42 protein-coding genes, 2 tRNA genes and 1 pseudogene (1 of these 45 running past the window's edge) are annotated in these 57,671 nt (G+C 70.5%); 8 read left to right on the top strand and 37 right to left on the bottom strand.

The genetic code is table 11. The features are described from left to right. A protein-coding gene (gene hrcA / locus RCR19_RS24765; RefSeq protein WP_059131536.1) for a heat-inducible transcriptional repressor HrcA crosses the window boundary here: on the bottom strand, positions 1-960 show its 5' portion. 60 nt of this gene lie to the left of the window's left edge; 960 of the gene's 1,020 nt are visible here — the first part of the coding sequence; the start codon lies at positions 958-960; its stop codon lies beyond the left edge, outside the window. Positions 961-1,554: 594 nt separating this feature from the next. On the opposite strand from hrcA, the gene RCR19_RS24760 reads away from it, so the two are divergent. After that, complete coding sequence (locus RCR19_RS24760; RefSeq protein WP_331267115.1) at positions 1,555-2,358, top strand: DUF3097 domain-containing protein; 804 nt, start codon at positions 1,555-1,557, stop codon at positions 2,356-2,358. A 107-nt stretch (positions 2,359-2,465) separates the two neighbouring features. Here the strand turns inward: RCR19_RS24760 and hemW are convergent, their stop codons facing one another. Together hemW and RCR19_RS24750 are read right to left on the bottom strand one after the other, a co-directional pair. Next, the gene (gene hemW, locus RCR19_RS24755) at positions 2,466-3,698 is read right to left on the bottom strand and encodes a radical SAM family heme chaperone HemW (RefSeq protein ID WP_331267114.1); all 1,233 of its coding nucleotides are present in this window, start codon (positions 3,696-3,698) and stop codon (positions 2,466-2,468) included. A gap of 40 nt (positions 3,699-3,738) precedes the next feature. Next, positions 3,739-5,664, bottom strand: coding sequence for a SpoIIE family protein phosphatase (locus RCR19_RS24750; RefSeq protein ID WP_331267113.1), 1,926 nt, complete (start codon positions 5,662-5,664; stop codon positions 3,739-3,741). 102 nt (positions 5,665-5,766) lie between these two features. Between RCR19_RS24750 and RCR19_RS24745 the strand changes: the two genes are divergently transcribed. Further along, positions 5,767-9,939, top strand: coding sequence for a HAMP domain-containing protein (locus tag RCR19_RS24745; RefSeq protein WP_331267112.1), 4,173 nt, complete (start codon positions 5,767-5,769; stop codon positions 9,937-9,939). 94 nt (positions 9,940-10,033) lie between these two features. Here the strand turns inward: RCR19_RS24745 and RCR19_RS24740 are convergent. Further along, positions 10,034-11,907: pseudogene (locus tag RCR19_RS24740) on the bottom strand (AMP-dependent synthetase/ligase). Positions 11,908-12,187: 280 nt separating this feature from the next. Next, the gene (lepA, locus tag RCR19_RS24735) at positions 12,188-14,056 is read right to left on the bottom strand and encodes a translation elongation factor 4 (RefSeq protein WP_331267111.1); all 1,869 of its coding nucleotides are present in this window, start codon (positions 14,054-14,056) and stop codon (positions 12,188-12,190) included. Between the two features lie 299 nt (positions 14,057-14,355). On the opposite strand from lepA, the gene rpsT reads away from it, so the two are divergent. Then, entirely contained in the window at positions 14,356-14,622 is a 267-nt protein-coding gene (gene rpsT / locus RCR19_RS24730; protein ID WP_054214641.1) for a 30S ribosomal protein S20, read from the top strand. 169 nt (positions 14,623-14,791) lie between these two features. On the opposite strand, the gene holA is transcribed toward rpsT, so the two are convergent. The 8 genes from holA to leuS all read right to left on the bottom strand — a co-directional run bounded on the left by holA (position 14,792) and on the right by leuS (position 25,708). Beyond that, entirely contained in the window at positions 14,792-15,778 is a 987-nt protein-coding gene (holA, locus tag RCR19_RS24725) for a DNA polymerase III subunit delta (protein WP_331267110.1), read from the bottom strand. Between the two features lie 84 nt (positions 15,779-15,862). Beyond that, positions 15,863-16,108 (bottom strand): hypothetical protein, encoded by a 246-nt coding sequence (locus RCR19_RS24720; RefSeq protein ID WP_059131649.1) that lies wholly within the window; start codon positions 16,106-16,108, stop codon positions 15,863-15,865. A 59-nt stretch (positions 16,109-16,167) separates the two neighbouring features. Further along, on the bottom strand, positions 16,168-17,007 hold the full coding sequence (locus RCR19_RS24715) for an arylamine N-acetyltransferase (protein ID WP_331267109.1): 840 nt from the start codon (positions 17,005-17,007) through the stop codon (positions 16,168-16,170). Between the two features lie 4 nt (positions 17,008-17,011). Then, entirely contained in the window at positions 17,012-19,606 is a 2,595-nt protein-coding gene (locus tag RCR19_RS24710; protein WP_331267108.1) for a ComEC/Rec2 family competence protein, read from the bottom strand. Next, positions 19,603-20,739: a ComEA family DNA-binding protein gene (locus tag RCR19_RS24705; protein ID WP_331267107.1), complete on the bottom strand. Its 1,137-nt coding sequence runs from the start codon at positions 20,737-20,739 to the stop codon at positions 19,603-19,605. Before RCR19_RS24705 ends, RCR19_RS24710 begins: the two co-directional genes overlap by 4 nt. Before the next feature lie 193 nt (positions 20,740-20,932). After that, the gene (locus tag RCR19_RS24700) at positions 20,933-21,784 is read right to left on the bottom strand and encodes a DegV family protein (protein WP_220294130.1); all 852 of its coding nucleotides are present in this window, start codon (positions 21,782-21,784) and stop codon (positions 20,933-20,935) included. A gap of 72 nt (positions 21,785-21,856) precedes the next feature. Beyond that, positions 21,857-22,585: a hypothetical protein gene (locus RCR19_RS24695; RefSeq protein WP_331267106.1), complete on the bottom strand. Its 729-nt coding sequence runs from the start codon at positions 22,583-22,585 to the stop codon at positions 21,857-21,859. Between the two features lie 243 nt (positions 22,586-22,828). After that, a complete protein-coding gene (leuS, locus tag RCR19_RS24690; RefSeq protein ID WP_331267105.1) occupies positions 22,829-25,708 on the bottom strand; it encodes a leucine--tRNA ligase in 2,880 nt (959 codons plus the stop codon). Positions 25,709-26,168: 460 nt separating this feature from the next. Between leuS and RCR19_RS24685 the strand changes: the two genes are divergently transcribed. Both RCR19_RS24685 and RCR19_RS24680 read left to right on the top strand, forming a co-directional pair. Next, positions 26,169-27,470, top strand: a complete 1,302-nt coding sequence (locus RCR19_RS24685; RefSeq protein WP_331267104.1) for a ferric reductase-like transmembrane domain-containing protein — start codon at positions 26,169-26,171, stop codon at positions 27,468-27,470. After that, positions 27,470-29,086: an NADH-ubiquinone oxidoreductase-F iron-sulfur binding region domain-containing protein gene (locus RCR19_RS24680; protein ID WP_331267103.1), complete on the top strand. Its 1,617-nt coding sequence runs from the start codon at positions 27,470-27,472 to the stop codon at positions 29,084-29,086. The genes RCR19_RS24685 and RCR19_RS24680 overlap by 1 nt, the downstream gene beginning before the upstream one ends. Before the next feature lie 118 nt (positions 29,087-29,204). Here RCR19_RS24680 and RCR19_RS24675 read toward each other — a convergent pair. From RCR19_RS24675 to RCR19_RS24630, 10 genes are all read right to left on the bottom strand, one after another. Beyond that, positions 29,205-29,277 (bottom strand) — tRNA-Ala (locus tag RCR19_RS24675). Between the two features lie 185 nt (positions 29,278-29,462). Further along, entirely contained in the window at positions 29,463-29,696 is a 234-nt protein-coding gene (locus RCR19_RS24670; RefSeq protein WP_059131550.1) for a hypothetical protein, read from the bottom strand. A gap of 3 nt (positions 29,697-29,699) precedes the next feature. Continuing rightward, positions 29,700-29,873, bottom strand: coding sequence for a hypothetical protein (locus RCR19_RS24665; protein ID WP_331267102.1), 174 nt, complete (start codon positions 29,871-29,873; stop codon positions 29,700-29,702). A gap of 590 nt (positions 29,874-30,463) precedes the next feature. After that, positions 30,464-30,536, bottom strand: a tRNA-Ala gene (locus tag RCR19_RS24660). 95 nt (positions 30,537-30,631) lie between these two features. Then, on the bottom strand, positions 30,632-31,300 hold the full coding sequence (locus RCR19_RS24655; protein WP_331267101.1) for a histidine phosphatase family protein: 669 nt from the start codon (positions 31,298-31,300) through the stop codon (positions 30,632-30,634). Continuing rightward, a complete protein-coding gene (gene rsfS / locus RCR19_RS24650; protein WP_059131552.1) occupies positions 31,297-31,755 on the bottom strand; it encodes a ribosome silencing factor in 459 nt (152 codons plus the stop codon). Before rsfS ends, RCR19_RS24655 begins: the two co-directional genes overlap by 4 nt. 110 nt (positions 31,756-31,865) lie before the next feature. After that, on the bottom strand, positions 31,866-33,593 hold the full coding sequence (locus RCR19_RS24645) for an LCP family protein (protein WP_331267100.1): 1,728 nt from the start codon (positions 33,591-33,593) through the stop codon (positions 31,866-31,868). A gap of 16 nt (positions 33,594-33,609) precedes the next feature. After that, complete coding sequence (gene nadD / locus RCR19_RS24640; RefSeq protein WP_331267099.1) at positions 33,610-34,272, bottom strand: nicotinate-nucleotide adenylyltransferase; 663 nt, start codon at positions 34,270-34,272, stop codon at positions 33,610-33,612. An 82-nt stretch (positions 34,273-34,354) separates the two neighbouring features. Beyond that, positions 34,355-34,510, bottom strand: coding sequence for a hypothetical protein (locus RCR19_RS24635; protein WP_181923042.1), 156 nt, complete (start codon positions 34,508-34,510; stop codon positions 34,355-34,357). A gap of 131 nt (positions 34,511-34,641) precedes the next feature. Beyond that, complete coding sequence (locus tag RCR19_RS24630) at positions 34,642-34,794, bottom strand: hypothetical protein (RefSeq protein ID WP_181923043.1); 153 nt, start codon at positions 34,792-34,794, stop codon at positions 34,642-34,644. A 150-nt stretch (positions 34,795-34,944) separates the two neighbouring features. On the opposite strand from RCR19_RS24630, the gene RCR19_RS24625 reads away from it, so the two are divergent. Then, on the top strand, positions 34,945-36,057 hold the full coding sequence (locus RCR19_RS24625; protein WP_331267098.1) for a M48 family metallopeptidase: 1,113 nt from the start codon (positions 34,945-34,947) through the stop codon (positions 36,055-36,057). 611 nt (positions 36,058-36,668) lie between these two features. On the opposite strand, the gene RCR19_RS24620 is transcribed toward RCR19_RS24625, so the two are convergent. The 5 genes from RCR19_RS24620 to proB form a co-directional block, all read right to left on the bottom strand. After that, a complete protein-coding gene (locus tag RCR19_RS24620; RefSeq protein ID WP_331267097.1) occupies positions 36,669-37,736 on the bottom strand; it encodes a hypothetical protein in 1,068 nt (355 codons plus the stop codon). A gap of 110 nt (positions 37,737-37,846) precedes the next feature. After that, positions 37,847-38,476: a hypothetical protein gene (locus RCR19_RS24615; protein ID WP_331267096.1), complete on the bottom strand. Its 630-nt coding sequence runs from the start codon at positions 38,474-38,476 to the stop codon at positions 37,847-37,849. Positions 38,477-38,569: 93 nt separating this feature from the next. After that, positions 38,570-39,856, bottom strand: a complete 1,287-nt coding sequence (locus tag RCR19_RS24610; protein WP_331267095.1) for a glutamate-5-semialdehyde dehydrogenase — start codon at positions 39,854-39,856, stop codon at positions 38,570-38,572. Positions 39,857-39,917: 61 nt separating this feature from the next. Then, entirely contained in the window at positions 39,918-40,415 is a 498-nt protein-coding gene (locus tag RCR19_RS24605; protein WP_331267094.1) for a hypothetical protein, read from the bottom strand. Between the two features lie 132 nt (positions 40,416-40,547). Continuing rightward, positions 40,548-41,654 (bottom strand): glutamate 5-kinase, encoded by a 1,107-nt coding sequence (proB, locus tag RCR19_RS24600; protein WP_059131559.1) that lies wholly within the window; start codon positions 41,652-41,654, stop codon positions 40,548-40,550. A 212-nt stretch (positions 41,655-41,866) separates the two neighbouring features. On the opposite strand from proB, the gene RCR19_RS24595 reads away from it, so the two are divergent. Further along, positions 41,867-43,279 carry a polysaccharide pyruvyl transferase family protein gene (locus RCR19_RS24595; RefSeq protein ID WP_331267093.1) on the top strand — a complete coding sequence of 471 codons (1,413 nt, stop codon included), beginning with the start codon at positions 41,867-41,869 and terminating at the stop codon, positions 43,277-43,279. A gap of 72 nt (positions 43,280-43,351) precedes the next feature. Here RCR19_RS24595 and RCR19_RS24590 read toward each other — a convergent pair whose 3' ends face one another. The 8 genes from RCR19_RS24590 to rplU form a co-directional block, all read right to left on the bottom strand. Beyond that, a complete protein-coding gene (locus RCR19_RS24590) occupies positions 43,352-44,551 on the bottom strand; it encodes a glycosyltransferase (RefSeq protein WP_331267092.1) in 1,200 nt (399 codons plus the stop codon). Positions 44,552-44,772: 221 nt separating this feature from the next. After that, on the bottom strand, positions 44,773-46,845 hold the full coding sequence (locus RCR19_RS24585) for a hypothetical protein (RefSeq protein WP_331269545.1): 2,073 nt from the start codon (positions 46,843-46,845) through the stop codon (positions 44,773-44,775). A gap of 213 nt (positions 46,846-47,058) precedes the next feature. Continuing rightward, entirely contained in the window at positions 47,059-48,558 is a 1,500-nt protein-coding gene (locus RCR19_RS24580) for a bifunctional cytidylyltransferase/SDR family oxidoreductase (RefSeq protein ID WP_331267091.1), read from the bottom strand. 249 nt (positions 48,559-48,807) lie between these two features. After that, on the bottom strand, positions 48,808-50,013 hold the full coding sequence (locus RCR19_RS24575) for a hypothetical protein (RefSeq protein WP_331267090.1): 1,206 nt from the start codon (positions 50,011-50,013) through the stop codon (positions 48,808-48,810). Between the two features lie 181 nt (positions 50,014-50,194). Beyond that, entirely contained in the window at positions 50,195-51,745 is a 1,551-nt protein-coding gene (locus RCR19_RS24570) for an alkaline phosphatase D family protein (protein ID WP_331267089.1), read from the bottom strand. A 265-nt stretch (positions 51,746-52,010) separates the two neighbouring features. Next, positions 52,011-53,447, bottom strand: a complete 1,437-nt coding sequence (obgE, locus tag RCR19_RS24565) for a GTPase ObgE (RefSeq protein ID WP_331267088.1) — start codon at positions 53,445-53,447, stop codon at positions 52,011-52,013. Positions 53,448-53,574: 127 nt separating this feature from the next. After that, positions 53,575-53,829: a 50S ribosomal protein L27 gene (rpmA, locus tag RCR19_RS24560; RefSeq protein WP_059131565.1), complete on the bottom strand. Its 255-nt coding sequence runs from the start codon at positions 53,827-53,829 to the stop codon at positions 53,575-53,577. A gap of 14 nt (positions 53,830-53,843) precedes the next feature. Further along, the gene (gene rplU, locus RCR19_RS24555; RefSeq protein WP_059131566.1) at positions 53,844-54,164 is read right to left on the bottom strand and encodes a 50S ribosomal protein L21; all 321 of its coding nucleotides are present in this window, start codon (positions 54,162-54,164) and stop codon (positions 53,844-53,846) included. Positions 54,165-54,865: 701 nt separating this feature from the next. Here rplU and RCR19_RS24550 point away from each other — a divergent pair. Next, a complete protein-coding gene (locus RCR19_RS24550; protein ID WP_331267087.1) occupies positions 54,866-55,468 on the top strand; it encodes an acyltransferase in 603 nt (200 codons plus the stop codon). Between the two features lie 177 nt (positions 55,469-55,645). Here RCR19_RS24550 and RCR19_RS24545 read toward each other — a convergent pair whose 3' ends face one another. Then, positions 55,646-57,205 carry a glycosyltransferase gene (locus RCR19_RS24545; RefSeq protein ID WP_331267086.1) on the bottom strand — a complete coding sequence of 520 codons (1,560 nt, stop codon included), beginning with the start codon at positions 57,203-57,205 and terminating at the stop codon, positions 55,646-55,648. Between the last annotated feature and the right edge of the window lie 466 nt (positions 57,206-57,671).

The following is a 57,671-nucleotide window of genomic DNA, read 5'->3' as shown; positions in this document are numbered from 1 at the left end:
TCCCGGGTAATCCATGCGGGTCGGTCCGACCACGCCAAGTTTCGCTACTGCTTCGCCGCCCGAACCGTAGCCCACGGAGACGACGGACGTGGAGTTGAGTCCCTCGTGCGCGTTCTCGTGACCGATACGCACCCGCATGGCCGGATCCTTCGCCTCGCCCAGCAACTTGAGGAGCACGACCTGCTCCTCGAGCGCCTCGAGAACGGGGCGGATGGTGAGAGGGAAGTCATGCCCGAAGCGGGTGAGATTGGCGGTTCCGCCGATCATCAGCCGCTCCTCGGTCTCCTCCACCAGTGTCTCCAGCAAAGTGGAGAGCACCGTGGCGACCGTACTGCGGTCCTCCGGCTCCTCGAAGGCCTCGGCCAGGTCCTGCACCAGCTGCGGGACGTCCGCGAAGCGGCGGCCGGCGACCCGGCTGTTGAGCCGGGCGCGCAGATCGGCCAGCGACGCCTCGCCGAACGGCGCGGGGCAGTCGATCATGCGCTGCTCGACCCGGCCGGTGTCCGTGATCAGCACGAGCATCACACGTGCGGGCGCCATCGACAGCAGTTCCACATGGCGCACCGTGGAGCGCGTCAGCGAGGGATACTGCACGACCGCGACCTGCCGGGTGAGCTGCGCGAGCAGCCGCACCGTACGCGTGACGACGTCGTCGAGGTCGACGGCGCTCTCCAGGAAGCTCTGGATCGCGCGGCGCTCCGGCGGGCTCATCGGTTTGACGGCCGCGAGCTTGTCGACGAAGAGTCGGTAGCCCTTGTCCGTGGGGATGCGTCCGGCGCTGGTGTGCGGCTGGGCGATGTAGCCCTCCTCCTCCAGCACGGCCATGTCGTTGCGGACGGTGGCCGGGGAGACGCCGAGCTTGTGCCGTTCGGTGAGGGCCTTGGAACCCACCGGTTCCTCGGTTCCCACGTAGTCCTGGACGATGGCGCGCAGCACTTCGAGCCGGCGTTCACTGAGCATCGCGCACACCTCCAGTGTCCCCTTGGCGCTTCCCTGGCACTCTGTGCATGCGAGTGCCAACATCCCGGAGCAAGTGTACGGCGGTCGGGTACGCCCCCGGCAAGGGCGGCAGCGCCGTCGTACCCATGTGTGCCGCCCCCTCGTACCGACGTGTACCGACCTGTCCCGGGGTGTCCACGCCGGGCGGCCGCCCGCTGACGGCGTCACCGCACGGCCGTGTTGCGGAAAGGGTTCCGGACCGGGCGCCCACCACCCCCGGTCCGGAACCGCACGGCCGGACCGGGCGCGGAGGTGCGGGCGGGCCGTCGCGGGCCGGGCGGGGTCGGGCGCCCGGACGAGGGCGCAGCCCGCACGCCGGGGCGGCGCGGCCTGCGGCGCCCGCCGGCACGGACCGGCGTGTGACGCATCTCGCGCTCATGGGCGCGAGGTCGTCCGGAGCGCTCGTCCCCGCCCGACGCCTCGACCCGGGAAGCGGAAGATGTCGGTGGCCCTCCACGGGGCCCGGTCCCGCGAGCCGCGGGCAGGCGGCTCGTTCCGGCGTGTCGTGGCGCCTCGTACGCCTTCCGGGTTCGCGCTTCTCCTATCGTCATCCGAATGCGCCAGTATTCGCCGGACCTGACTCCGCCGTGGAAGAAGCCCAAGCCCGTGCCGGAGGTCCCGGCGGACCCCGGTCTGGTGGTCGAGGAGCCGAGCACCGGCTTCTGCGGTGCGGTGATCCGCTGCGAGGCGGGCACGGTGACCCTGGAGGACCGCTTCGGCAAGCACCGGGTGTTCCCCCTGGAACCGCGTGGCTTCCTGCTGGAGGGCCGGGTGGTGACGCTGGTGCGCCCGTCGAATGCCCCGGTTCGCCCCACGCGTACGGCGTCGGGCTCGGTCGCGGTCCCCGGGGCCCGCGCGCGTGTCGCCCGTGCCGGCCGCATCTATGTGGAGGGCCGCCACGACGCGGAACTGGTCGAGCGGGTGTGGGGCGACGACCTGCGCATCGAGGGCGTGGTCGTGGAGTACCTGGAGGGGGTCGACGACCTGCCGTCGATCGTCTCGTCGTTCTCCCCCGGCCCCGATGCCCGCCTGGGCGTCCTGGTGGACCATCTGGTCCCCGGCACGAAGGAATGGCGCATCGCGGAGTCGGTGACGAGCGAGCACGCGCTGGTGGTCGGGCATCCCTACATCGACGTCTGGGAGGCCGTGAAGCCTTCGTCCGTCGGCATCCGGGAGTGGCCGCGCATCCCGCACGGCGAGGACTGGAAGAAGGGCGTGTGCCGGGCCCTGGGCTGGCCGGAGAACACGGGTGAGGCCTGGCAGCGGATCCTGTCCCGGGTGCGGTCCTACAAGGATCTGGAGCCGGAGCTGCTGGGCAGGGTGGAGGAGCTGATCGACTTCGTCACGGATCAACCGTGAGCGACGGCAGGGCGCCCGGCCCCTCCGCCACCGTGAGGACGCCGCCGACCCGTCGACCGGGGCGTGGCCCGAACCGCCGCCGCGCGGTGCCCGACCCCACCCGGTGATCAGTCCACCAGGTCCTGCACCACGGCGTCCGCGAGCAGCCGCCCCCGCAACGTCAGTACGGCGTGACCCTCCTCGTACGGACCCTCTTCCAGCAGCCCGTCCGCCAGCGCCCGGCGCGAGGCAGTGAGCCCCGCCTCCCGCAGCAGCGACAAGGGCATGCCCTCCCGCAGCCGCAGCTCCAGCAGAATGCGTTCGACCCGGCGGTCCTCCTCCGTCAGGACCTCACGCCCTGCCCCGGGGGACCGCCCCTGCGCGAGGGCCGCCGCATAGGCCCCCGGATGCTTCACGTTCCACCAGCGGATCCCGCCCACGTGGCTGTGGGCGCCGGGGCCCGCACCCCACCAGTCGGCGCCGCGCCAGTACAGCTCGTTGTGCAGGCAGCGGGCGGGCCGCGACGTGGCCCAGTTGGAGACCTCGTACCAGTCGTAGCCCGCAGACCCGAGCACCTCGTCCGCGATCAGGTAGCGGTCGGCGTGCACGTCGTCGTCCGTCATCGGGATCTCGCCACGGCGTATGCGGCGAGCGAGCTGTGTGCCCTCCTCGACGATCAGGGCGTAGGCCGAGATGTGGTCGGGCCCCGCGCCCAGCGCCGCCTCCAGCGACGCCCGCCAGTCGTCGTCCGACTCCCCCGGTGTGCCGTAGATCAGGTCCAGGTTCACGTGCTCGAAGCCCGCCGCCCGTGCCTCGGCCACACACGCCTCGGGGCGGCCGGGCGTATGCGTGCGGTCCAGGATCTTCAAGACGTGCGGACGCGCGCTCTGCATACCGAAGGAGATCCGGTTGAAGCCGCCCTCCCGGAGCGTGGCGAGGTACCGCTCGTCCACCGACTCCGGGTTGGCCTCCGTCGTCACCTCGGCGTCGTCCGCGAGCCCGAACTCGTCCCGGATCGACCCCAGCATCCGCACCAGGTCCTCCGCGGCGAGCAGCGTCGGCGTGCCGCCCCCGACGAAGACCGTGCGCACTTCGCGCGGGTCGTCGCCCAGCACCTTGCGGGCCAGACGGACCTCGTCGATCAGCGTCTGCGCGTAGTTGTCGCGCGACGCCAGCACCCCGCCCGTGCCGCGCAGCTCCGTCGCGGTGTAGGTGTTGAAGTCGCAGTAGCCGCAGCGCGTGGCGCAGTACGGCACGTGGAGATAGAAGCCGAGGGGACGCCCGGCGGCCCCAGCCAGGGCGTGCGCGGGCAGCGCCCCGTCGTCGGGTACGGGCTCACCGTCGGGGAGTGCGGAAGGCATGTCCTCCATTGTCCCGTACCGGCGGAACTCCTCACCGCGCTCACTCCGCCTGCAGGACCAGCAGCGCGAGATCGTCCTCCGGGGGCTTCGCCCCGAAGTCGTGCACCAGCCCCCTGATCCGTTCCGCGATCCGCTGCGCGCTCAGTCCGGCGCAGCCGGTGAGCGCCGCCGCCAGTCCGTCCCCGTCGTCGAACTGGCGGGGGCCGCTGCGCCGCTCCGTCACCCCGTCCGTGACGCACAGCAGGGTGTCGCCGGGGTGCAGCTCGAAGGTCTCGCAGGCGTACGCCACGTCCTCCACGACCCCGAGGAGCGTCTGCGGCCGCGCCACGGCGCGTACGTCGCCGGCCGGGCCAAGGGCCAGCGGCAGCGGGTGCCCGGCCGAGGCCAGTGTGCAGCGCACCCCGCCCTCGAAAGGGACCAGCTCGCCGTAGAGGAGGGAGAGGAAGCGGGCGTGCGGGCCGTCGTCGACGACCGGCACGGGGGCGCCGGCGGCCACCAGCGCCCGCGCCGCCGCGTCCGCGGCCTCCGTGGCGTCGTCCAGGAGAAGCTGGTTGAGACGGTCCAGGACGTCGGGGACCGCGTAGCCCTCACGGGCCAGCAGCCGCAGCCAGGGCCGGGCAAGGCCGATCACGACGGCCGCCTCGGGGCCCTTGCCCTGGACGTCGCCGAGCGCGAAGCACCAGCGTCCGTCGCCGGCCGGGAAGATGTCGTAGAAGTCGCCGCTCGGCCCGCCCTTGTCGCAGGGCTCGTACACGAGGGCGCTGCGCAACCCGGGGATCTCGGCGACCGCGCCGGGCAGCAGGCCCCGCTGCAGCACACGGCTGATCGTGGCCTGGCGGGCGTACTGCCGGGCGGCCCCGATGGCCAGTGCGACGCGGCGGCTCAGATCCTCCACGAGCCCCGTGACCTCGTCGGGGAAGCGCAGCAGTCCGGCGCGCCCGATGACGAGCGTGCCCAGCGGCCGGCCGCCGGCGATCAGCCGGTACGCCAGGGCGGCCCCCGTCGCCCCGCGCGGCCCCAGCGCCTCGCCGGGCCACGGCACGGGAACGGCCCTGGAACGCACCGCGTCGGGCACCCGGGGCGGGTCCTTCTCCAGCGACCGGCGCAGTTCCTCGATCCGGTTCTCACTGCCGTGCCACACGCGGGCCAGCCGGGTCCCCGGGGCGACCGCGCTCTCGGGCCCCTGCCGGCCCGCCGCCTCGTCCTCCAGCCACACCGCGCACCAGTCGGCCAGCCGCGGCACGATCAGCTGCCCGGTGAGGGCGGCCACCAGGTCCTCGTCGAGCTGTCCGGCGAGCAGGTCGGAGGCCTCCGCGAGGAACGAGAGGGCACCGCGGCCCCGCCAGTCCCGGTCGTGCGTACCGCGCGCGGTCTCGGCGAAGGCGGAGAGGTCGGGCCCGAGCAGTTCGGACGGGCCCGGCACGCTCTCGCAGCCGTACGCCTCGAGGGTGTCCTCCGCGTCCCGGGCGCCGTCGAGGGGCAGCAGGGCCCAGACGGTCTTGGTGCCGGTGCGGTAGGTGATCCCCCAGGCCGTGGAGAGCGTGGACACGAGCCGCAGACCGCGCCCGTACTCGGGTATGCCGTACGGGCGTTCCGAGCCGTCGTCCCGTACCGCCCTGGAGGGGTGATGGTCGGAGACCTCGACGACCAGGCCGGCCGGTTCGTCCTCCGCCTCCTTCAGCCGGCAGGCCACATCGACGTCCGTGCCGGCGTGCACGACGGCGTTGGTGACCAGTTCGCTGACGACGACCAGCGTGTCGTCCGTCAACCGCTCGGTGAACGTGTCCGGTTCGGCGGTCCGGGCCCAATCCTCCAGGGCCGCACGGACGAAACGACGCGCGGCACCGGCCGCGAGCGGGCCCCCGGGCAGTGTCGTGCGCACCACCGCGCGCAGGTCCGCGCCTTCGGGCACAGGCACATCAGGGGCTCGGGAGATGGTCTCCCTTTGCGTGGGAATGGCCCCCATGGACGGCTCCCCGAGCAGCTGGGACGAATACGCCTCTGACGATGCGGACAGAGTGACAGACTGGCCGCGCCCATAAGCACCGAGTTACCGAAGTGGGCCGGCATGAGTGAGAACAGTGCTACAGATGTGTTCGAAGACGGACAGATTCGAGCATCGGATCTCCGTCCCCTGCTCGCGGCGATGACCGCCGCCCGGGACGGCGACTTCACCAAGGTGCCGGAGGCGGGCCACGGCCCGGTGGCCGAACTGGGCGCCGTCTTCAATCAGATCGTCGACCGGAGCAGGCACTTCAACTCGGAGATCAAGCGGGTCAAGCGGGAGCTGGTGCGGCACGGCCGGCTCGACGAGCGGGTCTCGGCGAGCCCGGGCCAGGGATCCTGGACCTCACGCGTCGACGACGTCAACCAGGTGCTCGACGCCCTGGTGGCACCGGCGGCCAACGCGACGCGGGTGCTGGACGCGGTGGCCGGCGGCGATCTGACGCAGCGGGTCGACCTGCACGACGGCAGCCGCCAGCTGCGCGGTGATCTGCGACGCCTCGGCCGTGCGGTCAACAAGATGGTCGACCAGCTGTCGCTGTTCACCGGCGAGGTGACGCGGGTCGCCCGTGAGGTCGGCACCGAGGGACGGCTCGGCGGCCGGGCCAAGGTACGTGGCCTTTCAGGCAGTTGGCGGGACGTGACCGAGGCGGTCAACACGATGGCCTCCCGTCTGACGGCCCAGGTCCGGGACATCGCCCTGGTGACGACGGCGGTGGCGCGCGGCGACCTGACCCGCACGGTGACGGTCGAGGCGACGGGTGAGCTGCTGGAGCTGAAGCTCACCGTGAACACGATGGTGGACCAGCTCTCGGCGTTCGCCGACGAGGTGACCCGGGTGGCCCGGGAGGTCGGCACCGAGGGCCAGTTGGGCGGGCGCGCCCAGGTGCGGGGCGTCAGCGGGGTATGGAAGGACCTCACCGACAACGTCAACTTCATGGCCTCGAACCTGACCTCGCAGGTCCGCAACATCGCCCAGGTGACCACGGCGGTCGCCAACGGCGATCTCAGCCAGAAGATCACGGTGGCCGCCCAGGGCGAGATCCTGGAGCTGAAGTCCACGATCAACACGATGGTCGACCAGCTCTCCGCGTTCGCCGACGAGGTGACCCGGGTCGCCCGCGAGGTCGGCACCGAGGGCAACCTCGGCGGGCGTGCGCAGGTCCGGGGCGTCTCCGGGGTCTGGAAGGACCTCACCGACAACGTCAACTTCATGGCGGACAACCTGACCTCCCAGGTCCGCAACATCGCGCTCGTGTCCACGGCCGTCGCGCAGGGCGACCTCGGCAAGAAGATCACGGTCGAGGCGAAGGGCGAGATCCTGGAGCTGAAGTCGACCATCAACACCATGGTCGACCAGCTCTCCGCATTCGCCGACGAGGTGACCCGGGTCGCCCGCGAGGTCGGCACCGAGGGCAATCTCGGTGGTCAGGCGCAGGTGCGAGGGGTGAGCGGGGTCTGGAAGGACCTCACGGACAACGTCAACTTCATGGCGCTCAACCTCACTTCCCAGGTCCGCAACATCGCCCAGGTGACGACCGCCGTCGCGAACGGCGACCTCTCCAAGAAGATCACCGTCGACGCCCGCGGCGAGATCCTCGAGCTCAAGGACACCGTGAACACCATGGTGGAGCAGCTGCGGGCCTTCGCGGACGAGGTGACACGGGTGGCCCGGGAGGTCGGCACGGACGGCAGGCTGGGCGGCCGGGCCCAGGTGCGGGGCGTCAGCGGGGTCTGGAAGGACCTCACCGACAACGTCAACTACATGGCGGACAACCTGACCTCGCAGGTCCGCAACATCGCCCAGGTCGCCACCGCCGTCGCCCAGGGCGACCTGTCGAAGAAGATCGACGTGGACGCCCGCGGCGAGATCCTGGAACTCAAGACCACCATCAACACGATGGTCGACACCCTCTCGTCCTTCTCCTCCGAGGTCACCCGCGTCGCCCGCGAGGTCGGCAGCGAGGGCCGGCTCGGCGGCCAGGCACGCGTCGAGGGCGTCTACGGCACCTGGAAGCGCCTGACGACCAACGTCAACGAACTGGCCCTCAACCTGACGACCCAGGTCCGCGCGATCGCCGAGGTGGCCTCCGCCGTGGCCCAGGGCGACATGTCCCGCTCGATCACGGTGGAGGCACAGGGTGAGGTCGCCGAGCTGAAGAACAACATCAACCTCATGGTCTCCAACCTCCGCGAGACCACCCGGGCCAAGGACTGGCTGGAGTCGAACCTCGCCCGGCTCGCCGCGCTGATGCAGGGTCACCGCGATCTGATGGAGGTCGCCGACCTGATCCTGCGGGAGCTGACCCCGCTGGTGAACGCGCAGTACGGCGCCTTCTACCTGGCCGACCCCGACGGGGACGGCGCGTCGGTGCGCACCACGGTCCCCGCGAAGGGGCTCGCGTTCATCGCAGGTTACGGTGCCGCGCAGGAGACGACGGTCGAGACCGGCGGCCTGCCGGTGCACGGTCTGGTCCGTCAGGCGGCGCGGGAGAAGAAGCGGATCCTCGTCGAGGAGGCCCCGCCGGACTACATCAAGATCAACAGCGGGCTCGGTGAAGCGGCCCCGACCAGCGTGGTGATCATCCCGATCCCCTTCGAGGACAAGCTGCTCGGAGTGATCGAGCTGGCCTCGTTCTCCCGCTTCTCCGACGTCCATCTCGCGTTCTTCGACCAGTTCGTGAACACGATCGGCGTCGCGATCAACACCATCATCGCCAACTCCCGCACGGAGTCCCTGCTCGGCGAGTCCCAGCGCCTGGCCATGCAGCTCCAGGAGCGCTCCGACGAACTGCAGAAACAGCAGGCGGAGCTTCAGCACTCGAACGCCGAACTGGAGGAGAAGGCCGCACTGCTGGCGACGTCGTCGCAGTACAAGTCGGAATTCCTGGCGAACATGTCGCACGAGCTGCGCACCCCGCTGAACTCCCTGCTGATCCTGGCCCGTCTGCTCTCCGACAACCCGGAGGGTCATCTCTCCGATCAGGACGTGCAGTTCGCGACGACGATCCACCGCTCGGGCTCGGACCTGCTGCAACTGATCAACGACATCCTCGACCTGTCGAAGATCGAGGCCGGCCGGATGGACGTACGCCCCAAGCGGCTCCCACTCATCAAACTGCTGGACTATGTCCACGCCACCTTCCGCCCGCTGACCCTCGACCGGGGACTCGCCTTCGAGGTCACCGTGGGGCCCGACGTGCCGCGGGAGATGTACTCGGACGAGCAGCGGCTGCAGCAGATCCTGCGCAATCTGCTCTCCAACGCGATCAAGTTCACCGCCACCGGCAAGGTCGAGCTGACGGTCGACCTCGTCAAGGACCTCGACCACCGCCACACCCGCGAGAACACCGAAGCGGCGATCGCGTTCGCCGTCTCCGACACGGGCATCGGCATCGCACCCGAGAAACTCCCGGTGATCTTCGAGGCGTTCCAGCAGGCCGACGGGACGACCAACCGCAAGTACGGCGGCACGGGACTGGGCCTGTCCATCAGCCGGGAGATCGCGGGCCTGCTGGGCGGGAAGATCATCGCGGAGAGCGCTCCCGGCCAGGGGTCGACGTTCACGCTGTACGTGCCCGTGGTCGGCCCCGGACACACGGCGACCGGCCCGACGTCGCTGGAGCAGCCGGCCTCCGTGCCCGAGCAGCTGTCCACCGAGCACTGCACCGGGCCCGACACCGACGACGCCTGGCCCGCGCCGACCAAACTGGAGGCGTGGAAGTCCGGCCGGGCGGGACAGGTGCTGCCGGGCCGGCGGGTGCTGATCGTGGACGACGACATCCGCAACGTCTTCGCGCTCACCCATGTCCTCGGCCGGGTCGGCATGCCGGTGCTGTACGCGGAGAACGGCCGTGAGGGCATCGAGACGCTGGAGCGCCATCCGGACGTCGCGCTCGTCCTGATGGACATCATGATGCCGGAGATGGACGGCTACGAGACGATCTCCCACGTCCGCCGCACACCCCGCTGGGCGGACCTGCCCATCGTCGCGCTGACCGCGAAGGCGATGCCCGGCGACCGCGAGAAGTCCATCGCACGCGGCGCCAACGACTACGTGCCCAAACCCGTCGACGTCGACCGGCTGCTGACCGTCGTCTGCGCCCTCCTGGACCCGGACGGGGCGGAGTCCTGGGGCCCGGGCGCGAACGACCACGCCCCGGGGCCGGAGCGGAGTGCCGGGGCCGATGGAGCGAGCGCCCCCGAGCGTTCCGCCGTCCCTCCGTGCACCGAGTGAGGGCCGTCACATGCTTGTCGAGGAAGGGCCCGAGGACGGTGCGAGTCCCCTGACCGGGGGCCGGACGTTCCAGCCCGTACCCCCGGTCCGCGTCCTAGGCCTCGCGTGTGCCGGCGTACATCTCGTCGATCAGGTGCTTGTACTCCCGCTCGACGACGGGCCGCTTCAGCTTCAGGCTCGGCGTGATCTCACCGTGCTCCACGTCGAGGTCCCGCGGCAGCAGACGGAACTTCTTGACGGTCTGCCACTTCTGGAGCCCCTCGTTGAGCTGCTTGACGTAGCCGTCGACCATCTCGACCGTGACCGGTGCGGCCACGATCTCGGCGTACGACCTGCCCCCAGCCCGTTCTCCTTCGCCCACTCCAGGATGGACACCTCGTCGAGGGCGATGAGCGCCGTGCAGTAGTTCCGGTCGGCGCCGTGCACGAGGATGTTGGAGACGTACGGGCACACCGCCTTGAACTGGCCCTCGACCTCGGCGGGCGCGATGTACTTGCCGCCTGACGTCTTGATGAGGTCCTTCTTGCGGTCGGTGATCCGCAGATAGCCGTCGGGCGACAGCTCGCCGATGTCACCGGTGTGGAACCAGCCGTCCGCCTCCAGCACCTCGGCGGTCTTCTCCGGCAGCCCGTGGTAGCCCTCCATGATGCCGGGGCCGCGCATCAGGATCTCGCCGTCGTCCGCGATGCGCACCTCGGTGCCGGGCAGCGGCTTGCCGACGGTGCCCGTGCGGTACGCCTCGCCCGGGTTCACGAAGGAGGCGGCGGAGGACTCGGTGAGGCCGTAGCCCTCCAGGATGTGGATGCCGGCGCCGGCGAAGAAGTAGCCGATCTCGGGGGCGAGGGCGGCGGAGCCGGAGACGCAGGCGCGCAGGTTGCCGCCGAAGGCCTCCCGGATCTTGGCGAAGACCAGCGCGTCCGCGACCTTGTGCTTGGCGGCGAGACCGAACGGCACGGCGTGCGTGCCGGTACGGCGGAAGGTGTCCTGGGAGACCTTGGCGTACTCCCGGGCGACCTCGGCCGCCCACAGGAAGATCTTGTACTTCGCCGCGCCGCCCGCCCGCGCCTTGGCCGCGACCCCGTTGTAGACCTTCTCGAAGATGCGCGGAACGGCCGCCATATAGGTCGGCTGCACGACCGGCAGATTCTCGATGATCTTGTCCACGCGGCCGTCGACGGCCGTGACGTGGCCGACCTCGATCTGGCCGGAGGTGAGCACCTTGCCGAAGACGTGTGCGAGCGGCAGCCACAGGTACTGCACGTCGTCGGCGCCCACCAGCCCGGTCGCCGCGATCGCCTTGGCCATGTACGCCCAGTTGTCGTGCGGCAGTCGCACGCCCTTGGGGCGGCCGGTGGTGCCGGAGGTGTAGATCAGGGTGGCGAGCTGGTCCTTGGTGATCGCGCCCACCCGCTCCTTGATGAGCTCGGGATGCTGCTCGAGGTAGGCGGCGCCGCGCGACTCCAGTTCGGCCAGGGAGAGCACCCAGCCGCCCGTCTCGACACCCTTGGGGTCGATCACCACGACGTGGGTGAGCGCGGGCAGCTCCGCACGCTTCTCCCGCACCTTCGCCAACTGCTCCGCGTTCTCCGCGATCAGCACCCTGCTCTCGGAGTTGGAGAGGATGAACGACGATTCATCGGCGTTGGTCTGCGGGTAGACCGTGGTGGTGGCCGCTCCGGCGCAGAGGATGCCCAGGTCGGCGAGGATCCACTCGACCCGCGTCGAGGAGGCGAGCGCCACCCGCTGCTCCGGCTGCACGCCCAGCTCGATCAGTCCGGCCGCGATCGAGAAGACCTGCTCGGCCGCCTCGGCCCAGCTCAGCGACTTCCATTCGTCTGGGCCCTCGCCGGAGGCGAGCGGTACGGGGTACCGGTAGGCCTCGGCGTCGGGCGTGGCCGCCACGCGCTCCAGAAAGAGGGCCGCCACGGACGGCGGACGGTTCTCGATCAAGGTCTGTGTGTCGCTCACGACATCCTCCGGGGCCCGCGACGATGCGGCTGACTCATGCTGGCTGGCTCATTGCGACTGGCTCGATGCGACTGGCTGGTCTGCGCCTGCTGTCACTCCGGCGCAGTTGTTTAACTCACGAGTAACTACCGAGCAGAGATCAGAGTAGAGCCCGACCGCCCGGTACGTAAGAGGCGGTGGCCTGTCACTTCCTACAGAGAGCGACGGGGAGCACGCGAAGGGGCCCGCCGCACTTTCGTACGACGGGCCCCTGTTCGGCCGATTTTCCGGGGCTCCCCGGTTACTTCTTGCCCTTGACCGACCCCGCGCTGTCATCGCTGGACAGCACGGCGATGAAGGCTTCCTGGGGAACCTCCACGGAACCCACCATCTTCATCCGCTTCTTGCCCTCCTTCTGCTTCTCCAGCAGCTTCCGCTTGCGGGAGATGTCACCGCCGTAGCACTTGGCGAGGACGTCCTTGCGGATGGCGCGGATGGTCTCGCGGGCGATCACCCGGGAGCCGACGGCGGCCTGCACCGGCACCTCGAAGTTCTGCCGCGGGATGAGTTCCTTCAGCTTGGCGACCAGCCGGACACCGTATGCGTACGCCTGGTCCTTGTGGGTGATCGCCGAGAAGGCGTCCACCTTGTCGCCGTGCAGCAGGATGTCGACCTTCACCAGGGAGCTGTCCTGCTCGCCGGTGGGCTCGTAGTCGAGGGAGGCGTAGCCGCGGGTCTTGGACTTCAGCTGATCGAAGAAGTCGAAGACGATCTCCGCCAGGGGCAGTGTGTAGCGGATCTCGACCCGGTCCTCGGACAGGTAGTCCATGCCGAGCAGGGTGCCGCGGCGGGTCTGGCAGAGCTCCATGATCGCGCCGATGAACTCGGTGGGCGCGAGGATCGTGGCCCGTACGACCGGCTCGTACACCTCGGCCAGCTTGCCCTCGGGGAACTCGCTCGGGTTGGTGACCGTGTGCTCCTCGCCGTCCTCCATGATCACGCGGTAGACCACGTTGGGCGCGGTGGCGATCAGATCGAGCCCGAATTCGCGCTCCAGGCGCTCGCGGACCACGTCGAGGTGGAGCAGTCCGAGGAAGCCGACACGGAATCCGAAGCCCAGGGCGGCGGAGGTCTCGGGTTCGTAGACGAGCGCGGCGTCGTTGAGCTGGAGCTTGTCGAGTGCCTCGCGCAGGTCCGGGTAGTCGGAGCCGTCCAGCGGATACAGGCCCGAGAAGACCATCGGCTTCGGGTCCTTGTAGCCGCCGAGGGGCTCCGTGGCGCCCTTGGCCTGGCTGGTGATCGTGTCACCGACCTTGGACTGGCGGACGTCCTTCACACCGGTGATGAGGTAGCCCACCTCGCCGACGCCGAGGCCGTCGGACGGAAGCATCTCGGGCGAGCTGACGCCGATCTCCAGCAGCTCGTGGGTCGCGCCGGTGGACATCATCTTGATGCGCTCGCGCCTGTTGAGCTGTCCGTCGACGACACGCACATACGTCACGACGCCGCGGTAGGAGTCGTAGACCGAGTCGAAGATCATCGCGCGGGCGGGCGCGTCCACGACACCCACCGGCGCCGGGATCTGCTCGACGACCTTGTCCAGCAGCGCCTCGACGCCCAGGCCCGTCTTGGCGGACACCTTCAGGACGTCGTCGGGCTCGCAGCCGACGAGGTTGGCGAGCTCCTCGGAGAACTTCTCCGGCTGAGCGGCCGGCAGGTCGATCTTGTTGAGCACGGGGATGATCGTGAGGTCGTTCTCCATCGCCAGATAGAGGTTGGCGAGGGTCTGGGCCTCGATGCCCTGGGCGGCGTCGACGAGGAGGATCGTGCCCTCGCAGGCGGCGAGCGACCGCGAGACCTCGTAGGTGAAGTCGACGTGCCCAGGGGTGTCGATCATGTTGAGGATGTGCGTACTGCCCGGGTCGTGCGTCGGGGCCCACGGCAGACGCACCGCCTGGGACTTGATCGTGATGCCACGCTCGCGCTCGATGTCCATGCGGTCGAGGTACTGAGCGCGCATCTGCCGCTGCTCGACGACGCCGGTGAGCTGGAGCATCCGGTCGGCGAGCGTGGACTTGCCGTGGTCGATGTGCGCGATGATGCAGAAATTGCGGATCCGAGCCGGGTCGGTACGGCTCGGCTCGGGCGCATGGGTAGGAGTCGCGGGCACGCAGGGTCCTGATTCTTGAGGCGTCCGCAGCGTCTGCGGTCTCGGGTCGGAACGATACGTAGCCTCCATCGTCCCATGCGCGGGACACTGCGACCGGTTTGGGCCATGTCGGACCGGAACGGGAGGCCGGATCCGGGGGCCGTCCGGCGGTGCGGGCGACCGGTTTGGGCGGCCCTGAGCCCGACTGGTAGCCTGGGTGGCTGTGCCTCATGCCCTCTCAGCGCGAGGTACCTCTTCAAAGAAATCACCGGCGCGTGAGGCGGTCAGCCCCACGGGCCTGAACCTGTAAAGGCTCATTCGTGGCGAACATCAAGTCCCAGATCAAGCGGAACAAGACGAACGAGAAGGCGCGCCTGCGCAACAAGGCCGTCAAGTCCTCGCTCAAGACCGCGATCCGCAAGGCTCGCGAGGCCGCTGCCGCGGGCGACGCCGAGAAGGCCACCGAGTACCAGCGCGCCGCCGCGCGTCAGCTCGACAAGGCCGTCTCGAAGGGCGTCATCCACAAGAACCAGGCCGCCAACAAGAAGTCGGCGCTTGCTTCGAAGGTCTCGTCCCTCAAGGGCTGACACTTGATTTGACGCCGGAGGGAACCGAGCGGGCCCTCTCTCATCCGCTCCCCCCTGGCACTCCGGGTTCGTACGCGGCCTGCGTTCGCCACGCGGGTACGAACCCACCAGCTTGAGATCCGAGAGCCCCGCCCTCGCCCTTCCCCAGGGCGGCGGCGGGGCTCTCGGCTCACGCCCGCCCCCTCGACCGCGCCGCCCGCGCGATGGTGACGACCGCCTTCTCCAGGGCGTACTCGGGATCGTCCCCGCCGCCCTTGACTCCTGCGTCGGCCTCGGCGACCGCCCGCAGGGCGATCGCCACTGCGTCCGGCGTCCATCCCCGCATCTGCTGCCGCACCCGGTCGATCTTCCACGGCGGCATGCCCAGCTCCCGGGCGAGGTCCGCCGGGCGTCCGCCGCGCGCGGACGACAGCTTGCCGATGGCCCGCACCCCCTGTGCGAGGGCGCTCGTGATCAGGACCGGCGCGACCCCCGTGGCCAACGACCATCTGAGGGCCTCCAGCGCCTCCGCCGCCCGCCCCTCGACCGCCCGGTCCGCGACGGTGAAGCTGGACGCCTCGGCCCGCCCCGTGTAGTACCGCCCGACCACCGCCTCGTCGATGGTCCCCTCGACGTCCGCGGTGAGCTGCGAGACCGCCGAGGCCAGCTCCCGCAGATCGCTGCCGATCGCGTCGACGAGGGACTGGCAGGCTTCCGGGGTCGCCGCGCGACCCTGCGCCCGGAACTCCCCGCGCACGAACGCCAGCCGGTCGGCCGGCTTCGTCATCTTGGGGCACGCCACCTCCCGCGCCCCCGCCTTGCGTGCGGCGTCGAGCAGTCCCTTGCCCTTGGCGCCGCCCGCGTGCAGCAGCACAAGCGTGATCTCCTCGGCCGGAGAGCCGAAATATCCCTTCAGCTCCTTGATCGTGTCGGCCGACAGGTCCTGAGCGTTGCGCACGACCACGACCTTGCGCTCGGCGAACAGCGACGGACTGGTCAGCTCCGCGAGCGTGCCGGGCTGCAACTGGTCGGAGGACAGATCCCGTACGTCCGTGTCGGCGTCGGCGGCCCGGGCGGCGGCCACCACCTCCTGCACGGCCCGGTCCAGCAGGAGGTCCTCCTGGCCCACGGCGAGGGTGACCGGAGCGAGCACGTCGTCATTCGTCTTCTTGGCCATCACGGACAGCATCGCACGCGGCACCGACAACACGTCCCGGGCGCCCGTCGGCCGCAGCCGTGCGCGGGGCGCGGCACGGCAGGCCTAGGGCTCCTCCCGCCAGCCGTCCCACTCCCCCGCGAACGTGTGCAGCTCGTCCGGATCCAGCCGTCCTTCCTCGTCCCGCAGCACCACCAGCCACTGCGCGTCCTCCGCGTCGTCCTCGCCGGCCAGCGCGTCACGGACGATCCGCGGTTCCTCGGCAAGACCGAACCGTTCCCCGAGCGCCTCCACCACCTCTTCCGCGGCATCGCGGTCGGGCAGCACCAGCACATGTCTCACATCGCTCACGAAGCCATCCTCCGCCACGTCCGTTCCGCTCGGAGCCGGGCCCACCTCGGGAAGCCAGGTCACCGCGGTTCGGATGACGCGCTGCGGACCGTGGGCACCCGGTCCAACTCGATCCCGAACCGCTCCCGGTAGGCCCCGAGCACCTCCGCGTCGCTCGCCAGGTCCGTCATCTCCCTCTCCCCCTGCGGTGACGTCACCGTCAGACGGCTGCCGCTGAGCGTGATCCGTCCCGCGTCCTCCGTGACCCTCGAGCACACCAGCGACCGCAAGAAGTGCGACCCGGGCGACGTGCTGTTCCACCAGGCTGCGACGGCGAAGTCCCCGAGCGACCGCGGCCGCAGCTCCAGCCGGTACTGCGGCTTGTCGTCCCACAGAACGTCGAGATCGTCGGCCCGCTCCCCGCCGCCGCCCCGCACGCCCGCCTCGTCCGCCCCCGACTCGATCACCCGGAAGTCACCGGCCGGATCAGGCTGCTCACCCCGCTCCCCGATCGCCAGCGGATAGTGGCTGTGCGCCCCGAAGCCGACGTCCGCCAGCCAGTCGCCCCCGTCCACCGTCCGCACACGCAGCACCAGATGGCCGTAGGGCACCCCGAGCAGCCTCTCTTCCCCGTACACCCGGGCGGAGAGCAGCGTGACGTCGAAGCCCAGCGCCTTGAGCAACGCCCCGAACGCACCGTTGAGTTCGTAGCAGATGCCGCCCCTGCGCCTGCCCACGACCTTGTCGACCAGCTGCTTCTGGTCCAGCACGATTCCCTCGCCGAGGTGGATCGACAGGTTCTCGAACGGCACGGTCTGAAGATGGCGCAGATGCAGCTCGCGCAACACGTCGACGGTGGGCCAGGCAGGATGCTCCACCCCGATCCTGCGGAGGTAGGCATCGATCTGTGCGGAATTCATGACCTCAGTCTCTCGCCACGCTCAACCCCTCGCCCGCACCGACCACGGCGATCGCCCCGTCCTCGTCCGTGCGCAGCACGAGCGCGCCCTCGCCCCGCAGCGCCGCGACCGTTCGGGGAGCCGGATGGCCGTACGGATTGTCCTTCCCGCACGAGATCAGCGCGATCCGCGGCGCCACCCTGCGCATGAGATCGGGATCCTGGTAGGCCGAGCCGTGGTGGGCGACCTTGAGAACGTCCACGGGCCCCAGTCCGGCACCCGCCGGGGACCTCGCCAATGCCTGCTGGGCCGCGGGTTCGAGGTCGCCCAGCAACAGCAGGCTCAGTCCCGCGGACCGCACGGACAGCGCGACGCTGGCGTCGTTCGGACCGTCCGGGGAGGGCGCCGGGTCCGCGGGCGGCCACAGCACCCGCCAGTCGAGCGTTCCGGTGCGGCGGTGTTCACCGGCCACGGCGCGCGTCAGCGGAATGTGCCGGGCCGCCGCCTGAGCGCGGACGAACACGGCCTGCGCCACCGGCTCTTCGAACCCGGTCGTCTCGATCGCCCCCACCGAGCGCCCCCGCAGCACCCCCGGCAGCCCCGCCACATGGTCCGCGTGGAAGTGGGTGAGCACAAGGAGCGGAATGCGCGCGACGCCGAGCGCCGTCAAACACCGATCGACCAGCACCGGATCGGGGCCCGCGTCCACGACCACCGCCGTGCCGCCACCCGCCGCGAGCACCGTCGCGTCCCCTTGCCCGACGTCGCACATGGCGAACCGCCAGCCCGGCGGCGGCCATCCAGTGATCACCCGGGTCAGGGGAGGAGGCTGCACCACCACGAGCAGCAGGCCCACGGCGCAGGCGCAGATCAGCAACGGGTGTCTCGTCAGCCGCCGGCCGACGAGCACGACCACGAGCGTCACGGCCGCCAGCAGCAGCGCCCCCACCCAGGTGTCCGGCCAGTCCACCCCGCTGCCCGGCAGCGACGCCCCGGTCCGTGCGATGCCGGCGATCCACCCGGCCGGCCAACCGGCGCACCGGGCCAGCCCCTCGGCGAGCGGCATCGCCACCGGCGCGGCGGCCAGCGCGGCGAACCCCAGCACGGTGGCCGGAGCGACGGCGAGCTCGGCGAGCAGATTGCACGGGACCGCGACCAGGCTCACCCGCGCCGAGAGCATCGCGACGACCGGAGCGCACAGCGCCTGGGCCGCCGCCGCGGCGGCCAGTGCCTCGGCGGCCCGCGGCGGAACGCGGCGCCTTCGCAACGCCGCGCTCCAGCGCGGGGCCACGGTGAGCAGGGCGCCGGTGGCCAGCACGGAGAGCAGAAAGCCGTAGCCGCGGGCGAGCCAGGGATCGTAGAGCACCAGCAGCAGCACCGCCGTGGCGAGCGCGGGGAGCAGGGATCTGCGGCGTCCGGACGCGAGGGCCAGCAGGGCGATCGCTCCGCATGCCGCGGCGCGCAGCACGCTCGGATCCGGCCGGCACACGACCACGAATCCGAGCGTGAGCGCACCGCAGAGCAGTGCCGTCCCGCGCAGGGGGATGCCGAGCCGGGCCGCGAACCCCCGGCGCTCGACGCGCTGTGCCAGTCCGACCGGGCCGATGAACAGGGCCAGCAGGATGGTGAAGTTGCCTCCGCTGACGGCCAGCAGATGCGCGAGGTCCGTCTTCTTGAAGGCGTCGTCCAACTCGGGTGTCACCCGGGAGGTGTCCCCGACGACCAGGCCCGGCAGCAGCGCCCGCGCGTCGGGGCCAAGCCCTTCGGTGGCCTCGCGCAGTCCGGCACGCAACCGGCCCGCCCAGCGTTGTGTCCGGGACGGCCCGCCCACCATGTCGGGCGGCGCACCACCCCGCACCCGCAGTACCGCGGCGACGGGGTCGCCGCCGGACACCGGGGGCACAAGCCGTGCGGTCACCCGCAACCGCGTGGAGGGCAGCAGGGAGAGCCACGGTGACCGCCCGGGTCCCTTCGCGGCGTCGCCGGGGCTCTTCGCGGATGCGACGCGGGTGCGCGTGTCGACGATCACCCGCACCGGCGCCCGCGTCGCGGTCGTGGTCCCGTCCGCCTGTGTCACACGGCTGACCCGGGCATCGATCAGCACGGCCGGCGGCATCGCGTGATCGCCGCTGATCCTGGAGCGGGTCAGCCGCGGATCGGAGGAGACCTCGAGTTCCGCGGTCACCTCGGCGTACTGACGCGCGAGGGCGGGGACGGGTCCTCTTCGCAGGTCCGCACCCTGAAGCCCGGCGCAGGCCGCGGACGACGCGACACAGAGCAGCACGGCCGCCACGGACACCGCCGACCACGGGCCCCGCATCAGGCGGGCGCTCCGCATCAGGTCGGCGCCCCGCGCCACCGGTCGCCGCGTCACCCACAGCCCACCCGCCGTCACCAGGCAGGCGACCACAACACCGATGACCCACGCGGTCGGCGCGTCCAAGGCCCAGGCGGCCGCGGCCCAGGCAGCGAGCGCGGGCGCCACCATGCGCAGGTCCGAAGGGCCCTCCTGCCGGGGGTGCGGGTCCCCCAGCCGGCTGCGGGCGGGGACCCGCGCGGCCGGGCGATCGGAACGGGGCCGTGCGGCCGTGCGCTCGGGGCCGGTCTGCGGCGCGCTCATGGTCGTACGAGGTTCCGCAGGTCGGCGAAGCGCCGCTCGCCGATGCCGTTGACCTCGCGGAGTTCGTCCACCGAGCGGAATCCCCCGTGCCGGGCGCGGTAGTCGACGATGTGCTGTGCGAGGACGGGGCCGACTCCGGGCAGCGCGTCGAGCTGGTCGACGGTCGCCGTGCTGAGGGACACGGGGGTGCCGGGTGCCGCGCCGGCCACGGATGCGCCGGTGCCCGGACCCGCCGCTCCCGCTTCCGCACCCACACCGGGCACGGGAGCGGGGGCGCCGACCACGATCTGCTCGCCGTCCACCAGGAGGCGGGCACGGTTGAGTCCGCCGGTGTCCGTGCCCGGGCGCACTCCGCCCGCCGCACGCAGGGCGTCCGCGACGCGTGATCCGGCCGGCAGCCGCTGCAGTCCCGGCCTGCGCACCTTCCCGCCGACGTCCACGACGACCGCCACGCCCGTCGGCACCCCGGCCGCGTCCGAGGACGGGGACCCGTCCGAAGCGCCGGGCACCGCGAATCGGTTAGCGCCCGGGGCGCCGGGCTCCCCGTAGGACGCCGCCGCCCGCACCACCTCCGGTGCCCGCACCTGCTGCGTACGGCCGCTCCAGAAGTGCTGTGCCGCGAAGACCACCGCCGCGACGAGCAGTACGCCGAGGGCGGCCACGCTCCTCTTCTCCAGCCCGCACCTCGACTGCAGCCACAGCGGCATCCGCTCGCGCACGGCGAGGCCGACCCGCTCCCGCCAACCACCGTCCGCCACCCCGCTCCCGGGGACACCGGCACCGCGGATCGTGGGGGCGGGGACGGCTCCCGCGGAGCGGTCAGCCGCCGGCCGCTCCATGGCCCGTACATTCGGAGGGCCGGTCCCACTGCCCGCCGTCGTACGCGCACAGGGCTCCCCCGCGCCCCCGTCCGCTCGCGGCGGGCCGTGCCCCAACTCCTGCCGCGCTTCGTTCCCTTCCGTGAAGAGCGCCCCCGCACGCAGCCGCAGCGCGTCGGCGGCCCGGGTCCGGTGCTGCCGTCGGACGGGCCCCTGTGCGTGGCGCAGGCGGTGGCGTGTACGGCCGTCGGAACCCCGGCCACGGCCGGGCCCGCTCGTGGGCGTCGCTGTGCGTGAACGTGATCGAAGAGCCATGCGCCGAGCATCGGGCACCTGGCCGACCTCGCGATGATCTTGGTCAATTCCCGGGGACTACTGCCCGGTTGTGGACAACCCGGTCACCCGCGCGAGTAACGGACACCGCTTCCGCGACGCGGACACATGTCCAGCCACCCGCCCACCGAACACACGGCCCGGTGCATCCGGCACCCGCGGGGCGACGGCGATGTCATCCCGACACCGGTGACACCACGGCTCCCAGCAGCCCGGGGCCCGTGTGCGCCCCGATCACCGCGCCGACCTCGCTCACATGCAGGGCGGCCAGCCCGGGCACCCGTACCCGCAGACGGTCCGCGAGCGCCGAGGCCCGTTCGGGAGCGGCGAGATGATGGACCGCGATGTCGACCTGCGCGTTGCCCGCGCGTTCGGACACGATCTCCTCGAGCCGGGCGATCGCCCTGGACGCCGTGCGCACCTTCTCCAGCAACTCGATACGGCCGTCGTTCAGCCGGAGCAGCGGCTTCACGGCGAGCGCCGAACCCAGCAGCGCCTGCGCGGCCCCGATCCGGCCGCCCCGCCGCAGATAGTCGAGCGTGTCGACGTAGAAGTAGGCCGAGGTGCCGGCGGCCCGCTTCTCCGCCGCCGTGACCGCCTCGTCCACCGTGCCGCCCGCCTCCGCGGCCTCCGCCGCGGCCACCGCGCAGAAGCCGAGGGCCATCGCCACCATCCCCGTGTCGACCACACGCACCGGCACGGGGGCCTCGCGGCTCGCGAGCACCGCGGCGTCGTAGGTGCCCGAGAACTCGGAGGACAGATGAAGCGACACGATGTCGGTCGCACCCGACTCGGCGACCTTGCGGTAGGTCTCGGCGAAGAGTTGTGGGCTCGGCCGCGATGTGGTGACGGACCGTCGCTTCTGCAGCGCCTGGGCCAGGGACCGGGCCGAGATCTCGGTGCCCTCTTCGAACGCCTGGTTACCGAGGACCACGGTCAACGGCACCGCGGTGATGCCGTGGCGCTCCATCGTCCGCGGCGGCAGGTAGGCCGTTGAATCGGTGACGATCGCGACATGGCGGGACATGAGCTGGAGGTTACCTGCCGGAACGTGGGTGTGGCAGCCCGGCCCCTCCGACCCGGGTTCGCCGTGGCGGGATCAGGGGGTGCTCTCGGGGCGGGGCTTCTTCTGCCACGAGTATGCCGGGCGCTGTCCCCGGGGCCCGATGGCGGGCCGGGTCGGCTGCTCCCGCGACGCACGGGAGCGGGGGGTCTCCGGCCCGGACCGGCCGTCGGTGGCCTCGGGCGCCGGTGCCTCCGGCCAGGAGGGGGCGGTCGGCTCCTCCGTGGTCCAGTGGCGCAACGCGCCCGCCTCCACGTCGATCTGCGCGCTGAGGGTGTCCAGATCGTCGTCCGCGAACCGGCGTGCCCGGTCGTGCGCCGCCCAGCGCAGCGAGTCCGCGGAGTGTGTGATCCGCTCGGTGCGCTCGCGCAGTTCGGGCAGCCGGGAGGCGACCGTCCCACGGTCGGGCTCGATCTCCAGGCGCTTGAGCTCGGCGTCCAACTCGTAGCCGTGAGCGCTGAGGCGGTTGAAGAGGCCCAGCGACTCCTTCAGCGACTCGTCCTCGACGGCACCCGCGTGCAGCGCTTCCTGCGTGGCCCGCATCGAGGTGCGCAGCGTCAGACGGAGCGCGGCGATCTCGCCCGCCGGGCCCGGCTGGGCGAGGGTCCTGGCCCGCAGTGTGGTCTCCTCGACCGTGCGGCGGGCCTGGGCGATGGTGCGGTCCACGCCGCGCTTGGCCGCTCCGATCGCCTTCACCGTCGCATACGCCCCGAGTACGACGCACAGCACGAAAAGGAGGACGATGACGGTCAACACGGCTTCCACGACGCTCCTCCTCCGACCGGCGGTGGCGGCTGTTGCACCACTTCCACGGTAAACGTAACGGGCGGGTTCGGGGTTCCGGCGGAACCCCGAACCCGCCCGTAGGGGACCACCCCGACCCTGCAGCGCCGCCCGGGCCGGCCGACGGCTGCGGGCCGCCGGGGCCCGTCGTTCGGATCATGTCGGCGTCGCGGGGCGACCGAGAGACGCGGTCTCTGCCGGCCGGCCCGATCCGGACGACGGACCTCAGACCGTGACGATGTTGACCAGCTTCGGCGCGCGCACGATCACCTTGCGGATCCCGGCGCCGTCCAGTGCGGCGACGACCTTCTCGTCCGCCAGCGCCACCTTCTCCAGTTCCTCCTCGGAGATCGAGGGGGGAACCTCCAGCCGCGCCCTGACCTTGCCCTTGATCTGGACCACGCAGGTCACGGTCTCGTCCACGACATAGGCCGGGTCGGCGACCGGGAAGTCCCGGTGGACGACCGAGTCGGTGCGGCCCAGCCTGCGCCACAGCTCCTCGGCGATGTGCGGGGCCAGCGGGGCGATCAGCAGCACCAGCGACTCGGCGACGGAGCGCGGTACGGCTGCGCCGGTCTTGGTCAGATGGTTGTTCAGTTCGGTGATCTTGGCGATGGCCGTGTTGAACCGCAGGCCTTCCAGGTCCTGACGCACACCGTCGATCGCCTTGTGCAGGGCGCGCAGGGTGTCCTCGTCGGGCTCGGTGTCGACGACGGTGACCTGGCCGGTCGTCTCGTCGACCACGTTGCGCCACAGCCGCTGCAGCAGCCGGAACTGGCCCACCACCGCGCGCGTGTCCCACGGGCGCGACACGTCCAGCGGGCCCATCGCCATCTCGTACAGACGCAGCGTGTCCGCCCCGTACTCGGCGCAGATCTCGTCCGGCGTGACCGCGTTCTTCAGGGACTTGCCCATCTTGCCCAGCAGCCGGCTGACCTTCTCGCCCTGGTAGTAGTACGCGCCGTCGCGCTCCTCCACCTCGGCGGCCGGCACCGCGATACCGCGGCTGTCGCGGTAGACGTAGGCCTGGATCATGCCCTGGTTGAACAGCTTGTGGAACGGCTCGGCGGACGAGACGTGCCCCAGGTCGTACAGGACCTTCGACCAGAAGCGTGCGTACAGCAGGTGCAGCACCGCGTGCTCCGCACCGCCGACGTACAGGTCGACGCCGCCGTGCGGCACGCCCTCGCGCGGCCCCATCCAGTAGCGCTCGATCTCCGGGTCGACCAGCTCGCGGTCGTTGTGCGGGTCCAGGTAGCGCAGCTCGTACCAGCACGAACCGGCCCAGTTGGGCATCGTGTTCGTCTCGCGGCGGTACTTCTTCGGCCCGTCGCCCAGGTCCAGCGTCACGTGGACCCACTCGGCGTTGCGCGACAGCGGGGTCTCGGGCTGGGTGTCGGCGTCGTCCGGGTCGAAGGTGCGCGGCGAGTAGTCCTCGACCTCGGGCAGTTCCAGCGGCAGCATCGACTCGGGCAGCGCGTGCGCGATGCCGTCCTCGTCGTAGACGATCGGGAAGGGCTCGCCCCAGTAGCGCTGACGGCTGAACAGCCAGTCCCTCAGACGGAAGTTGACGGTGCCCTCGCCGATGCCCTTGCGCGCCAGCCACTCGGTGATGCGCGCCTTGGCCTCGACGACGTTCAGGCCGTCCAGCGTGACGGTCTCACCGGAGGAGTTGACGATCGTCGCGTCGTAGGAGACGAAGGCGTCGTCCCACGTGGAGGGGTCGGTGTCGCGGCCGTCGGTCGGCGCGACGACACAGCGGATCGGCAGCTCGAAGGCGCGCGCGAAGGCGAAGTCCCGGCTGTCGTGGGCCGGGACGGCCATGATCGCGCCGGTGCCGTAGCCCATCAGTACGTAGTCGGCGATGAAGACCGGGATCTTGTCCCCGGTGACGGGGTTGATCGCGTACGCGCCCGTGAAGACGCCGGTCTTGTCCTTGGCCTCGGCCTGCCGTTCGACATCGGACTTGGAGGCGGCCTGGGCACGGTAGGCGGCGACGGCCTCGGCGGGCGTGGCGTGGCCGCCGGTCCACACCTCGTGGGTGCCCTCGGGCCAGGCGCCGGGCGTGAACTTCTCGACCAGGGGGTGCTCGGGGGCCAGCACCATGTAGGTGGCGCCGAACAGCGTGTCCTGACGCGTGGTGAAGATGGTGACGGCCTCACCGTCGATCGGGAAGTCGACGCGGGCACCCTCGGAGCGGCCGATCCAGTTGCGCTGCTGCAGCTTGATGGCCTCGGGCCAGTCCAGCTCCTCCAGGTCCTCCAGCAGCCGGTCCGCGTACGCGGTGATGCGCATGTTCCACTGGCGCAGCTTGGCCTTGAAGACGGGGAAGTTCCCGCGCTCGGAGCGGCCGTCGGCGGTGACCTCCTCGTTCGCCAGGACGGTGCCCAGACCGGGGCACCAGTTCACCGGCGAGTCGGAGGCGTACGCCAGTCGGTACTCGCCCAGGACGTCGGCCCGCTCGGCGGCGCTCAGTTCGTTCCACGCGCGCGTGGTGCCCGGGACCCCGCGCTCACCGGACTCGAACTGGGCGATCAGCTCGGAGATCGGGCGGGCCTTCCGCGACTCCTCGTCGTACCAGGACTCGAAGATCTGCAGGAAGATCCACTGGGTCCACTTGTAGTAGTCCGGGTCGATCGTGGCGAACGACCGGCGCTTGTCGTGGCCCAGGCCCAGCCGGCGCAGCTGGACCTTCATGTTCTCCATGTTGGCCTCGGTGGACACGCGCGGGTGCGTGCCGGTCTGCACCGCGTACTGCTCGGCGGGCAGGCCGAAGGCGTCGAAGCCCAGGGTGTGCAGGACGTTGTGGCCGGTCATGCGCTGGAACCGGGCGAAGACATCGGTGGCGATGTAGCCCAGGGGGTGACCCACGTGCAGACCCGCACCGGAGGGATACGGGAACATGTCCATGATGAACTTCTTGGGCCGGGCGACCTGCGCCGGGTCACCGGCCAGGTCACCCTTGGGGTTCGGCGCCGCGTAGGTGCCGTCGGCGTCCCAGAAGTCCTGCCAGCGTGCCTCGATCTCGGCCGCCATGGCGGCCGTGTAGCGGTGCGGCGCGGCCTCCGCCGAGACAGCGGCGGCAGCGGGGTTCGTCTCGCTCATGATCCTCAAAGCTCCATCGATCGTCTCTGCCTGCGGAAATGAAAAAGCCCCTCGCACAGGAGGGGACGCCGCGCCGATTCCCACCATCCGATTCGCCCGGGTGGTCGGGACTGATCAGCGCGGCTCGCTAAGCAGAAGGCGTACGGCACGCATGGCGTCAGAGTACCGCAGCGCCCGACGGCGCCGCGACGGGCTTCCGGTCGGCACACCAGGAGCCGGTCCGGGTGAACCCGAGAGGGGGCGCAAACGTACTCAGACACCGACGGTCGAGTTGTGAAGGCCTCGAAAAGCTGAACAAGGTTCAAATGTTACTTCGCGTAACGGCAGCTAGTCGGACATCACCACCAACCCGTTGCCCTTTGATAACAACGCAATAACTCAAACCTCGTACTGCTCGGTATGGAGCCCCTTAGAGTGCGGCAGCGGGACCGCCTTCCCGAAACTGTTCGGAGTTGCCCCCATGAACCCTCCACGTAGTAACAGCTCGATTCCCAAGCCCGGCCGCTCGGCCTACGGCGTGGTGTCGGCTGTCGTACTGCTGCTGATACCCGTCGTCGTACTCGCGGGCGGAAACGGAGTCCGGGACTTCCTCAACTTCGGAGCGGGCGTCCTCTCGCTCGTCTCCCTCAGCTGCTCGGTGATCTGGGGTCTCGTCGCCCAGGACCGGATCTTCCTCAACATCCGCCAGCGGATCGTGGCGCAGGCCGTCCACCGGACGACGGCGGTCGCCTCGATCGCCTTCCTCCTGGTGCACGTCACGGTCAAGCTCGCGCTCGACCACACGGTTCTGATCGCCGCGCTGGTCCCGTTCAGCCTCGGCGTGAGCGGCTCGGCGGGACTCATCGGCCTCGGTTCCCTGGCCGCCCTGCTCATGATCTTCGTCGGTGTCACCGGGGCCCTGCGCGGCAACTTCGCCTCCCCCGCGCCGGTCGCGGCCCGCTGGCGGGCGATGCACATGCTCGCCTACCCGTCCTGGTGCGCCGCGCTGATCCACGGCCTGTACGCGGGCCGGGCCGCCAAGCCGTTCTTCACGATCTCCTACGAGCTCTGCCTGCTCGGGGTCATGGCGGCGCTCGCCCTGCGTGCCGCGCCGCGCCCGTTCAAACGCAAGGTGGCCGACCGGATCTTCGCGATCGTCGGATCCGGCGACCGGTTCGGACGCGACGAACTGGACGCCAGCCGGGCCCGCAACGCGGAGGCCGCGGCCGCCATGGCGGGCTTCGGACCGCGGTCGGCGGACCGCGGCGCCGCCACCGAGGGACTGATCCCCTCCCAGCCCTCCACGTCCCTGTACGACACCCCTCCGGCCCGCACCATGACCCCCGAGTCCGGCAACGGCTTCGCCGCCGCCTACCGGGCCGTCTCGGCCACGCCCCGCGCCCAGGGACCGATGACACCCGACGCCACGCAGCGCATGGACCCCGTGGCCATGCAGCAGACGGGGGCGATGCCGCGCGTCGACGGTCCGGGCAGCACCTCCGGCAGCTGGCCCGTCCCCTCCCCGCCGCCCGTCGGCGAGGCGCCCCCCTCCGCGTACGACCCGCTCCAGGACACCGGATACAACATCCCGACCTACGGCAGCTCCGGATACGACGGGTACGGCGGGGGTGAGATGTACGACACGAGTGAGACGAACAGCGCCTACGGCACGTACAACTCGAACAACACGTACAACAGCGGTCCCGCGACTGACACGGCCCCCGGCGCCTACGGCACCCCGGGTGCCGGCGAACCCTGGAACGCGCCTTCCGGAGGCTTTTAGTGAACGAGGCCCTGCCCGACGTCCCAGAAGTCCGCGTGGTCGGACTTCCGCAGCTCACGTCGGGCTTCGACCTTGTCGAGAGACTCGACCTCCCCATGCACCTCAAGGTGCACGGCCCCCTCGAACCGATGGGCGGCGAACAGCTCGCGCAGCTGGCCGAACAGATCTCCCTGAAGGGGCGTGGCGGCGCGGGCTTCCCCTTCGACAAGAAGCTGCGGTCGGTCGCCGAGTCGGCGATCCGCCGTGGCATCCGGCCGGTGGTCGTCGTCAACGGCAGTGAGGACGAGCCGGCCTGCCGCAAGGACACGGTGCTGATCAACCGCGCCCCGCACCTCATCCTGGACGGCGCCCTGCTGGTCGCCGAGGCCCTCGGCGCGCGGACGCTCGTGATCGGCGTGACCCGGGCCTCCACGGAGCGGTCGATGGAGCAGGCGCTGGCCGAGCGCGGCCTCAGCGACCGGCGTGGCGCGCCCATACGCGCGCGCGTGCAGCGCAACCCGGTGCGCATGGTCACCGGTGCGGCCGCGTCGCTGGTCCGCTCCATCGACGGCGGTCCCGCGATCCCGCCGGGCCGCAAGACGAGCGCATCGCAGAGCGGCGTGGGCGGCGCGCCCACGCTGCTGTCGAACGCCGAAACGTTCGCCCAGCTGGCGATCGCCGCCCGCATCGGCGCCGAGCGCTACTGCAACACCGGTCTGTACGACGAGCCCGGCACGGTCATGCTCACCGTCTCCGGCGCGGTCAGCCGCCCGATGGTGATCGAGGTGCCCACGGGTGTGCCGCTGCGGTACGTGCTCCAGCTGGCGGGCGCGCCGCCGCTCCCGCAGGGCGTGCTGACCGGCGGCTACCACGGCAAGTGGATCGACGCGGCGACGGTCAACGAGGCGATCGTCTCGCGCAACAACCTCGACGCCGTCGGCGGCTCGCTGGGCGCCGGCGCGATCCTGCCCATCAGCCAGGAGACCTGCCCGCTGGGCGAGTCCCTGCAGGTGGCCAAGTGGCTGGCCGAGGAGAGCGCGGGCCAGTGCGGTCCCTGCTACCTCGGCCTGCCCGCCGCGGCCCGCGGTATGGAGGACATCCTCAACGGCGGCGGCCCCGCCGCCCTCGAGGCCCTGAAGCAGGTCGCCAAGGCCGTGAAGAAGCGCGGTGCGTGCTCGCACCCCGACGGCTCGGCGATGTTCCTGGAATCGACCATCAAGGCCTTCACGGACGACCTGGCGGCACACGTCCTCGGCAACGGCTGCGGCAGACCCGTGGAGGGCGTGCTGCCCCTCTTCGCGGGCGGCCGGGCCCCCACGGGCATCCCGGGCGGCGGCCAGGCCGAGCCCGAGGCCGGTGCCAGCCGGCAGAAGATCTTCGTCGACTGGACGCTGTGCCGCGGCCACGGCCTGTGCGCGGACATCCTCCCGGAGGTCTTCGAACTGGGCGCCGACGGTTTCCCCACCGTCGCCCAGGCCCAGGTGCCGAGGTACGCGGAGGCGAAGGCGCTGCGGGCCGTACGCCGGTGCCCCGCGCTCGCGCTGCGGATCGAGGAGGACACCCGTTCCGGTGCGCCGGCGCGCAACAACCTGCCGGTGCTGTCGCAGGGCCGGGGGCGCCGCGCTCTCGGCCGCTGAGCGGACGGATCACGGGCCGCCCCGTCCGGGGTGGCCCGTGCGTCGTCGTCGGCGTTCCCATGGCTCCGGAGACGCCGAAGGCGGTCCATCCGATGGGATGGACCGCCTTCAAGTCCTGTGGAGCTAAGGAGAATTGAACTCCTGACCTCCTGCATGCCATGCAGGCGCTCTACCAACTGAGCTATAGCCCCTCGTGGCCACGCGGCCGAGCCGCTTGTGGACCGTGTCGCCCGGGTCTCCCCTGCGGCGACGCCAACATTACACGGTCCCCCGGGTGGAACACCAAATCGTTTCCGTCGTGCGCGGGGACCCTCCCGTGCACGGGGAATCGAGGTCCAAGGCCGGCTTCCGCCCATGTCCACGGCCCGGTCGGAGGTCAGGCCGTGGCGAAGGAGTAGAAGCGTTTGAGCGTGCAGTGGTCGTCCAGGAGACGGCCGTAGATCGGCTCGCCTTCCAGTTCCCGATAGGTCTCGATCGGGTCGCCTTTTATGATCAGCGCCCGTGCGCATTCCTCGCACCAGTACTGGTAGTCGGGGTTGACCGGTTCCATGTCCCGGACGATCGGCGTACCGCTCCCGCACCAGTCGCACTTTCGCCTGTGTGCACCCATCGATCAGCTCCAGCTGTGGCCGCAGGCCGTGCACACGTAGGAGATACCGCCGTTGTCACCGAGGACCTGGGCCACATGGGACGAGCCACAGGAAGGGCAGTCGAGGAGGGTGGCCTTCCGACGTGGCACCGCCACTGCGAGGAGATCGTGGATCTCCCCGCGGATGCTCGCAGGCATCGCTCTCCCTCCCGTCGGGCCGCGCCCCCTTCCGGCCGTCTGATTCTGCCACGGCCGAGCCGATACGGTCAGCGACGCCTTCGTACCAGTCCGGACACGGCACCCGACGTGCCCGTCGCGGGCCGGCGCGTACATGCACATGGGGAGCGCGTCCGAAGAGGTATACGCCCCAGGGGCCCGAGTGACTCAAGCCCGCCGCAGAAGAATGGCCGAAGACCGCGGGGCCGATCGGCCGGCCGAGCCGGGTGACCGCTGGGGGTGGCCGCCGGCGTCGAGCGGCCTTCTCCGGGCGTACGGCGGCGCGAGCGCGGTTGTGGGGCCCGGAACGGCACGGGACCCGCTCCTGCCCGCACGAGGGCCTCGTACGGCCGCGGACCGCCGCCCGCGCCCCCGGGCAGGAAGCCGGGACCGCGCCGACCGGTCCGCCCCACACCTGGGGGGGCGGGAGACGCCGTCACCCGTGCTTCCTCGGTGACATGACGCCGGGTCAGGCCGAGTGCGGACGAAATGGCCCCGGACGCAGAAAATCCCGCCCCTTGGGGGACGGGATTCTGATCACCGATCTCTGACACCTTTGAAGTGTCGATCCGTGGAGCTAAGGAGAATTGAACTCCTGACCTCCTGCATGCCATGCAGGCGCTCTACCAACTGAGCTATAGCCCCGCGCGTTCTTCCCGCTCGGCGGGCGAACAAGAAGAACTTTAGCCTGCGACCTGCCGGAAAGTGAAATCCGTGCCCCGACACCCGGTGAGGAGGTGTCAGTCGTCGTCGCCGAGGACCGGTTCGGGAAGCGTGCCCGCGTTGTGCTCCAGGAGACGCCACCCGCGCACGCCCTCGCCGAGGACGGACCAGGAGCAGTTGGAGAGACCACCGAGGCTCTCCCAGTGGCGGGACTCGAGGCCGAGCAGCCGTCCGATGGTGGTGCGGATCGTGCCACCGTGACTGACCACCACGAGGGTGCCGTTCTCCGGGAGCTTCTCGGCGTGGCGCAGCACCACCGGGGCCGCCCGGTCGGCGACCTCGGTCTCCAGTTCGCCTCCGCCGCGGCGGACGGGCTCACCGCGCTTCCAGGCGGCGTACTCCTCCCCGTGCCGGGCGATGATCTCCTCGTGGGTCAGCCCCTGCCAGACACCCGCGTACGTCTCGCGCAGGGACTCGTCGTGAGTGACCTCCAGACCCGTCAGCACGGCCAGCTCCGCGGCCGTGGAGGCGGCGCGCTTGAGGTCGGAGGCGACGATGGCGTCGGGCTTCAAGGAGGCGAGCAGGCGGGCCGAGCGGCGGGCCTGGCCGACGCCGGTCTCGGTCAGCTCGACGTCCGTGGAGCCCTGGAAGCGGCGTTCCACGTTCCAGGACGTCTGGCCGTGCCGCCACAGGACGAGACGGCGCCCCCGCCCCCTCCTCGAGGTGTCGGCGCCGGAGGCCGTCACCGCAGTTCCCCACCCAGCTCGGCATTCAGTTCGGCGGCGTCCTCGGCGGCCTTCAACCGGGCGTGCTCCGCCGCCTTGCCGCGGGTGGCCTTGGCGTCGGCGGGCAGCTCCAGCTCGGGGCAGTCCTTCCAGAGCCGCTCCAGCGCGTAGAAGACCCGCTCCTCGCTGTGCTGGACGTGCACCACGATGTCGACGTAGTCGAGCAGCACCCAGCGGGCCTCGCGGTCGCCCTCGCGCCGCACCGGCTTGGCGCCGAGTTCCTTGTTCAGTCGCTCCTCGATCTCGTCGACGATCGACTTGACCTGGCGGTCGTTGGGCGCGGACGCCAGCAGGAAGGCGTCCGTGATCGACAGCACGTCGCTGACGTCGTAGGCGATGATGTCGTGCGCGAGCTTGTCGGCGGCCGCCTGGGCGGCGGCGGTGATGAGCTCGAGAGAGCGGTCCGTTGCGGTCACTACGAGGCTTTCCCTAGGCGGTCAGTGATACCCCAAGGGTCTCACGGACCGCGGACGGAACCCCATGTGATTAACGGACCACACCCCGGCACCCGGAGGTGTGGTCCACGTCACGACGACGGCTTGTAGTCCTGGCCGAGCACGACCGAGACATCGGCGCTGTTCGCGATCTTGCCCTTCTGCACGGATCCCGTGGGCAGACCCAGCGTCTTGGCCACCTCGACCGCGTTCTCCTTGTCGCCGTCGTCGGCGTACAGGACCTGGGACGTGCTCTGCGCGGTGCCGCTGCCGGCGTCGATGAAGGTGTAGCCGCCGTTGACCAGTGTGACCCGGGCCTGCTCCGCGGTCGTCTTGGCACCGGTGGCGTTCTTGATCCCGACCCGGACGGCGTCGCCCGCCTCAGGGCTCTTCACGGTGCCGCCGAGGAGGCTCTTCACCACGGTGTCGGTGGCCTTCTCGCTGATGGTGCCGTCGGACTGGACCGGCAGCAGCTCCGTCTTGTACGCCCCCTGCTTGGCGTGATCGGCCAGTTTGGCGAGGAAGCTGCCGAGGTCCTTGTCGGTCAGGGAGGGGTCGAGGATCTGGGCGAGCGTCTGCACGGTGACGGTGGCCGCCTGCGGGTCCGAGGACAACTTGCGCAGCACGCCCACCATGACCTGGCCGAACCGCTCCAGCTGGGCGTCCTGGGACTCACCGGAGGCGCGGTAGGTGGCGTAGGCGACGGCCATCTTGCCGCTGAGGGTCTGGTCCTCCCCCTTGTGCACGAGGGGGGCGCCCTTCTTCTTGGCGTCGGGGTCGGGCACGTCGGCGTTCGTGGTGACCTCGACGTTGCCCACGAGCTCGACGAGGTTGTTCAGGTACGGGGTGTCGAGCCGCCAGGTGCCCTCGACCTTGGTGCCGAGGACGGAGTCGATGGCGTCGCCGGTGCCGGAGGAGCCGTCGTCGGCCACCGACTTGGCGAGGGTGGTCGTGGTGCCGTCGTCGGAGGTCAGGGCAAGGGAGTTGGGCAGCAGGACGGTGGCGCCCTGCTTGGTGGTGGTGTTGTCGACGAGCAGCGCGGTCGAGGTGCCGCCGCCCTTGGTGTTGTGCAGATGGACGGCGATCACATCGCGGTTCTGGGCGCCCGCGGCCGTCGCCGTGCCGGACTTGCCACCGCCGGAGGAGGTGCCGGGCAACTTGCCCGCGTACCACAGGTATCCGACACCGCCGACGACCACCAGGGCGAGGACCACGACGAGGGCGACGACCCGGCCGCGCGCGCGGCGCCTGGCCTCCTCACGGCGCTCGGTGCGGTTCTCGGTGAACTGCAGCCAGTCGATGACGTCTTCGGAGTCGCCGTCGGGCTCCTCGACGAAGGCGAACTGGTCGGTGGCGTAGTCGCCGTCACCGCGCGGTTCCCTCTGTGCGGGGACTTCCGTGCGCCCGGGGGCGCGGTCGGGGGTGCCGGGCGGGCGGCCCGGACCGTTCCCGGCGGGGCCCGTCTGCTGCGGGATGTAGGCGGTCTGCTCGGCAACGCGCGGCTGCTGTCCGCTCGTTGCCGTCCGGCCGTACGGGTCGTAGCCGCTGCCGGGAGCATTGCCGTAGGAGGCGTAGGGGTCGTACGGGGGGACGGGCGGCTGCCGGCCGGTGTCGTGGGCCTGCTGCGTGCCGGTCGCGTACGGGTCGTAGCCGTAGCCCTGGGGCTGCTGGGGTTGCTGGTGCTGCTGCGTACCGTAGGGGTCGTAGCCCTGCGGGGTCTGCTGCGCGGGCACCTGCCGGTACACAGGCTGACCGAACTCGTCGTAACCGACGAGTTCGTACTGGTCGCCCCCCGCGTATCCGTCGTATCGGTCGTTCACCGGTGCCCCTCTCGGCTCACTCGCCGCGGTACAGCTGCCGCTTGTCGATGTAGCGCACCACACCGTCCGGCACCAGGTACCAGACGGGTTCGCCCATGGCGACTCTCGCACGACAGTCTGTGGACGAGATGGCCAGAGCGGGAACCTCGATCAGCGAGACACCGCCCTCCGGAAGACCCGGGTCTGTCAGGGTGTGACCGGGACGGGTGACGCCGATGAAGTGCGCGAGGGAGAACAACTCGTCCGTATAGCGCCAGGTGAGGATCTGGCCCAGCGCGTCGGCCCCGGTGATGAAGAACAGATCGGTGTCGGGGTTGAGCGCCTTCAGGTCGCGCAGGGTGTCCGTGGTGTAGGTGGGGCCGCCGCGGTCGATGTCGATACGGCTGACCGAGAACTGGGGGTTCTCGGCGGTCGCGATGACCGTCATCAGATAGCGGTCCTCGGCCGGGGCCACCTTGCGATCGGTCTTCTGCCAGGGCTGCCCGGTCGGTACGAACACCACCTCGTCGAGATGGAACTGCGCGGCCACCTCGCTGGCCGCGACGAGGTGCCCGTGGTGAATCGGGTCAAACGTTCCGCCCATGACGCCGAGACGGCGCTTGCCCGGGTTGGACGGCCCGTTTGCGGGGCCGGGTCCCGGGCCCTTCGCCGGACCGGTGGGCATGTGCTGCTCTCCCATGCCTGCAGACACTACCGGCCCGGCCGCAGGACACCGGCCCACAGGCCCCCCGGAACGGCCGGGACCAGGCACTTCTGCGGACTCAGCGGTCCCGGTTGAAGCGCGTGGTGATCCACAGCAGCAGGAGGAGGATGACGAGGGCGCCTCCGCCCGTCATGAACGGGCTGATGCTCGCGTGGCGTTCGCCTTCACCCTCGGCGAGCGTGGCCAACTGTGCAGCGGTGCTGTGGAAGCTCATCTTCGGCAGAACCTATCCGGTGTGGGCGGGACAAAGACGTCGGCTCATCGTAAGCGTGCGGCTGCGCACCGATCACGCCGACTCCGCCGTTCAGTGCTTACCGTCCGTGCGGGCCGGCACGACCGTGCCGGTCACCTGCGCTTGTATCCCCGCAGCAGGAACCAGGCGGTCAGGACGCAGCCGACGACCATCACGATCAGCACGACGCGGAGCAGGTCTCCCGGGCCCTGCCGGGCGGCGGCGGTCGCGGCCTCGGTGAACCAGGCGGCGGAAGTGTGCTCCATGGGATCGCTCCTTACGGTGTGCTGCCCTGCCACCGTATCTCCGCCTAGGCTGGACTCCGCTTCGGGGGCACATCGGGCATCGCGCGTCCACCCTCCGGTGGGGGCCCGATGATCCATCGCACAGTGGCCATGAGACACATGGGGGAACACATGTCCGACGAAAGCCACCAGCAGAACGGGCACGAGCGCGTGCCGAGCAGGCGGCGCAGGCGCTTCGAGGGGATCTCCTCGCGCGCGTACGAACACCCCGCGGACCGGTCGGCCCTGGTGGCCCTGCGCAAGCTCAGCGGCTTCGACACGGTCTTCAAGGCGCTCAGCGGTCTGCTGCCCGAACGCAGCCTGCGACTGCTGTTCCTCTCCGACTCCGTACGGGTCTCGGACGCGCAGTTCGCCCATCTCAACGACATGCTGCGGGACGCCTGTTACATCCTGGACCTGGAGAAGGTCCCCCCGATGTACGTCACCCAGGACCCGCAGCCGAACGCGATGTGCATCGGTCTGGACGAGCCGATCATCGTCGTGACGACCGGTCTGGTGGAACTCCTCGACGAGGAGGAGATGCGGGCGGTCGTCGGCCACGAGGTCGGGCACGCGCTGTCCGGGCACTCGGTCTACCGGACCGTCCTGCTGTTCCTGACCAACCTGGCGCTCCGTGTCGCCTGGATCCCGCTGGGCAACCTCGCGATCATGGCCATCGTGACCGCGCTGCGGGAGTGGTTCCGCAAGTCGGAGCTGTCGGCCGACCGGGCCGGGCTGCTGGTCGGGCAGGATCTGCAGTCCTCGATGCGGGGGCTGATGAAGATAGCCGGCGGGAACCATCTGCACGAGATGAACGTGGACGCGTTCCTGGAGCAGGCGGAGGAGTACGAGGCCGGGGGCGATCTGCGCGACTCGGTGCTGAAGATCCTCAATGTGCTGCCGCGGAGCCACCCCTTCACCACGGTCCGCGCGGCCGAGCTCAAGAAGTGGGCGGCGTCCCGCGACTACCAGCGGATCATGGACGGCCACTATCCGCGACGCACCGAGGACAAGCACACCTCGGTGTCGGACTCCTTCCGGGAGTCGGCGGCCAGCTACGCCAACGAGGTCAAGGAGTCCAAGGACCCGCTGATGAAGCTGGTCGGCGATATCGCGGGCGGAGCGGGCGACCTCGGTGGCCGGGTCCGGCGCGGCTTCTCGGGCTTCGGCGGCGGTGCGTCCAAGGAGGACCCGCGCCGTGAGCCGCGCGACGCCCGGCGGGACGACGAGGACCCCGACGCCTGATCGGCGACCGGTCCCGCCCCGGGCGGCCCGGCGCCCGGACAGCGCCCCTGACCGGGCTCGGGGCCGGTGCGCCGCTGTCCTGCGGGCGCCGCCGCGTGGGGGTGGCCTCCTTGGCGGGGCGCTCTGCCGGGCGGTCTGAGGACCGGCCCGAAGCTTCCGTGCGGCGGTGGGGCTTCCCGGCCGGGCGGAGCAGGCCCCTGGCCCGGCTTCGGGACGGCGGCGCCTGCTGCCCTACGGGCATCGCCGCGTAGGAGCCCCGCAACAGCGGCTCCCCCTCGGCCCCGGCCAGGCACTATCCGACACCCGGCCCGAGACCGGCGGCACCCGCCGCCCTGAGGGCACCGCCGCAAGGGCCCCGACAACGACCCGGCAGGGCGCTCCGGTCGGGCGGAGCAGGCCCCCCGCCACGACGGCTCGTCCCGGCCCCTAGGGAAACCCCCTGGCCGCCTCAGCCGGGCCGCGGCCCGTTTCCGGGGCCGTCCGACCCCTCCGGGCCCGAGGACCCCACAACCGGCCCGGGGACCCTCCAGGGCGGCCGCCCCGCCTTCCGCATCGCGGACGCGGCTGCTCAGGACGGCGTCGAAAGCCCGGGGCCTCCCGGGACAGCACACCTAGACCTTCGGCTGTGCGCTCGTCGACAGGGTGCCGCACAGGGCCGTCGCACTGCCCGTGGCGTAGGGGTCGGTGCCCGCCGGGCCGCCCGCCTTGGCCGTCTGGCCGGCGAGCAGCGGATGCAGATGGTCAGCGGAGTCGTCGGCGCAGGCGAGCGGGCCTGCCTGGACGTACGAGGCGACCAGCTGGGCCTGGTTCATGCGCAGGTCCTCGCGGTCGAAGCGGAAGGTCAGCTCGCGCCGCACGGTGAACAGTGAGGCCTCGGCCTTGACGTCCGCGCCGGTCGGCTTGAGCGCGTACACCATGGTGTGGTCGGAGGTGACCTCCAGAGTGTCGGAGTCGGCCTCCGTCGCCTGGAGCGTGCCCTGGACACGGATGCTGCGGTCGGCCAGCTGGACCCGGGACGGGTCGAAGCGCACCAGCCAGCCGGTGGGAGCGTGCCGTCCGTCGGCGGCCGGGTGGTTGAAGCTCTGATCGAACTGGTCGAGCTGCTGGGGGTCGAGCAGTACGCGGACCGAGCGCACGGCGCCGCCGGTGAGCACGGCCGGATCCAGCGAGGACTCGACGAGGTAGTCCTTCGCGGTGGTCAGCGCGGCGACGACCTGGCTGTCGGAGAAGTGGGCGGTGCGCCGGGTGGCGGGGAACGTGACGCCCTTGGCGCCGACGCGGAACTCGGCGGCGGGGCTGTGCGTGTAGAGCGCCTCGGGGTCGGTGGAGCCGGGTACGGCGGACTGCGGGGCGAGGGGTATCACCGTCATGCGCAGCGGCTCGACCGGCTGCGTCTCCGGCGCCGGATACGGATGCCGCACTCCCATGTAGATCGCGGTGCCGAAGGCGACGGCTATCAGCAGGACCAGGATGAGCGCCTGCCGCGTCAGCCCCCGGTGCAGCGGGGGGCGCCGGCGCACGGCGGGGGCGTGATCCCCCATGCGTTCGCGCGCCGAGAACTCCTGGAGCCGGGCAGCCCTGACGAACGACTCGTCGAACACGACGGATCGGTACTCGTCCTCACCACCACCGGGAGCGCCCTCGGGTGTCCCCTCCGGTGGGTCTCCAGGCCCGCCCATATCTTCAGAGTAGGTCTCCGGGAGCTCAGGTAAACGCCCTGCTACGCGACAAGTTCTGACAGGTTCTCACCAGACTTTCGAACGGATGTCGAACAAGCCCGTCGCAGCCCTCAGGGCGTTCTGGGCACCGCAGAGAACGCCGGTGGCGAATAGTCCGCGGAAGCCGAGGGTCCCGTGCCGGCACCGGTCTCCCGGCCCTGTTCCAGACCGGTGGTCGCGGGGGGCGGGACCTGCTCCTGGCGGCCCGAGGACGCGCCTCGGTACACCGCCGTGAACGCCAGTGCGACCATCCCTATGCCCATCACGAGGGCCAGCATCCAGGCGACCGGGCGGTGCCAGCGGGCGCCCCTGGCATAGGCGCCCGGTGCGCCGTAACGGCCCTCGAGGATCTCCGGGTCGTCGAGGTCGTCCAGATCGCGGCCGGGACCGAACCCTCCGCCGTCGTCGGGGTCGAACCCGTCCTCGTAGCGGTCGTCGTCACCGCGTGCGCCCCGGGCGTGCGCCCGGCGCGCCTCGGCCTCCTGGGCATCCGCGCGGGCCTGGGCGGCAGCGAGGAGTCTCTCGACCGCCGTCGGCTCGTGGACCACGGCGGCACGTACGAAGGCCTCGTCGAAGACCACGGAGGCGAACTCTTCGTCCATACCTCCGCGGTCGCGGTCGTCGTCGGGCTCCCGGCCGTCACCAGACGGCGTGCCCCCCACGTCCTCCGGCACGGCTCCAGAGTAGACCTGGGGGGTCAATTTGGGCAGACCGTAAGGAAATTCATCCGCCCGGCGAGACGGCTTCAAAGCCGCTTGCCAGGGACAACCGGTCGTGCTTGTCCGAGCGGCCGCTCAGCGGCGGATGTGCCCGTCGCCGGTCACGATGTACTTGGTGCTCGTCAGTTCGGGCAGGCCCATGGGGCCCCTGGCGTGCAGCTTCTGCGTGGAGATGCCGATCTCCGCGCCGAAGCCGAACTGGCCGCCGTCCGTGAAGCGCGTCGAGGCGTTCACGGCGACCGTCGTCGAATCGACCAATTGGGTGAAGCGACGGGCCGCCTGCTGCGAGGTGGTGACGATCGCCTCGGTGTGCCCGGAGCTCCACAGCCGGATGTGCTGCACCGCCCGGTCCAGGGAGTCCACGACCGCGGCGGCGATGTCGTAGGAGAGGTACTCGGTGTCCCAGTCCTCGGGCGTGGCCTCCACCACCGTGGCCTTCGAGCCCTTGGCGCAGGCCATCACGCGCTCGTCGCCATGCACGGTGACCCCGGCCGCGGCGAGGGCGTCCAGGGCCCGCGGCAGGAACTCGGGGGCGATGTCCTGGTGGACGAGGAGCGTCTCGGCGGCGTTGCACACGCTCACGCGGTGGGCCTTGGAGTTGATCAGGATGTCGATCGCCATGTCGATGTCGGCCTGCGCGTCGACGTAGACGTGGCAGTTTCCGGTGCCGGTCTCGATCACGGGGACCGTGGACTCCTCCACCACCGTGCGGATCAGCGAGGCACCGCCGCGCGGGATGAGCACGTCGACCAGGCCGCGGGCCCGCATCAGCTCGCGCACGGACTCCCGGCTCTCGCCGGGCACGAGCTGCACGGCGTCGGCGGGCAGCCCGGAACCGCCCACGGCGTCGCGCAGGACCCGGACGAGGGCGGTGTTCGACTCGTGCGCGGAGGACGAGCCGCGCAGCAGCACGGCGTTCCCGGACTTCAGGCACAGCGCGGCGGCGTCGACCGTCACATTGGGCCGGGCCTCGTAGATGATCCCCACCACGCCGAGCGGGACGCGGACCTGGCGCAGGTCGATGCCGTTGGGCAGGGTGGAGCCGCGGACGACCTCGCCGACCGGATCAGGGAGGGCGGCGACGTCCCGGACGTCGGAGGCGATGGCCCGGATCCGCTCCGGCGTGAGCGTGAGCCGGTCGATGATCGCCTCGCTGGTGCCCGCCTCACGGGCCCGGTCGATGTCCTTGGCGTTCGCCTCGACGATCTCGCTCGCGCGGACCTCCAGCGCGTCCGCGACGGCCAGCAGCGCGTCGTCCTTCTCGACCCGCGGCATCGGCGCGAGGTCGTCGGCGGCGGCCTTGGCACGATAGGCGGCCTGCGCGACCGGGGACATCGAGTCGTACGGCGAGAGCGTGGTCATGGGGGAAGGGTAGTGCTCCGGACGGAACCGTCCACGGCTTGTTCCACTCACCGAGACACGCTCAAAACGGGTGAACTCCGACCGGTGTCGCCGGGGGCGGCCCGTATCCCTCGGCCACCCGCTGGTGATAGGTCTCGCGGTCGACGACCTCGAGGCCGACGATCTCCCAGGGCGGCAGCCCGGCGGTGTGGCGGTGCTCGCCCCACAGCCGCAGCGCCACCGCGGCGGCGTCGTGCAGGTCGCGGGCCTCCTCCCAGTACCGGATCTCCGCGTGATCTCCGGCGTAGCGGCTGGTCAGCAGGAAGGGGTGGTCATGGGCGAGCTGCTCGAGGGCGCGCCGCACCTCCGTCACGGGGGCCCGGTCTCCCGACACACTGAGCGTGACGTGCCACAGCCGGGGGACGTCACCGGGCGCCTCGTACGTGTCCCGTTCCGTGACTTCCGTGACGCCGGTCAGTGCGCGCTCCTCCCCGGGCGTGCGGGCCGCACCGCCGTCACGAGGGACACCGGAGGTGCCGTGACCGCGGAACGCCGCCACCCCAGGGCGCACTCGTCTCACGACGGCCTCCTTACGCAGTGCTCGTGCAGAACATGTCCCCGAGACAAAGTGGAGCAGGCCCCAGGGCTTCATGGGGCGGTTTTACGGAACGTCCCCCACCGGGAACCCGTAAAGAGCGGACCTTTGGGCCGGTTACGGGTGCAGGATGACCAGGTCGTCCCGGTGCACGACCTCGCGTTCGTAGGCGGGGCCCAGTTCGCGCGCCAGTTCCCGGGTCGAGCGGCCGATCAGCCGGGGGATCTCCTTGGCGTCGAAGTTGACGAGCCCCCGCGCCACCGCCACGCCCGCGCTGTCGCGCAGCTCCACGGGGTCGCCCGCGGTGAAGTCGCCCTCGACCGAGGCGATGCCGGCGGGCAGCAGCGACGTGCGGCGCTCGACCACCGCGCGCACGGCGCCGTCGTCGAGCGTGAGCGCGCCCTGCGGGGTGGACGCGTGCTGAAGCCACAGCAGCCGGTCGGCGGAGCGCTTGCCCGTGGGGTGGAAGTAGGTGCCGGTGTCCCGGCCCGCGAGCGCGTCGGCGGCGTGGACGGCGGAGGTGAGCACCACGGGGATGCCCGCCGCCGCCGCGATCCGGGCCGCCTCGATCTTGGTGACCATGCCGCCCGTGCCGACGCCGGCCTTGCCCGCGCTGCCGATCTCCACATGTGCGAGGTCCTCGGGCCCTCGCACCTCCGCTATCCGCGAGGTGCCGGGCCTGCTGGGGTCCCCGTCGTACACACCGTCCACGTCCGACAGCAGGACCAGCAGATCGGCGTGGACCAGGTGGGCGACGAGCGCGGCGAGACGGTCGTTGTCGCCGAAGCGGATCTCGTCCGTGGCGACCGTGTCGTTCTCGTTGACGACCGGGAGCGCGCCCATCGACAGGAGCTTGTCGAGGGTGCGGGCGGCGTTGCGGTGGTGGGCGCGGCGACTGGTGTCGTCGGAGGTGAGCAGCACCTGGCCGACACGGACGCCGTGGCGGGCGCAGGAGGCGGTGTAGCGGGCCACCAGCAGACCCTGGCCGACGCTGGCCGCGGCCTGCTGCCGGGCCAGGTCCCGAGGCCGACGGCGCAGTCCGAGGGGGGCGAGGCCGGCGGCGATCGCACCCGAGGAGACCAGGACGATCTCCTTCTCGCCTCCACTGCGGTGCTTGGCGAGCACGTCGACGAGTGCGTCGACACGATCGGCGTCCAGCCCGCCCGCCGCCGTGGTCAGCGAGGAGGAGCCCACCTTGACGACGATCCGATGAGCCTCTGCCACGGCCTGCCTTGCCCCAGCCACCTGCTGTGCTTCCCCTCGCGCGTCGGTCCGTCCCCCGCCCGGCAATCTACGCGAACGAGCAGAGGTGGCGCGCATCGTTCCAGTACCCGGGCGAGCACAGCGTGATCCCGTGCTCACGTCTCGCACACGGCAAAAAGGTTGCACTGGTTGCCTATAGAAATTAAAGATGATGCAAACATAATTTGAACACCGTGTCACCTAACGTTCACCACGCACGGCGTGTGCTGCTGAGGTCGGGGAAGAGCCCCTACGACGTCGTCCCCGTGGAGGAAGCCCTCCATCGCGATGTCATCGCCACCAACGCTGGCAACCTGATCTTCAGCGACGCCGCCCACAAGATCCTCGAGACCCCGCACACCGAGGTGGTCTCGAACGGAATGCGGGCCGATGCCGCCATGGCGGCCAGGATCAACGAGGAGTACGACGCCTTCGTCGTACCGCTCGCCAATGCGTTCCGGCCCTCCTTCGAGACCGGGCTGCAGCGCCTGACGCGACTCATCGGAAAGCTGCGGATCCCCGTGGTGGTGCTGGGCATAGGTGCGCAGACCGGGCTCAGCTACGACCCGGCGCGGCTGAAGCCGATGGAGCCCACCGTCCGCGAGTTCGTCTCGGCGGTGCTCGACCGCAGCGCGTCCATCGGCGTGCGGGGCGAGTTCACGGAGAAGTACCTGAAGGACATGGGGTTCAGGGACGTCGAGATCATCGGCTGCCCCTCGATGTTCCTTTACGGCAAGGAACTCACCGTGGACAAGCGGGTGCCCGCCCTGACGCCCGAGTCCCGGATCGCCATCAACGGCTCGCACAGCGCCGTGCAGAAGCAGGGGCTCGACCGGGTCATCACCCGGACCCATGCGCGCTATCCGCATCTGCGCTTCGTCGGCCAGAACCTGAGCGACGCACGGCAGTTGCACTGGCGGGACCTGTCGGACGCGAACGGCCGGGTCACCGCGATGCCGACCCACCCGGACCACCCCATGTACCGCGAGGACAAGGTCCGGGTCTACATCGATCCGGTCACCTGGATCGACGACCTGCGCGACTTCGACTTCTCCTTCGGCTCCCGCATCCACGGCAACATCGCCGCCCTGCTGGCGGGCACTCCCGCGACCGTGCTGTGCGCGGACTCGCGGACGCTGGAACTGTGCCGGTACTTCGACATCCCGCACCGCAGAATCGACAACCTGCCCGAGGATCTCGACCCGGCCCGGCTCTACGAGGAGGCCGACTTCAGCGCACTGATCGGCGGTCACCAGGAGCGCTTCGAGCGTTTCACGGCGTTCCTGGACAGCAACGGCCTGGAGAACACCTTCACCCACGGCGACGGCGGTGCCGCCTTCGACGAGCGGATGCGCTCGCTGTCCTTCCCGGCCGGCCTGCGCCCCTGGAACGACAGCGACGTCGCCTCGCTCACCTCGCGGTTCGGCTGGCTGCAGAGCCGCATCGTCGAACTGAGCCAGGACAACGCGAAGTTGAGGCGCGACGTGGCGCGGGCGAACGCGAGCGCCAAGGCAGCCGCGGCGGTGCCGCCGCCGTCGGTCTACCGCCGGGCGCGCCGGGCGGTGGGGCGGCCGCTCCGCAAGGCGTTGCAGTCCGGGGGCAAGTGAGCGGTCCCGTGCGGCCGTTCCACAGCGGTGGCCGGGGGTGCGCCCTTTCGGGCGGGCCCCCGGCAGCGGGTCTCAGGCTGCCCGGCGCACCTTCAGCATCCGCCGGGCAGCCTTGCGCAGCCGCTGGAAGTGGACCGGCGTCGTCAACGGCTTGAAGTCCTCGATCGTGAGCGTCTCGCGGGTCGTCGGCACGAACCATTCGTCCGGGAGGCCCGCGGCGCCGTCACGGAAGTGCGGGTAGCCGACGTAGGCCTTGCCGCCGGCCGGGTCCATGAAGACGGTGGGCGCCTTGTTCGCCTTGACGAACTCCAGCACGTCGGACAGCAGGTCCGCGCGGCCCCGCGCCACCAGGTGCAGCCGCAGCCGCTCGTTGACCTTCATCCGCTCGGCGACGCCCTCGTGCCAGTACGCCTCCATCATCGGCTTGGCGAGCTCCAGCTTGTGGGCGCGCACCTCCTCGTCGTTGTTCAGGAAGACGGGCCCGAACTGCGGCAGGAGGGTGATCAGGAAGGGGCGGACCATCAGGGAGTCGCGGCGCGGGCCCGCGGGCACGAGCTCGGCGATGAGCTTCATGAGGGCACGGGCCGAGTCGAAGCGCAGGGTGTAGCTGCCGGTCTTGGTGACGTGCTTGCCGTCGGTCCGGCCGACCAGGTAGTAGCAGGTGTAGTCGGCGATCACGGAGACGCCGTCCGCGCGCAGATACGCCTCCATCGTGAACAGGGCGTCCTCGCCGGTCCTCAGCGACTCGTCGAAGCGCATCCCGTGCCGTACGAGCAGCTCCCGGCGGAAGAGCTTCTGGGCGCTCAGCGTGAACTTGATCTTCGAGGAGAAGACGTCGGTCCGCGGCAGCGTCCTGCCCCACATCGACTTGGGGGCGTTGCGGTTGACACCCACGACCTTGCCGAGCACGACATCGGTCCGCTGCTCGTCGGCCATGGCGACCATGCGCTCCAGCGCCTCGGCCCCGAGCCGGTCGTCCGCGTCGAGGAAGAACACATACCGTCCGCGGGCCCTTTCCAGACCCACGTTGCGCGGGCCGCTGGGGCCACCGGAGTTCTCCTGGTGGATGACGGTGACCGTCATGGGAGCCTGCTTGGCGAACTCCTCCAGGCGGTCGCCCGTCCCGTCCGTCGAACCGTCGTCGACGGCGATGACCTCGATCCGGGCCGGGTCGAACGTCTGCGCCTGCACCGACTCCAGGCACTCGACCAGGTACGGCATAGCCTCGTACGCCCCGATGATCACAGATACATCAGGCTGCGCAACGGTCACGCTTCCCCCTCGTCACGGGAACTTTCCCCGCATGTCATCAACACTTACCCATAAGAGGGCCGACGGCGGGCGAAGGTTGCCCCCACCCCAATGATTCGTGACACACGTCACATGGCGAACCGACAGAGAACCACGGTAGGCCGTCACGGTAAGAGCAAGGAAAGGGCCCGGGCGCCGAGGAGTGCTCCCTCGGCGCCCGGGCCCTCGGGCCGTGGCGCGTTTCAGCCCTTGACCACGTCGGTCGTCTCATCGGCGGGTGTCGGGCGCTGACCGGGCACCGCGCCCGCCCGCTCGGCGACGGTCCCCCGGCCGGCGGTCTCCAGACGGTGGTTGCGGGCCTCCGCCTTCTGCGCCAGGTCGCTCACGGCGGCGTTGAACTGCTCGATCGACGTCGGCTCGTCCGGGCCCAGCAGATAGCGCCTGAGCTCCCCGCGTTCGGCGGTCAGCGGGTCCGCCGCGGGATCCCGGACGGCCGTCAGCAGCTCGTCCAGTTCGCGCGCGGAGTTCGACAGGATCACGGCCGCGCGCACCGCCGTGTTCTGCCGCTTGAACTCCTCGACGCCGAGCGCCGCGGAGTCGGTGACGGCATACGGCTTGCCGCTCGCGATGAAGTCGGAGACCACGCTGGAGATGTCGGAGACCATCGCGTCGGAGACGTTGAAGCAGTCGTACAGACGCGGCTCGGAGCCAGTGACGACGCGGTGCTGCCAGGAGCCGAAGGAACGCCAGTAGGCGTCGTCCCACTCGGCCCGAAGCCGGGCGATCTCCTCGTGCTTGGCCACGTCGACCAGACCGTCGCGGGTCGCCTCGGCTTCGTCGCCGCTGTCGTCGACCGGACCGCTCAGCTCGGCGAGCCGGGCGGTGATGCGGACCAGCTCGGCCTTGGCCCGGGTCTGGGCCGCGGCGTCCGCGGTGAAGCGCGGGTCGGCGGCACGCTCGGTGGCGGCCTTCTCGACCAGGGCGGTGATCCGCCGGTGCGCGGCGCCCGCCTTGGCGCTGCGGGTCCCGGTGAAGGGGTGGGGCTTGTAGAGGACACGGACCGGCCGGTCGGCGGCGAGCAGCTTCTTCACGATGTTCTCGCCGGCCAGCAGGAGCGAGGTGTTGCCCGGGTTGTCGTCCCAGCCCTCCCAGGTGGGGGCGTACAGGACGGTCGGGATGCGCCCCTCGGGCACGCCCTGCCAGGGCTGGATGGGCGCGAGCTGCGGGCGGCCGACCTCGACGATGTCGTCGTCACGGACGCCGACGTCGGCCAGGGCGTAGCGGTCACGGCCCGCACGGCCGGCCGTCCACACCTCGTCGTAGACCTTGCTGAACGGGTTGACGCTGGCCAGCTTGTCGCTGTCGCCGTGGCCGATGAAGACGTGCTTCATGGTCGGGACGCGCAGCATGTGGATGTTCTTGCCGACGTTCGCCGCGTACAGCGTGACGCGCACCGTGGACAGGTCCAGGTTCATCAGGTGCACCCCTCCGGGCACGCAGATGACGGGGACCGTGGTGGGCTGGAGGTTCTCCAGGATGACGCGCTCGCGGAGGATGATCAGCGGACGGGTCTCCAGCCGCTCCATCGTGTCCAGCCACATGTTGACCTGGTAGGCCGAGTCCTTGGAGCCCGAGAAGTACAGCACCGTCTCCGGGCGGTACTCGCGCAGCCAGCCACTGACCGCCTTGAGTACGGCGTCCGCCTTCGGCGGGATCCTCCGGCCGCGGATGTACGGGACGAGCGCGGTGACGTAGAGGAAGGCCAGCACCAGGGTGACGGCCACGCCCGTGAGGCCGTAGACGACCCGGTCGGTGGCGGCGGTGACCAGCAGACCGACAACGGCGGCGAGGTCGAGGTGGAGCATCTTCTCGGCGGCGCGGTCGAGCAGCAGACGCGGCGGGGCGTCCGGGATGCGGATCCGCGAGACGAGGTCGACGTTGCGGGTGGCGATCGGCATCCTGCGGCGGTTGCGGATCAGGGTGACCAGGGCGCCGTGCGGGGCCTGGAAGCCGTAGAAGGCGAGGAAGCAGCCGATCGCCGCGTAGAAGACCACGTCGCCGGAGAGCGAGAGACGGGCCATGAGCAGGACCAGCAGCAGCTGTCTGATCAGGAACCGTATGGACAGACCGGCCCGCACCTTGCCGAGGCGGTTGATCAGATAGCTGCCGCGCCGATGCAGAAAGTGGTCCGCGAGGTACGTCACTGCGGCCGCGGCCGCGAAGGCACCGACGCTCGGGAGGAGTGCGGCCAGCATCAGCACGGGGAAGCCCAGCATCATGAGGGCCGCCGCGGCCAGCTCGGCCGCACTGCCCACCCGGGCAACGCGTATAGCGGTGGAAATCACGGGGGAACCTGCTCTTGGAGGGAGAGTGCCGGTGGTGGTACGGAGAAAAACTTCGGTAGGTCTTCGAAAAGGAATCGGAAAGTTCCTGCAGCCGGTCTGGATTTTATGGATTCAGGCCCCTGCGTCCGCGCATTCGTCGCGCAATCACAGAGGCCTGAATTCCGGGAACCAAGGAAATTTCGACTATGCCACGCCGTCCTGGCGGTCCAGGACGCCGGCCAGAGCCGCCTCGAATCCGGATGCCCTGCCCGCGTCCGCCGTCGGATCCTGCTGGCGTACGTCGATGACATGGCCGGTCAGTTCGGAGACGAGGACGTCGAGCGAGGTCCGCGCCACCGCCTCGGAGGACAGCAGCGAGCCGTCGGGCTCCTGACCGAAGGCCTTGGTGCGCATCGGGGTGGCGGTGCGCTCCGGGTTGATGCAGTTGACGCGGATGCCGTCGCCGGCCCATTCGTCGGACAGCGCCTGGGTGAGGTTCACCATGGCCGCCTTGGTCGAGGAGTACAGGCTGTACTCGGCGCGGCCGCGGGTGTAGCTGCTGGAGGTGTACAGCAGCAACTGCCCCTGGGTTTCGGCGAGGTACTTGTAGGAGGAGCGGGCGATCTGCACCGGGGCCAGGTAGTTGACCTTCAGCGCTTCCTCGATGGTCGCGTTGTCGGTCTCGGCGAGCTTGCCGATGCGCAGCACGCCGGCGGTGTTGACGACGTAGTCGATGCGTCCGGTCTCGGCGTAGGCCTTGGACAGCGCGTCGTCGACCTCCTCCGGGTTCTCCACGTGCGTTCCGGTGGTGGAGCGGCCGAGCGCGTACACCTTGGCGCCGTAGGACTCGGCCAGCTCGGCGATGTCCTTGCCGATGCCGTACGAGCCGCCGAAGACGACGACGGTCCTGCCGCTGAGGAGTTCCCGGTAGGCCTCCTCGCCGTTCTGCTCGGGCGCGGCGGTGGAGGCGAGCTGGAACAGCTTGTCGGCGATGAACACGTCGACCGGCTGCGTGACCTTCATGTTGTACTCGTCGCCCGCGACCACGTGGATCGGCACGTCCGGCAGATACCTGAGTACGACGGTGCAGTCGTCGGTGGCCTGGAAGTTGGGGTCGCCCGCGGCGATTTCGTAGGCGCGGCGGATCGTGGACAGCTTGAACGCCTGCGGGGTCTGACCGCGGAGCAGCCGGGAGCGGTCCGGGATCTCCGTGATGAATTCGCCGTCCCCGCCGTGCGTGCGGGTCACGATGATGGTGTCCGCCGACGGGATGGCGACGTCGACGGCCTGGTAGCGCTCCAGGGCCGCGACGCAGTCGTCGATCACGCGCCGCGACAGCAGGGGGCGGACGGCGTCGTGGAACAGGACGTTGCGGTCCTCGCCCTCCGCCAGCCCCTCACCGAGCGCGGCGATGGCGCGCTCGGTGGTCTCGTTCCGCGTGGAGCCGCCCTCGATGATCTGCGTCACCTTGGTGAAGCCCGCCTTGGCGACGATCTTCTCGAGATCCGGCACATAGCCCGGCGCCATCAGCACGATGACGTCGTCGATGGAGTCGGCCTTCTCGAAGGTGGTCAGCGTGTGCTCGATCACCGCCTTGCCGGCGATCTTCAGCAGCTGCTTCGGAATCGACAGACCCACGCGCTGACCGGTGCCACCAGCCAGGATCACTGCGGTGGTACGGGGCTTGGCTATGCGCTCAGACACAAGTGACCTACCTAGGGCTTCAGGGAACCTTCGGATGGTCCCACTTTCAGTAAGCGAAGTGCAAGGTGAGCGCCCTCTGCTGCATATGTAGGCGCAACCTGCTATTCACCTTCTACCCTCGTCGATCTCCGAAGAGCCTGCCCGGATTGTCCAGATTTGCTGTGAGTAACTCCACACGTTTCTCACGCGTTTTCGTTGCACTTTCCCCTGCGACGTCTTCCGGCCACGAAGACCGGGCGCACGGTGCACTCACCGTCGGCGCATCCCCCGTAGCGCTCGGTGGCCGAGCACCCTGAGCAACTCGCGGGACGAGGTCCGGTGCACGGACCGCACCGTGCCCGCGCCCGGGAGCGCCGCGGTCGCGGCCAGCGCCCCGTACAGGGCCTGCGCCGCCACTTCGGGCGCGATCCCCGGCGCGGGCGGCCCCGGTTGCCCGTGCGCGCCTGACGGGGCCTCGGCCAGCAGCGACAGATCTCCGACGACCCGCACCCCGAGGGCCCCGATCCGCGCGCCGGCCTCCGCACCCACTGCGGCGGCCTCCTCAAGCGCCCACCGGGGTGTGTGGATCCGGTGGTCGTCCGGCCCCGGTGCGCAGCTGCTCTTCATCCGCAGGACGGCGCCGTTGCGCACGAGTGCGGAATACAGCTCGTCCGGCAGCCCATGACCGCGGAACTCGATATTCAAACGACGCAGCATTTCGGTCTCGGCCGATGTGAGAGACCGGTTCGCCGCCTCCGGCACCTCTTTCAGAAGGCCGGCGGGAAGGGCCAGGAGGGACTCGAAGGTACGCAGGAGGCCGCCGCGGTCGCGGTCGTCGACCACGACGACGGTGACCCGCTCCGGGCCGACGACCCCGGCCCAGCGCTCGACGAGCCGGTCGTGGCGGTGACGCCGCCAGAAGCTGGGCGTGGGCTTCTCGTACGGCGGCTTGCGCAGCATGTGGTCGAGCCAGTCCTCGTACCCCATGCGCAGCCCGTTCTGCACATACTGCTGCCACTGCGACGGCAGGATCTTCGCCGGCGGGCGCAGCGTGACCAGGACGTGCGGCCTCCCCGGGGTCCCCGGCTCGGCTCCCCCCGCCAAGGCCCCGGGACCGCCCAGCTCGCGGACGATCCGGGCGATCGTTTCGTCGCCCTCGGCGTCGGCGAAGAACTCGCTGCTGACGACGGAGGTACGTGTCCCCGTCGCCTGCACCTGCTCCACGAGCCGCCGCCAGTGGCCCTCGGTGGGCACGGTGTCGCCCATCATCGCGGGCCGGGCACACGCGGCGAGCGCCGCTTCCATGGGGTGCCGGGTGTGGGCGGGGAAGTCCACACCGTGGGCGGCCATCGCGTCCCTGGCCGCGAAGAGCGCCGCCTGCACGGACGTGGTCCCGGTCTTGTGCGGGCCGATGTGCAGCAGTCGGGTGCCGGCCGGAAGCGGCGGCGGGTTCTGGGTCGTACAGTCCGTCTCCATGGTCAACGGAAGGTAAGAGACGCTTCTGAAGCAGGTGTGAGAGGTGCCTGGGACATGGATGAGTCCCGGGCTCCCCCTGCCTCGCTCCGCCGGTCCGGGACGCGGGCCACCCGGCCGCGCCCCACGGACCCCGCCTCACCCTTGCCGCACACCCGGGACGCGAGCCACCGGGCCCCGCGCCTCACACCAACCGCACACCCGGCCTGCCCGCCTCGACCCGCAGCCGGGCGAAGGTCATGGAGGCGGCCTCCGGGCGCAGTACCGTCTCCGGGACCCTGACCTGGGCGTCGATGCCGTCGGCGCGGATGTCGAAGAGGTGGTAGCCGCGATGGGCGTCGATCAGCTTCCAGTGCGGGTTGTCCGCCTTGCGCGGGTCCCAGTCGCGGTGGAAGGCCGCCAGGTCCTGGTCGCCGCCGCTGGAGACGGAGGTGCCGACGAACTCGGCGCCGACCACGGCGGAGCGCGGGTCGGCGAAGTCCCGCTTGAGGTCGCTCACCATCGTCAGATGACGGTCGCCGGAGAGCACGACCGGGTTGCGGACCTTCGTGAACTCCTTCATGAAGGCGTTGCGTTCGGCCTGGTAGCCGTCCCAGGCGTCGTAGTACCAGAGCTTGCCCGGGCCCACCTGGAGGTCGGTCTCGGCCATCATGATCTGCGAGGCGATCAGGTTCCATCGGCCCGGCGAGCGGTGCAGTCCGTCCAGCAGCCACTGCTTCTGCCGGGCGCCGAGCATGGTCGCCGAGGCGCTGTCGGCGCCCGACTGGGTTGTCGCCTGGTCGCTGCGGAACTGCCGGGTGTCCAGCACGTTCAGCCGGGCAAGGCGCCCGAAGTCCAGCCGCCGGTACATCTGGATGTGCGGTCCCTTCGGGATCGCGCTCGCACGCACCGGCATGTGCTCGTAGTACGCCTGGTAGGCGGCGGTCAGCCGGGCCACGAACGCGGCGTGGGACTGCTTGGCGGGGTCCTGCGGAACCTGGCCCGCGTAGTCGTTGTCGACCTCGTGGTCGTCGAAGGTGACCACCCAGGGCGCGGCGGCGTGCATCGCGGCCAGATGCGGATCGGTGCGGTACTGGGCGTAGCGGTTGCGGTACTGGACGAGTGTGTACGGCTCGTCGCTGCCCTCGTGGCGGCGCACGGCGCCGGCGGCGGGCAGGGACTCGTAGATGTAGTCGCCGACGAACAGCACGACGTCCGGGTCCTGGGCGCGCATGTCCGCGTACGGGGTGAAGTAACCCTGCTGCCAGTTCTGGCAGGAGGCCAGCGCGACACGCAGACGCCCTCCTGAGCCCTGCGGATCGGGAGCCGTACGGGTGCGCCCGACGGGCGACAGCTGGCCGCCGGTGCGGAAGCGGTACCAGTAGGCGCGGCCCGGGCGCAGCCCGCGCACGTCGGCATGGACGCTGTGCCCGAGCGCCGGCAGCGCCCTGGTGGCACCGCGCCGCACCGTCCGCCGGAACCGCTCGTCCTCGGCGACCTCCCACTCCACGGTCACCGGGCGGTCGGGCATGCCGCCGCCGTGCAGCGGATCGGGGGCGAGCCGGGTCCACAGCACGATGCCGTCCGGGAGCGGATCGCCGGAGGCCACTCCGAGTCTGAACACATGGTCGGGCAGGGGCGGTTCGATGGCCCGCGCCACATGCGGCAGCCCCAGCTGGGCGGCGGCCGTGGCCCCGAGCACCGCGGCACCCGTGGTGAGAAAGCGGCGTCGATCGCTGGAGACTGCTCGTTCCATCCCCGAACTCCTTGCGTCGCGAGTCTCTTCGACATGGCGATGCTCACACACCGTGGCAACCCGGCCACTGAACGGAGTGGGGCGCGGGCATGACAAATGCGTGACCAGAAGCGAGGGGGGACGGAGGCCACCCCGTGCGTGGGCGTGCGGCCGGCCGGCCGATGACGGGTGACGTGTGCGAGCAGACGCCCGGGGACGGTCGTCCCGTCCCCGGGCGTCGGGCACTACGACGTCGCTACATCGCTACGACATCGCTGTGGATCGCTCAGAACGGTTCGAAGTCGTCGAAGTCCCGCTGGGCTTCGTCCCGTTCGACCTGATTCTCCCGGCGGCGCTGAGCGGCGGGACGCAGCGCCTCGAGCCGGTGGTCCTCGCCGCGCCGGCCGAGCATCTCCGCGCCCGCCGTCACCGAGGGCTCCCAGTCGAAGACGACCGCGTTGTCCTCGGGCCCGATGGCGACGCCGTCGCCGGACCTCGCGCCCGCCTTCATCAGCTTGTCCTCGACACCGAGGCGGTTGAGCCGGTCGGCGAGGTAGCCGACGGCCTCGTCGTTGTTGAAGTCGGTCTGGCGCACCCAGCGCTCGGGCTTCTCGCCACGCACGCGGAACAGACCGTCCTCCTCGCGCGTCACCGTGAAGCCCGCTTCGTCGACGGCCTTCGGCCGGATGACGATCCGGGTCGCCTCCTCCTTCGGCTTGGCGGCACGCGCCCTCGCGACCAGGTCGCCGAGGGCGTACGAGATCTCCTTCAGCCCGAGGTGCGCCACCGCCGACACCTCGAAGACGCGGTATCCGCGGGCCTCCAGGTCGGGCCGCACCATATCGGCCAGATCCTTGCCGTCCGGTACGTCGATCTTGTTCAGGACGACGATCCGCGGACGGTTGCCGAGGCCGCCGTACTGCTTCAGCTCCTCTTCGATGACGTCGAGGTCGGAGACGGGGTCGCGGTCGGACTCCAGCGTGGCCGTGTCCAGTACGTGCACGAGCACACTGCACCGCTCGACGTGCCGCAGGAACTCGAGGCCGAGGCCCTTGCCCTGGCTGGCGCCCGGGATCAGTCCCGGCACGTCGGCGATGGTGTACACGGTCGAGCCCGCGGTGACCACGCCCAGGTTCGGGACGAGGGTGGTGAACGGGTAGTCGGCGATCTTCGGCTTGGCCGCGGAGAGCACGGAGATCAGCGAGGACTTGCCCGCGCTCGGGTAGCCGACGAGGGCCACGTCCGCGACCGTCTTCAGCTCGAGGACGACGTCCTGCAGGTCGCCGGGTTCGCCGAGCAGCGCGAAGCCGGGCGCCTTGCGGCGGGCCGAGGCCAGCGCCGCGTTGCCGAGGCCGCCGCGGCCGCCCTGGGCGGCGATGTACGACGTCCCGTGCCCGACCAGGTCGGCGAGCACGTTGCCCGCCTTGTCGAGCACGACCGTGCCGTCCGGCACCGGCAGGACCAGGTCCTGGCCCTCCTTGCCGGCCCGGAAGCCGCCCTCGCCCGGCTTGCCGTTGGTGGCCTTGCGGTGCGGGGAGTGGTGGTAGTCGAGAAGCGTGGTGACCGACTGGTCGACGGTGAGGATCACGTCGCCGCCGCGGCCGCCGTTGCCGCCGTCGGGGCCGCCCAGCGGTTTGAACTTCTCGCGGTGCACGGAGGCGCAGCCGTGGCCTCCGTTACCCGCGGCGACGTGGAGTTCGACGCGGTCCACGAAGGTGGTCATGGTGCAGTGCCTCCAGAAAATTCGGATATGTCTTGAGTCAACACGCGAAAGGCGGACCCGCCTTCCCGACCGGGAAGTGAGGTCCGCCTCGCGAAAAGTTCGGTCGAAAAGCCTTGAATCAGATGATTCAGGCGACCGAAACGATGTTCACGACCTTGCGGCCACGGTGGGTACCGAACTCCACCGCACCGGCCTGCAGCGCGAACAGCGTGTCGTCGCTGCCACGGCCGACGCCGGAGCCCGGGTGGAAGTGCGTGCCGCGCTGGCGGACCAGGATCTCACCCGCGTTGACGACCTGACCGCCGAAGCGCTTCACGCCGAGCCGCTGGGCGTTGGAGTCGCGACCGTTCCGGGTGGACGATGCGCCCTTCTTGTGTGCCATTTCTCCTCAGTCCCTTACTTCGCAGCCGTGGGGATCTCAGTGACCTTGATCGCCGTGTACTGCTGGCGGTGGCCCTGGCGACGGCGGTAGCCGGTCTTGTTCTTGTAGCGCAGAATGTCGATCTTCTGGCCCTTGTGGTGGTCCACGACCTCGGCCTGGACCTTGATGCCGGCCAGCACCCACGGGTCGCTGGTCACAGCGTCGCCGTCGACAACGAGCAGGGTCGAGAGCTCGACCGCGTCGCCAACCTTGGCAGTGGAAATCTTGTCAACCTCAACGATGTCGCCGACAGCAACCTTGTGCTGGCGACCACCGCTGCGCACGATGGCGTACACGCGGATCTCACTCTCTCGCTCGGGAACGGCACCCCCGCAGTCCAGCCGCCCGGCAGAACGGACGGCCTCTTCCGGTCACGGCCCGTGCCCGGAAGGAAGAGGTTTACGGGGATGTGGCGGGTCTGTGGACACGCCGACGGTCAAGGTTACGGGGCCCGGCTTGAGGGGTCAAACCGGGCCCCGCGGGACCTTCGGCCGCCTTGCGTCAGACGGCGTCCCCCGTATCCACCACCAGCGTGTAATCGGGAACGGCCTCGGTGCCCTCGACCGACCGCTCGGCGTCGTCGGGCACAGGCGCGCTCAGCGGAATCAGGCCGCTCAGGCACGAGGCGCACCAGAATGCCGCTGTTCCACTCTCCGCTCCCGGCGAAGGGACGACGAACACCAGTCGCAGCGCCCGTGCGAGGCAGTGGGGACACGGGCGTGAACCGATGGACCGAGGGCTTTGGCAGGCCCTCTGGTATTCATCCAGCCACACCGAGAACTCACTCACTCGAAAGCCTCCCCGACGTTGTCCCACCAGTCGTTCTCGAACTCCGTGCACTGCCATGCGCGACAAACTTCTCGAACCGGCCGCGCGGCAGGAGGACGGAAGACGGACACTCCGGCCGGCGGAGACCGTGAATCGGCTCCTGCCGGCCACAGGTGGCCGCAGCGCCCGTATGCTCGCCGGGCGAAGGTAGACACCGGAAGGCAGAGAAGTGAACTACAGGGTTCAGCCCAGCGCCCAGGTCGACGAGTCCGCCGACATCGGCGCCGGAAGCAGTGTGTGGGACCTCGCACAGATCCGTGAGGGCGCCCGCCTCGGCGAAGGCTGTGTGATCGGCCGCGGTGCGTACGTCGGCACGGGCGTGCGCATGGGCGACAACTGCAAGCTGCAGAACTACGCGCTCGTCTACGAGCCGGCCGAACTCGGCGACGGTGTCTTCATCGGCCCCGCCGTGGTCCTCACCAACGACCACAACCCCCGCTCCGTGGACCCCGAGGGCAGGCAGAAGCGCGGCGGCGACTGGGAGGCCGTCGGTGTGAAGATCGCCGACGGTGCCTCGATCGGAGCGCGCTCCGTGTGCGTCGCGCCCATCAGCATCGGCCGCTGGGCGATGGTCGCCGCGGGCGCCGTCGTCACCAAGGACGTGCCGGACTTCGCCCTGGTCGTCGGCGTTCCCGCGCGACAGGTCGGCTGGGTCGGCAGGGCGGGCGTCAAGCTGGTCGAGCGGGCCGGAGAGGCCGGCGTCTGGGAGTGCCCGGAGACCGGCAGCATCTACGAGGAGAAGGACGGCTCGCTGACGGAGCGCGACGCCTGACCTCTGGAGCCGGAAGGATTCGGGTCGCTCCACGGAAACCCCCGCCGTGATGCCGGCCGCAGCTCCGCCCTGAAGAGGATCGGACGCGGCCAGCACCCACCCTCGGCTAAGACCTCGGATTCGCGGCGACGGTCCCCCGGGTCGGCAGTCCCGTGGACAGTGCGGGCTCGGCGCGGCTCACTGGTTCTCGTGGCGGCCGAGCAGCAGCCGATCGAAATCGTCGCGTACGACTGTCCAGTCCCAGGCGGACAGAGCGTGTTCCGCAGCCGCCTGCCCCTCCTTCAGCCAAACCTCCTCGGTGGCGGTGACCCCGAGGATGCGCCGTGCCGCCTCCTCGGGCGTACCGACGACCCATTCCTGGGGGAAGAGGGTTCGGGCGCCGTTGTCCCCGTCCGCGAAAAAAGGCCAGTCGCGGACGACCGGGACGGCGCCGCTGGCCGCGCCCTCGACGAGGGCGCAGTGGAAGCTCTCGCGTACCGAAGTGCTGAGGATCGTGCCGACCTCCTCCAGGGCGGCAGGCACGTCATCGGTCTGTCCGATGCGGCGGACCACGCCGGACACCTCCGGCTTCGCCAGATCCTGCTCCAGTCGGCCGTGGTAACGCCGTACGGCCGGGCTGCTCTCGGTGTTCAAGCCACCACCGACGAGCAGCAGTCGATAGCGCTTGTCGTGCCTGCGCAGGAGCCGCAGGACCTCGACTGCCCAACGGGGGTCTTTGGCGACCTGCCCGACGCCCACCAGCCCGAGGGTGAAACGCGCGTCGGGATGCTTCGGCCGCCGGTAGGAGGACAGATCCATAGCATTGTGGATCACGGACAGACGAGGCGCGCCCTCGGCCAGCAGCCGGGGTACCGCAGCCGTGGTCAGATCCCGGACATGGGCGCCGACGAAAAGCAGATCGTCGACACGCGAGAAATCCATGATGTGCGGCCAGTAGCTGAACGCCTCGAAGCTGTGCAGCCGGACGACCACTCGGGTGGTGCCGGGATCCACCAGAGTCAGGAAGGCCGCGCCGGCCGAACACCAGTCGACGAAGACGGTGTCGGCCCAGTCGAGGTGGGGGCGCAGGGCCTGCTCGGCCGCCCGTCCGTAAGCGGCCTGGCCTCCGACGGCACGAGACATCATCCGTCCCAGCCCCTTGGCCAGGGGGGCGAGATCCGGGTCGGCGGCCAGGTCCAGAGTCCTGACCTCGACATCCGGATGCCGCTCGTACCAGTCGGTGATGAGCGGGAGGAAGTTCGCGTTCGCCCGGTTGACGAGGAGCAGCCGAAGAGGCCGACCTTCGGGCGGCGGGGCGGCGGGCGCCGTGCGTCCGCGCGGCTTCGCCAGCGCTCGCATGACGCGGCTGCGCTGGAGCGTGGCCGTGTACCCCTGGGGATCCTCGGCCAGTGGTGAGGTCAGCCCGTCGAGCTGGGGAACACGATGGAACGCCAGCATCAGCGCCTTCGCCGCCGATGCGGTCGCGGCGGCCTTGTCCCCCGCCTTCAGCAGCTGGTCCGCACAGGCGAGTTCGGCTGCGTAGGCCGCCTTGAGGCGACGGGGGGTGAGACCGTGGGAGAGCTCAAGCTCAGCGGCCTCGAAAAGCAGGTCGGCCTTCAGTCTGCGCTTCGGTATTCGGTGGGCCAGTACGTTCAGCAGCCGGGCACCGAGGGCCGGCGCTCCCGCCCGAGCCAGGCCGGAACTCATCGGACGGGCAAGGCCGATCAGCTGTTCGGCGGAGATCCGTGAAACGGGCACAACGTAGCTCCAGCTCTGTCACAGGGTCCGATGCCCGGTGACGGTCGACGACGGGGCAGGCCCGGGACAGCGATCTCCGGGTATCGAAGCGGCGTGAGGGTGACCTGAAGGAAGACCTGCGGGGACGGTGCGGCGGAAAGCCCGCGGGCCCACGACGGCAGGACGGACCGGCTGCGCTGCACACGGCAGCGATCGGCGCCGCGAAGGGCACGGCGGCGGTGAGGACAGCGGACACGTGAGGATCCTGAGCGACGAGCGACCGACCCGGCAATGTGGCCAGGGCCGGATCATACGACGACTTCTATGTGGCCAGTCCCTTAACCGCTGGTGAAAATAATCGGGCGTCGGCGCATGCCGCACCGAGCACGAGGAGCCCGCCCGAACAAGGGCTCGCAGCCTCTGCACCGTATGCTCACCGGGCACACGCGAACACCGCGTTGCGACGAGGTGACGTGCACCCGAACGA

This window comes from Streptomyces sp. WAC07094, from assembly GCF_036320405.1.
GTDB lineage: Bacteria > Actinomycetota > Actinomycetes > Streptomycetales > Streptomycetaceae > Streptomyces > Streptomyces lannensis.
This window is presented reverse-complemented; position numbering and strand designations above follow the sequence as displayed.

Bases quoted from the DNA above. Each gene is read 5' to 3' on its own strand.
- rpmA (WP_059131565.1), bottom strand. From the start codon at position 53,829: ATGGCACACAAGAAGGGCGCATCGTCCACCCGGAACGGTCGCGACTCC.
- RCR19_RS24745 (WP_331267112.1), top strand. From the start codon at position 5,767: ATGAGTGAGAACAGTGCTACAGATGTGTTCGAAGACGGACAGATTCGA.
- RCR19_RS24620 (WP_331267097.1), bottom strand. From the start codon at position 37,736: ATGGGCGGGCCTGGAGACCCACCGGAGGGGACACCCGAGGGCGCTCCC.
- RCR19_RS24570 (WP_331267089.1), bottom strand. From the start codon at position 51,745: ATGGAACGAGCAGTCTCCAGCGATCGACGCCGCTTTCTCACCACGGGT.
- nadD (WP_331267099.1), bottom strand. From the start codon at position 34,272: ATGGGAGAGCAGCACATGCCCACCGGTCCGGCGAAGGGCCCGGGACCC.
- holA (WP_331267110.1), bottom strand. From the start codon at position 15,778: ATGGCCAAGAAGACGAATGACGACGTGCTCGCTCCGGTCACCCTCGCC.
- hemW (WP_331267114.1), bottom strand. From the start codon at position 3,698: ATGCCTTCCGCACTCCCCGACGGTGAGCCCGTACCCGACGACGGGGCG.
- RCR19_RS24575 (WP_331267090.1), bottom strand. From the start codon at position 50,013: ATGGAGACGGACTGTACGACCCAGAACCCGCCGCCGCTTCCGGCCGGC.
- RCR19_RS24630 (WP_181923043.1), bottom strand. From the start codon at position 34,794: ATGGAGCACACTTCCGCCGCCTGGTTCACCGAGGCCGCGACCGCCGCC.
- obgE (WP_331267088.1), bottom strand. From the start codon at position 53,447: ATGACCACCTTCGTGGACCGCGTCGAACTCCACGTCGCCGCGGGTAAC.
- RCR19_RS24610 (WP_331267095.1), bottom strand. From the start codon at position 39,856: ATGACCACGCTCTCGCCGTACGACTCGATGTCCCCGGTCGCGCAGGCC.
- RCR19_RS24665 (WP_331267102.1), bottom strand. From the start codon at position 29,873: ATGCCTGCGAGCATCCGCGGGGAGATCCACGATCTCCTCGCAGTGGCG.
- RCR19_RS24760 (WP_331267115.1), top strand. From the start codon at position 1,555: ATGCGCCAGTATTCGCCGGACCTGACTCCGCCGTGGAAGAAGCCCAAG.
- RCR19_RS24670 (WP_059131550.1), bottom strand. From the start codon at position 29,696: ATGGGTGCACACAGGCGAAAGTGCGACTGGTGCGGGAGCGGTACGCCG.
- RCR19_RS24625 (WP_331267098.1), top strand. From the start codon at position 34,945: ATGTCCGACGAAAGCCACCAGCAGAACGGGCACGAGCGCGTGCCGAGC.
- RCR19_RS24635 (WP_181923042.1), bottom strand. From the start codon at position 34,510: ATGAGCTTCCACAGCACCGCTGCACAGTTGGCCACGCTCGCCGAGGGT.
- RCR19_RS24710 (WP_331267108.1), bottom strand. From the start codon at position 19,606: ATGAGCGCGCCGCAGACCGGCCCCGAGCGCACGGCCGCACGGCCCCGT.
- RCR19_RS24685 (WP_331267104.1), top strand. From the start codon at position 26,169: ATGAACCCTCCACGTAGTAACAGCTCGATTCCCAAGCCCGGCCGCTCG.
- RCR19_RS24715 (WP_331267109.1), bottom strand. From the start codon at position 17,007: ATGAATTCCGCACAGATCGATGCCTACCTCCGCAGGATCGGGGTGGAG.
- RCR19_RS24750 (WP_331267113.1), bottom strand. From the start codon at position 5,664: ATGGGGGCCATTCCCACGCAAAGGGAGACCATCTCCCGAGCCCCTGAT.
- RCR19_RS24700 (WP_220294130.1), bottom strand. From the start codon at position 21,784: ATGTCCCGCCATGTCGCGATCGTCACCGATTCAACGGCCTACCTGCCG.
- RCR19_RS24705 (WP_331267107.1), bottom strand. From the start codon at position 20,739: ATGGCTCTTCGATCACGTTCACGCACAGCGACGCCCACGAGCGGGCCC.
- leuS (WP_331267105.1), bottom strand. From the start codon at position 25,708: ATGAGCGAGACGAACCCCGCTGCCGCCGCTGTCTCGGCGGAGGCCGCG.